The following is a 42,162-nucleotide window of genomic DNA, read 5'->3' as shown; positions in this document are numbered from 1 at the left end:
GGGCCCGGGGCGGCCGGAGGGGCCGGCGGAGGGGCCGGGTCGCGACGCGCGCTCGGCCGAGAGTCGGCCGTGCTCGGCCAGGCAGCGGGCTGCCCAGGCCTGAGTGCGGGCGAGCGCCTCCTCCTGGTAGGTCCGGGAGTCGAGCAGGGTCGTGAGCTCGTCGAAGGCGAAGATGATGTCGGCACCCAGGCGGTGCTGGATGCCCATCGACACCTCGGGCGTGAAGCGGTGCGTGGATCCGTCGAGGTGGCTGCGGAACGTGACGCCCTCCTCGTCGACGTGGGCCAGGCGGTCCTTGTCCGTGGCGATCACGTCGGCGGCGTCCGTGGACGCGTCCATCGACAGGGTCTTGCGGTAGCCGGAGCCGAGGCTCATCACCTGGAAGCCGCCGGAGTCGGTGAACGTGGGGCCGTCCCACCCCATGAAGCGGCCGAGTCCGCCGGCGGCCTCCACGACGTCGTCGCCGGGCTGGAGGTAGAGGTGGTAGGCGTTCGCGAGCAGCGCCTGGGCGCCCAGCTCGGCCATGGCCTCCGGCAGCACCGCCTTGACCGTGGCCTTGGTGCCCACCGGGACGAAGGCTGGTGTCCGGATGGTGCCGTGGGCGGTCGTGATGGTGCCGGTGCGTCCGGCCCGCCCGTCGAGTCGGGCCTCGACCTCGAAGAAGGATGGGGTCGTCATGGGTCCGTCGGTCACCGCCTCATCCAAGCACCCCGACGACGACGTGCTCTCAGCCCAGCCCGTCGAGACCGCGCAGCAGGTGCCATGCGGGCAGGAGGGCCGTCGTGGTGACGACCACGAACACGGCGTTCCAGAGCGTCGCGGGGAGGTGCGTGAGGCGGGCCAGCACGTCGGCGTCCGACGTGGCGGAGCGGGAGCGACGTCGGCTCGACCACAGCTCGACCGTCGTGCGCGGCCCGCCCACGAGCAGGAAGGAGGCGAGGGCCACGACGGCGAGCTGCTGGACCCCCTCGTCGGTGCGCCAGACGAGGTAGCCCACGACCAGCGCGGCGAGGCCCACGACGAGCAGGCCGAACCAGTTGCGGATGAAGACCAGCATGCCGGTCACGACGGCCAGGGCGATCCACAGCGCCCAGGCGGTGCTGCCGAGCGCAGCCGTGGCGAGCATCCCGAGGCCCAGGGCGGTGGGGGACAGGTACCCGGCCGCCGCCGTCGCGACCATGCCCGGCCCGCGCGGACGTCCGACCGACGTGGTGAGCCCGGAGGTGTCACGGTGCAGACGCACGCCGTTGAGCCGACGTCCGGTCAGCACCGCGACGAGGGCGTGCCCGGCCTCGTGCACGAGGGTGACGACGTGTCGGCCGGGCCCCCAGCCCCACGGCAGCAGCGCCGCCGCGGCACCGACCGCGACGGGCACCCACGGACTCACGGGTGCCCGCCGGACGGAGGGTTCGGGTCGGCCACGACTCAGGTGCCCGGCCGGTCGACCAGCTCCACGCGGGTGGCGTCGCGCGCCGACTCGCCCAGGGCCGCCGCGAGGCGGTGCATCGCCGCCCCCTCGCGGTGGCGGCTCTGCCGGTCCAGCGTCAGGCCGAGGGCCGTGTGCGCCCAGCCGCTCGTGGGCTCGAGCGCGATGAGCCGACGGAAGGCGGCCTCCGCGGGTGCCAGCTGCGCCGCGGCGAAGTGCGAGCGCGCGAGCAGCTCCCAGGCCGACGCGTTGTCGGGCACCTCGTCGACCACACGCCGCAGGACCCGCACGGCGTCGCGGGGGTAGCGCGAGTCGAACAGCTCCTCACCCAGGCGGAAGGCCTCGAAGGCGTCCATCGCAGCGATCTTCTCGTCGGACAGGTTCGGGGTCAGGTAGATGGTCATGGGGTCCTCCTCCCAGAGGTCACGTGGTCGTGATCGCGCTGGTCAACGTCGGGTCGGGCCCGTTCATTCCTGGTCGACGGGTGGCTCGGTGGTGGCCGTGGCGGTCGGCGCGGGCGTGGGCGTGGGGGTCGCCGTCGGGGTGGGCGTCGCGGTGGCCGTGGGGCGGCGGGTCGGCGTCGGCGTGGCGGCCGGGTCGGGCGACGAGGACTCCTGCGGCTCGGCGTCCTCGGTGGGCTCGGCCTTGCTCCCACCGCCGAACGGGTTGCCGATCCGGGCGTTGTCGGGATCGGAGCCGTAGGCCTTGTCGGTGACGATCTCGTAGGCGCCCATCGCGAGCCCGGACACCGCCAGGATGATCGCCGTGGTGAGCGCGACCGTCTTCCAGCGGAAGGACCGACGAGGGTCCTCGACCACCTCGGCGCCCCTGACCTGCTCGTGGGTGGCCTCACTCACGGCGGCGAGCGCCTCGGCGGTGTGACCGGGCTCGACGTCGGTCTCGACGAACGTGCCGCTGTCGGTCTGGACGATGAGGGTGCGGCCACGGTCGAGCGTGCTGGCGTAGAAGGTCGACGTGATCGTCACGACGAGGCTGCCGAGCGCCGCACCGATGATGGTGCCGCCCACGCCCAGCGCCGAGGCGACCCAGGCCGACGTCATCGCGGCGAGAGCGCCGGCCAGGACCTGGAACCACGACAGTCCGCTCAGGAACGAGCGCTCGCGGGTGTCGGGGGAGTCGGGCATGGCGTCCAGGGTAGAGGGGGCGACCCACCCGTTCGAGCCCCGCGAGGGCGTTCGGGTCACGTCGGGCGGGTCCACGCGCCGGGCCACGGCACGCCTCCACGCTTCTGTCGGTCCTGGTTGGGAGACTCGGGCCATGGCTTCCTCGACGGCACTTCTGCTCGGTCTGCTGGTGGGCATCGCGCTCGGTTCGGTGATCGGTGCCCTGGTGGATCGTTCGCGTCGGCAGGACGTCGTCTGCGGTCACGAGGACCCCGCCGTGGTCGAGGCGCGGCACACCGCCGAGGTCAGCGAGCTCCGGCACGACGCCCAGGTGCAGCTGGCCGAGGTCCGGCACGCGGCCGCCGTCGAGCAGGCGCAGCTCGAGAGCTCCCTCGCCTCGGCGCGCGCCGCGGTGGAGGCGCGTCTGGCCGCGGTCGCGGCGGAGGCCAAGGAGCTGCGTGAGCAGGTGGGCGCCGCGCAGCAGCAGTACCGCGACGCGGTGGAGCGTCACCGGCGCGAGGAGCAGAAGCGGGAGGCCTCCGGCGCCGCCGAGAGCAAGGTGCTGCAGCAGCTGGCGCCCGTGGCCGCCCAGCTCAAGGGCATGCAGGCCAAGGTCGACGAGCTGGAGCAGCAGCGCGCCGAGCAGCACGGCCAGCTGGCCGAGCAGCTCCGCGTCACCCGCGAGACGGCGGCGCAGTCCAAGCAGGCGGCCGAGGCGCTGTCCGCCGCCCTGAGCAACAACGCCGTCCGCGGCACCTACGGCGAGACCCAGCTCCGCACGCTCGTGGAGTCGGCCGGGCTGCTCAACCGGATCGACTACTCGGTGCAGGAGTCGATCACGGCCGACAGCGGTGCGCGCCGCCCCGACATGGTCATCAACCTGCCCGGGGGCAAGCGCCTGGCGATCGACGCCAAGGTGCCGTACCGCGCGTTCATCGAGGCCTACCGCGACGAGCTCGACGACGACCGGCGCAAGCAGGTCCGCCTCCAGCACGCCCGGGCCGTCAAGTCGCACGTCGACACCCTCGCCTCCAAGCAGTACTGGACCGGGCTGGAGGAGAGTCCCGAGTTCACGATCGCGTTCATCCCCAACGAGGCGATCCTCAACGACGCGCTCGACGCCGATCCCGGCCTCATGGAGCACGCCTACAGCCAGGGCATCGCGCTGGCGACCCCGGTCAACCTCTGGGCCGTGCTCAAGACCGTCGCGCTCACCTGGAAGCAGGAGCAGATGGCCGAGAACGCGCTCGAGCTCGTCGCGCTCGGCCGCGAGCTCTACAAGCGCCTCGGCACGCTCTCGGGCCACGTGTCCAAGCTCGGCCGCACGATCGAGCGCTCCGTCGACGACTACAACAAGCTCGTCGGCTCGCTCGATCGCCAGGTCATCTCCACCGCCCGCAAGCTCGACGCCGTCGACGAGGCCGCCCAGCTCGGCAGCATCGCCACCATCGAGGACACGCACGTGCGGAAGCTGAACGCCCCCGAGCTCGCCGCCGACGCAACGCCGCAGGTCGAGCCCGCGGCGGCGCCCGAGGCGGAGCCGGCCGCGTCCTCGCCGTCGGCGGCGGTCGACGAGCAGGACCTGTTCGCCGACCTCGAGCGCGAGGAGCTCGAGGTCGACATGGTCACGCCCTCCGAGGCCGAGCGGGCCCGCGACGTCGGCTGACCCGACGTCGCGGCCCGCTCAGGCGAGCGCCTGCTCGAGGTCGGCCAGCAGGTCGGCGGTGTCCTCGATGCCCACGCTGAGACGCACCAGGTCGTCGGGGACCTCGAGCACGGAACCTGCCGTGGAGGCGTGGGTCATCGCGCCGGGGTGCTCGATCAGGGACTCGATGCCGCCGAGGCTCTCGGCCAGGGTGAAGATGCTCGTGCTGGAGCACAGGTCGAGCGCGGCCTGACGTCCTCCGGCCAGGCGCAGCGACACCATGCCGCCGAACCGGCGCATCTGCCGTGCGGCTGCCTCGTGGCCCGGGTGGTCCGGCAGACCCGGGTACAGGACCGAGGTCACGGCGGGATGGCCGACGAGCAGGTCGACGACCGCCTCGGCGTTGGTGCAGTGCTGCTCCATGCGGACCGCGAGCGTCTTGGCGCCGCGCAACGTCAGGTAGGCGTCGAACGGACCTGGGACCCCGCCTGCACCGTTCTGCAGGAAGCCGAACCCGGCGTCGAGCTCTGCGTCGTCGGTCACGAGCGCGCCACCCACGACGTCGGAGTGGCCGCCCAGGTACTTGGTGGTCGAGTGCAGCACCACGTCGGCACCGAGCCTCAACGGCTGCTGCAGGTAGGGCGAGGCGAACGTGTTGTCGACCACGAACGTCGCGCCTGCGTCGTGGGCGACCTCGGCCACGCGCTCGATGTCGGCGATGTTGAGCAGCGGGTTGGTGGGCGTCTCGACCCACACGACCTTGGTGGCGGACGTGATCGCGGCGCGCACCGCGTCGACGTCGTTGACGGCCACGGGGGTGTAGGAGATGCCCCACTGCGTGAACACCTTGTCGATGAGCCGGAAGGTCCCGCCGTAGGCGTCGTCGGGGATCACGAGGTGGTCGCCGGGACGCAGCAGGGTCCGCAGGGCGGCGTCCGTGGCGGCCATGCCGGACGAGAACGCCCGGCCGTGCCGGCCGTCCTCCAACGACGCGAGGTTGGCCTCGAGGGCCGCGCGCGTGGGGTTGCCGGTGCGGGCGTACTCGTAGCCGCCGCGCATGCCGCCGACGCCGTCCTGGGCGAAGGTGCTGGAGGCGTAGATCGGGACGTTGACCGCACCCGTGGCCGGGTCGGGCTCGTGGCCGGCGTGGATGGCACGGGTCGCGAAGCCGCGCGGGTCGCGGGCCCCGGCAGGGGTGCCGGGCCCTGGGCGGCGGTCAGTGCTGTCGTTGCTCATACGTGAACCCCCAGGAGGTCGTGGCGGGTGAGGACGCCCAGCGGCTTGCCGTCCTCGATGACCATGACGGCGTCGCTCTCGCCGAGTGCCTCGAGGGCCGCGTCGAGGTCCTCGTTCGCGCCCAGCAGGGGGAGCGGGGCCTCCATGTGCTTGGAGACCGGGTCGGTGAGGGCGGCCCGGCCCTCGAAGACGGCGCTGATGAGCGTGCGCTCGCTGACGCTGCCCGCCACCTCACCGATGACGACGGGCGGCTCCGCGCCGACGACGGGCATCTGGGAGACCCCGTACTCGCGCAGGATCTCGATGGCGTCGCGGATGGTCTCGGACGGGTGCGTGTGCACGAGTGCCGGCAGGTCGCCGCTCTTGCGGCGCAGCACGTCGCCGACGCTGGGACGGTCGGTCCGGCCGTCGAGCGGCTCGCGGAGGAACCCGTAGGACGACATCCAGTCGTCGTTGAAGATCTTGGACAGGTACCCGCGGCCCCCGTCGGGCAGCAGCACGACGACGACGGCGTCGGGACCCTCACGCTCGGCGACCTTGAGGGCGGCGACGACGGCCATGCCGCAGGAGCCGCCGACGAGCAGGCCCTCCTCGCGGGCGAGGCGACGCGTCATGTCGAACGCGTCGGCGTCGGAGACGGCGATGATCTCGTCGGCGATCTCGGGGTCGTAGGCACTCGGCCAGAAGTCCTCGCCCACGCCCTCCACGAGGTACGGGCGGCCCGTCCCGCCGGAGTACACCGACCCCTCGGGGTCGGCGCCGATGACCTTCACCGCGCCGCCGGAGACCTCCTTGAGGTACCGCCCGGCGCCGGTGATGGTGCCGCCGGTCCCGACGCCGGCGACGAAGTGGGTGACGGTGCCGTCGGTGTCGGCCCAGATCTCCGGACCGGTCGTCTCGTAGTGCGAGGCAGGCCCGGCCGGGTTGGAGTACTGGTCGGGCTTCCAGGCGTTCGGGGTCTCGCGCACCAGGCGGTCGGAGACGTTGTAGTAGCTGTCGGGGTGCTCGGGCGGCACGGCCGTGGGGCACACGACGACCTCGGCCCCGTAGGCGCGCAGGGTGTTGCGCTTGTCCTCGCTGACCTTGTCGGGGCACACGAAGATGCAGGTGTAGCCGCGCTGCTGGGCCACCAGCGCGAGCCCGACCCCGGTGTTGCCCGACGTCGGCTCGACGATGACCCCGCCGGGCTTGAGGGCACCGGAGGCCTCGGCCTCGTCGACCATCTTGACGGCGATGCGGTCCTTGGAGCTGCCGCCGGGGTTGAGGTACTCGATCTTGGCCGCCACCAGGGCAGATCCTGCCGGGACGACGCTGGACAACTTCACGAGCGGGGTGCCGCCCACGAGGTCGACCACGTGATTCGCGATGCGCATGCTGCTCATCCTGCCACCCGGCCGATGCGGCCGACCCCGAGGCGCTGCCGCCGTCACCACGTGGGCGGGCGGCAGCTCCTCGACGGGGGTCGGTTCAGACGACGGCGCCGTCGGCGCTGCGTCCGTCGTCGATCTGCGCGTACTTGTCGACGACCTTGGGCTTCCGCTCCGGGTCGTGCGGCCAGCGCTCCTCCAGCACGACCGCCAGGGCGGACGCGGTGAAGATCGTCGACAGGATGCCGATCGACAGGCCGAGGAGCAGGGCGAGCGCGAAGTCGGTGAGCGAGTCGCCACCGAGCACCGCCAGCGCCGCCAGGATGAACATGGCGCCGAGGCCGGTGTTCACGGTGCGGGGGATCGTCTGGAGGATCGCCTCGTTCACGACCTCGCGCAGCCTGCGGCCGCGGTTCTCGCCGGTGTGCTCGCGGATGCGGTCGAAGACCACGATGGTGTCGTTGACCGCGAGGCCGATGATCGAGAGGACCGCAGCCAGGAACACGCCGTCGATCGGCTTGCCCCACCAGGCGAAGATGCCGACGACCGTCAGCACCACCGATGCCATGGACAGCTGGGCCGAGACCGCGTAGGTCCAGCGGAACCGCCACGCGAGGTAGAGCATCTGGGCGGCGATCGCGATGCCGAAGGCGATGAGCGCCTTGTCGCGCAGCTCCTTGCCCAGGCTCGGGCCGATCAGCTCGTCCCTCTCCTTGGTGGCCTCGCCGGCCACGGTCTCGACCGCCTCCTCGACCTGGACGGCCTCCTCGTTGGAGATGTCGTCGAGCCGGACGGTGACGTTCTCGCTCTGTCCGTCACCGGACGACTCCTGCACGACGGCACGCGGGAAGCCCGCGTCGGAGACGGCCGTGCGGACGTCCTCGACGTCGGCCGTCTGGGCGGTGGAGAACTCCAGGATCCGGCCGCCGGTGAACTCGACCCCGAGGTTGAGCCCGCGCAGCAGGATGCCGCTGATGGAGACACCGGCGACGACCAGCGTGATGGCGATCCACGTGCCGCTGCGCTTCATCAGGTCGGGGCCGCGCTCGTTGAGCCACTTGCGCACGGGGCCGGTGTTGGCGATGCCGGTGACGCCCGGACGCTTGCGCAGCACGGATCGCTTCACGGCCCACTCGGTGAGCACCCGCGCGACGACCAGCGCCGAGAACATCGACGCGATCGTGCCGATGGTCAGCGTCACGCCGAACCCCTTGACCGGGCCGGACGCCAGGACGAACAGCAGCGCCGCGGCGAGGATCGTGGTGACGTTCGAGTCGAGGATGGCCGACCACGCCTTGTTGAAGCCGGTCGTCAGCGACAGGTGGAGGTTGCCGTTCTTCTCGTACTCCTCACGCGCTCTCTCGAACACGAGCACGTTGGCGTCGATCGCCAGGCCGATGGCCAGGACGAAGCCGGCCAGCCCGGGCAGGGTCAGGGTGGCCCCGATCCAGACGAGCAGGCCGTAGGAGATGGCGGCGTACGAGGCCAGGCCGAGCGTGGCCATGAACCCGATGGCGCGGTAGACGAGCACGATGAACAGGCCGGTCAGGATGATGCCGATGATGCCGGCCTCGATCGAGGCGTCGATGGCGGCGGCACCGAGGGTCGCGCCGACGGTGCGCTGCTCGATGACCTCGACCGGCACGGGGAGCGCGCCGCCCTTGATGAGCACGGCGAGGTCGTCGGCCTCGGCCTGCGTGAAGCTGCCGGTGATGCTGGTGTTGTTGCCACCGCCCGACGTGCACAGGTCTGGCTGGACGGCGGGGGAGGAGATGATGTCCTGGTCGAGCAGGATCGCGACCCGGTTCCCGCCCGCGGTGTTGGCGCAGGCCGCGGCGACGAGGTCGCGCCAGCCCGTGCGGCCGTCGCCGGCGAAGTCGACGTTGACGACCCACTGGCCGATGCTGTTCTGCGGCTGCGCGGCGGTGGCGTCGGAGACACCCTCGCCGTCGATCACCGTGGGTCCGAGCAGGAGCGGCTGGCCCTGCTCGTCGGCAGCGACGACCTGGCCCTCCTCGGGCTCCTGGCCCTCGGTGGCCGGGCTCAGCACCTCGTGGAACGACAGCTGGGCGGTCTGGCCGATGACCTCGGCCGCCTCACGGGGGTCCTGGACGCCCGGCAGCTCGACGATGATGCGCCGGTCGCCCGACTGGGCCAGCGTCGGCTCGGCCACGCCGAGGGCGTCGACGCGACCGCGGATGACCTCCAGCGCGCGGGCGGTGGACTCGGCGTCGGCCTCGATCCGGTCGGTGCTCTGGGTCTCGAGGACGATCTGGGTGCCGCCCTCGAGGTCCAGTCCGAGGTTGGCCGGCTTGACGTACGCGAAGGCGAGGGAGGCGGCGAGGACGGCGAAGGCCGCGATCGCGCGCCACAGGGGTGCACGGTTGCTCATGGGAGGACTTTCGAGGTGGTGACGGGCTGCTGGACGGGGACGTCAGGCAGCCGGAGGACCTCGCCCGAGCTGGGGCGCCGCCTGCGCGGGTACGGGCACGACGGCATGCGCCGGGGCCGCGCCGCGCTCGAGCTCGGGGAGCGGGTCCGCCTCGGCCGGCGGGAGCGACCAGAGGTCCAGGTCCCGGTGGTCGGTGTGGTCGCCGGTGGACCGCACGTGGGCGGCGTGGTGCGTGGCCGACGACGCGTGCACGGTGGTGGCCCTGTGCTGCGGCGACGCCTGAGCGACCCCGACACCGGCCACGAGGAACAGCCCGACGACGGCGGCGCACACGGCGGCGGCCAGCGTGCGACGGGGTCCAGGCATGCGCTGCAGTCTAGGTGACGTACGCGTGGAGTCGGTGGACGCGGCCACGAGGGGGTCACTCGTCGGCTCGGGGTCCTAGTCTCGGGGGCATGGATCTCGTGCAGCGTCCCCTCGGTCATTCCGGCATCCAGGTGCCCGTCGTCGGCATCGGGTGCAACGCCTTCGGCAGTCGGATCGACGCCGACCAGGTGCAGGAGGTCGTCGACGCCGCGATCGACCGCGGCGTGACGTTCTTCGACACGGCGGACACCTACGGGCTGGGAGCGAGCGAGGAGCTGCTGGGCGCCGCGCTGGGCTCGCGACGCGACGACGTCGTGGTGGCCACGAAGTTCGGCATGAACATGCAGGGCCGCAACGGGGACGACGGTGGCCGACGGGGGAGCGCCGCGTACGTCCGGACGGCCGTGGAGGCCAGCCTGCGCCGGCTGGGCACCGACCACCTCGACCTCTACCAGCTGCACACCCCGGACCCGCTGACGCCGGTCGACGAGACGCTGGAGGCGCTCGATGCCCTGGTGCAGGCCGGCACCGTGCGCGCGATCGGCTGCTCGAACTTCCAGGCCTGGCAGCTGGTCGACGCCGACTGGCGCAGCCGGTCCGCGGACCTGGCGCGCTTCGCGACCGCGCAGAACGAGTACTCGCTCTACAACCGCACGGCCGAGGTGGAGCTCGTCCCGGCGTGCGAGCGGCTCGACGTCGGCCTGCTGCCGTACTTCCCGCTGGCCTACGGTCTGCTCACCGGCAAGTACCGGCGCGGTGAGGACGCACCCTCCGGGACCCGTCTCGCGGCGCAGTCGGAGCGGCTCGCCTCGGCCGACTGGGAACGGATCGAGGCACTGCAGACCTTCGCCGACGAGCGGGACCTCACCCTCCTGCAGGTGGCCATAGGCGGACTGGCGGCGCAGGACGCCGTGACGAGCGTGATCGCCGGCGCCACCCGCCCGGAGCAGGTCGTGGCCAACGCCGACGCGGTCGGCTGGGTGCCCTCCGAAGGGGACCTGCAGGCCCTGTCGGAGATCGGCGCGGCACGTCAGTCGTACACGACCTTCGCGCCTGCCTGAGGCGTCGGGACCGACCGAGAGGTGATGCGCCGGGCCGGGAAGCGCCTCACGGCGCGTGGCCGCTCGTAGCGGCTTCATTTGGGACCCGGGGCTTGCACCGACCCGGCGCGTGCACCAGCCTAACTCGCTCGCCGGCCCACACAAGCGACGTGCCGACCTGACCTCGTGACACATCCCACGCGGGGCTGGGGCGCCCCGTCAGTGCAGCGAGCCAGACCGCTCCAGCGCGGCCGAACGGCGCAGGTGCTGGGCCATGTCGAGCAGCCGAGCCGCGCTGTGCGCGTCACCGTCGTCGAGCTGGCCGCGACCCACGCCGACGATGTGCGCGAAGGCGGCCGCCCGGTCGAGGACGACGTCGAGGTCGGTGACCACGATGCCTCGGACGACGGTGTCCACGAGCGCCACGACCTCGTCGGCGCCGGGCGGCTCGACGACGCCGGCGAGCACCTCGTGGACGGGGGCAAAGCCGCGGCCCGCGGCGAACTCGGCGGCTGCCTGGCGTGGCTGGCGGTGGACCCACTCACGCAGCAGGTACAACCTCCACAGGGCTCCCGAGAGCGTGTCGGGCGCGGCGTGCGACCAGAGCTCGGCGATGACGCCGAGTCCCTCGGCGTCGGAGAGGTGCAGCACCCGGTCGACCAGCTCGCGGTCCTCGCGGTCCAGCGGGCCGCGCACCAGCAGGTGCGCGATGCGGTGACCCGCAGCAGCCACCTCGGCGGGATCGGTGTCGTGTGCGAGCGCCTCGAACAGCTTCTGCCCCGGCAGGGACGGGCGATGGAAGTCGCTCATCGCGGGCACCGGGCTGGCATGGGCACCACCGTATCGGCCGGTGGGTAGCCCGCCACCGGATCAGGCCGCCGAGCCGACGGTCGAGGTCGTGCGACGCGGACGCAGGTAGATCCACAGCACGGGGACCAGGTACGCGACCCAGGCGACGACCTGCAGCACGGTGGGGTTCGGCTGGAAGTTCACGGTGCCCTTCAGGAGGGTGCCGTACCAGCTGTCGGGCGGGATGGTGCCGGACACGTCGAACGCGAGCGTGCCGAGACCGGGCAGGATGCCGGCCTCCTGCAGGTCGTGGATGCCGTAGGCCAGGACCCCGGCGGCCACCACGACCAGCAGTGCCCCGGTGACGGTGAAGAAGGTCGCGAGGTTGATGCGCAGGGCGCCGCGATAGATCAGGTACCCGAGCACGACCGCCACGAGGATGCCGCTGATCGCACCGACGAAGGGTTGCGCGGTGTAGCTGCCCGAGATGGTGGCCCAGATGATGGCCGCCGTCTCCAGGCCCTCGCGGCCCACGGTGAGGAACGCGACGGTGGCGATGGCCAGGGGACCGAGCTCGACGGCGTGGGCGAGCTCTCCCTCGAGCTCGCGCTTGAGCCCCCGCGCGGTGCGTCGCATCCAGAAGATCATCCACGTGACCAGGCCTGCGGCCAGGATCGACAGGGTCCCGCCGACGGCCTCCTGCCAGACGAACGGAAGCTGCTCGAACACGAGCGTGACGAGCGTGAACACCACGACCACGAGCGCGATGGCACCCCCGACGCCGAGCCAGATGTACCGGGCGTCGTGGCGACGGTCGGTCCGCACGAGGTAGGCCAACAGGATGCTGACGACGAGGCTGGCCTCGAGTCCCTCGCGCAGGCCGATCAGGAAGTTGGCGAGCACAACGACATGCTACTCAGGTTCGCCTTGCCTGACAGGGCTGCGGCTGTGAGATCGCCTACGGCTGCAGGGCGGCGGCCAGGTCGGTCGCGACGAGCTCGACCTGCCACGGACGGGCGCCGGCCTCGGCCAGGGCGTCGCCGACGTGCGCGACGTCGGGCGTGCTCGGGGGCTCCCAGGCCAGGGCGCGGACGAGGCCGGGGGAGATGAGGTTCTCGGCCGGCAGGTCGTTCTCCTCGGCGATGCGCGTGACGGCCTCGCGCGCAGCGGCCAGACGTGCTGCGGCCTCGGGGTGCTTGTCGGCCCAGGCCCGCGGCGGGGGCGGTCCGTCGCGGTGCGGTGTGGAGTGCGGGAGCTCGTCCTCCTCCAGGGCCAGACCCTCCTCGACGGCGTCGAGCCACTCCTGGACGAAGCGGCGCGGACCACGTGAGCGCATGACCGAGAGCTGCCGGAGGCTGGAGGCGTCGCGCGGTGCCTCGCGGGCGATCTCGAGGATCGAGGCATCGGGCAGGATGCGCCCCGGGGTGGTGTCACGCTGCTCGGCGATGCGGTCGCGGGCCTCCCAGATCGCCCGGACGAGACCCAGGGTGCGACGACCGCGGGCCCGGTGGATGCCGGAGGTGCGACGCCAGCGCTCCTCGCGCTGAGGTGCCCCGGTGAACGACAGCAGGGCCTCGAAGTCCTGGGCTGCCCACTCCCGCTTGCCGGACTTCTCGAGGTCGGCCTCGATCAGGTTGCGCAGCTCGATGAGCACCTCGACGTCGAGGGCGGCGTACTCGAGCCACGGCTCGGGCAGCGGGCGGGTCGACCAGTCGGCCGCGGAGTGCTCCTTGGCCAGGCTGAGCCCGAGGTAATGCTCCACGAGGGAGGCCAGCCCGACGCGGGGCAGGTTCAGCAGGCGTCCTGCGAGCTCGGTGTCGAACAGTGCGGTGGGACGGAGCCCGATCTCGGCCAGGCACGGGAGGTCCTGGGTGGCGGCGTGCAGGATCCACTCCGCGTCACCGATCGCCTCGTCGAGGTCGGTGAGGTCGTCGAACGCGATGGGGTCGACCAGGCCGGTGCCGCTGCCGTCGCGTCGCACCTGGACCAGGTAGGCGCGCTGGGAGTAGCGGTAGCCGGAGGCGCGCTCGGCGTCGAGGGCGACCGGACCGGAGCCGAGGGAGACCCGGGCGCAGTAGTTGACGTAGTCGTCGACGGTGTCGATGACCGGGGGGAGCGGATCACGCAGCTGCAGGCGCGGCAGCGGGGGAGCGACCTCCTCGCTCCCTGGCGTGTCCGACGCGGACGAGCTCAACGGCGTCCTCGACGTCGCTGCAGCGGGACCACCCCAGGGCTCAGCGGTGGCAGCCCGGCGAGGGTGCACAGCAGCTCGGACCAGGCCGCGACGTGAGCGCCGACCTCCGAGGTGGGTGTCCAGGACGCGCGCACCTCGACCTGGGCGGACCCGGCGTCGTCGGCCATCTCGCCGAACGTCTCGGTGGTCACGACCGTGACACTGCCGCTGGCTGCCGTGTGCGTGCCGCCGTGGGTCTCGAGCGCGTCGACCAGCCAGCTCCAGCCGACGCTGGCCAGGGCGGGGTCGGCGGCCATCTCGGCCTCGACCTCGGCGCGGGCGAAGGTGACGCAGCGGAACTCGCCGTTCCAGGCATCGTTGCCGGCGGGGTCGTGGAGCAGGATGAAGCGCCCGGTGGCGACGTCGTCGCCGGCGACCTCCACGTCGCCGCTGAGCGCGTGGGCGTGCGGCGCGATGCGCTGCGGGGCCGGGATCTCGTCGATCGCGACCTCCGGGCGCACGGGTGCGGCGTGCAGCTGCTCCAGGGCAGCCAGGAACGCTGGAGGAGTGTGATCGATCTCGCTGCGGACGCCCACAGGCCGATCGTAGGCACTCCGGGCCGTGTCGCGGTCCCGACACGCAGGGCACCGGCACCGCGGCTGCACCATTGCGCCGCACCCCTGCGAGAATCGGCCGGTGAGCACCTCCCCCTCCGACATCACCGCCGACAGCGACTTCCTGCGCGCCTGCCGTGGCGAGCCCACGAGCCGCATCCCGGTGTGGTTCATGCGTCAGGCGGGCCGGCACCTGCCCGAGTACCTGAAGATCCGCGAGGGCGTGGCCATGCTCGACTCGTGCTTCTCGACCGACCTGGTCGTGGAGATCACGATGCAGCCGGTGCGACGCTACGGCGTCGACGCCGCGATCTTCTTCTCCGACATCGTCGTGCCGTTGAAGGCCATCGGCGTCGACCTCGACATCGTCCCCGGGACCGGGCCGGTCATCGCCGACCCGATCCGCCGCCGGGGCCAGCTGGAGCAGCTGCGTCGGCTCGAGCCCGACGACGTCGAGAGCATCGCGGCCGCCGCCCGCGCCCTCGTCGGCGAGCTGGGCACGACGCCGCTCATCGGCTTCGCCGGGGCGCCCTTCACGCTGGCGTCCTACCTCGTGGAGGGCGGTCCCTCGCGGGACCACCGCCTCACCAAGCAGCTCATGTACTCCCAGACCGGCCTGTGGAACGACCTGCTGGAGCGGTTGTCCCACATCGCGGCGGACTTCCTGCGGATCCAGGTGGAGGCCGGTGCGTCGGCCGTGCAGCTGTTCGACTCGTGGGCCGGGACGTTGTCGCCGTCGGACTACGAGACCTACGTGGCGCCTCACTCGCGCCGGGTGCTGGAGTCGGTGGCCGACCTCGGCGTGCCGCGCATCCACTTCGGTGTCGGCACGGGTGAGCTGCTCGACCAGATGGGCGAGGTCGGCGCCGATGTCGTGGGCGTGGACTGGCGCGTGCCCCTCGACCGCGCGATCGAGAAGGTCGGCCCGGACCGGTCGGTGCAGGGCAACCTGGACCCGACGCTGCTCTTCGCGCCGGCCGACGTGCTGCACACGAAGGCCGCGGCAGCCATCGAGCGCGGCCGCAGCGCCCGTGGTCACGTCTTCAACCTGGGGCACGGGGTGCTCCCGCAGACCGACCCCGACGCCGTGAAGGGCCTGGTGGACTTCGTGCACGGGTACGAGCGGGTCTGATGCGCGTCGCGGTGGTGGGCGCCGGCATCGCCGGGCTGACGGCAGCGCTCGACCTGGTCGAGGCCGGGTGCGACGTCGTCGTGCTCGAGGGGTCGGACCGGATCGGCGGGAAGCTGCACGTCGACCGGGTGGGCGACCTGCGGGTCGACGTCGGTGCCGAGTCGCTGCTCGCGCGACGCCCCGAGGCCGTCGACCTCGCGGCACGCGTGGGTGCCGAGCTCACCCATCCCGCGACCACCTCGGCGTCGATCTGGACCCGGGGCGCGTTGCGGCCCCTGCCGCCGACCGTCATGGGCATCCCGGCGGACCTCGACGCCCTCGAGGCCTCGGGCATCGTCGCCGAGCGGCCCGTCGGCCATGCCCTCCCTGTGCCCGAGGACGACGTGTCGGTGACCGCGTTCCTGGAGCCGCGTCTGGGCCGAGAGGTGGTGGACCGCATGGTCGAGCCGCTCCTCGGTGGCGTCTACGCCGGGCACGCCGACCGGTTGTCGCTGCGGGCGGCGGCGCCGCAGGTGCTCGCCCTCGGCGAGGACCCCCTTGCGGGCGCCGCTCGGACCCGTGCGCAGACCCGCACCCTGGAGACCCCGGTGTTCGCCGGGATCGTCGGCGGGGTGGGCACCCTGCCGCACCGGGTCGTCGAGCACGGCGACCTCGACGTCCGGCTGCGGTCGACCGTCCGCGCGATCACCCCGGTCGACGGCGGCTGGGAGCTCCACGTCGGCCCGACCTCGGCCATCGAGACCGTGGCCGTCGACGCCGTCATCGTGGCCGCGCCCGCGCCGGCCGCCGCTCGGCTGCTCGCGGAGGCAGCGCCCCCGGCGGCGTTCTCCCTCGCGGCGATCGACTACGCCTCCATGGCCATCGCGACCTTCGTGCTCGACGGCCCGATCGACGTCGAGGGGTCCGGGTTCCTCGTGCCGCCGATCGACGGCACGGTCGTCAAGGGCTCCACCATCTCGACCCACAAGTGGGCGTGGCTGGCCGAGCTCGCCGGGGACCGGACGGTCGTGCGGGCGTCGATCGGCCGCGCGGGCGACACGGGGGTGCTCCACCAGGACGACGAGGAGGTCGCCCACCTGGCGCTGACCGACCTCGCTGCGGCCTACGGCTCGCTCCCGTCCGTGCAGGCCGCCCACGTGCAGCGCTGGGGCGGCGGGCTCCCGCAGTACGACGTCGGCCACCTGTCGCGCGTGGCGACCGTCGAGGCCGCGGTGGCCCGCGTCGACGGCCTCGAGGTCTGCGGCGCGGCCTACCGCGGCGTCGGCGTGCCCGCCGTGATCGGGTCGGCGCGTGAGGCCGCCGCCCGCCTCCTGGCCCGGTAGTCGAGCGGGGGAGACTGGTCCCATGAGCGAACGTCTGCCGAACCAGGGCAAGCTGGCCAAGGAGATCAACGAGACCATCCGCTACACGATGTGGTCGGTCTTCAGGCTCGAGCGGGTGCTCGGCGACGCCGACCGTGCCGCCGAGGCAGCGGAGGTCGACGCGCTGGTCGAGCGTCTCGCGGGGGACGACGTGGTGGTCCGTGGGTTCTACGACGTGAGCGGCATGCGTGCCGACGCCGACCTGATGGTCTGGTGGCACGCCGAGACCGCCGAGGCGCTCCAGGCGGCCTACAACGCCTTCCGGCGGACCGCGCTCGGCTCACGCATGGCGCCGGTGTGGTCCCAGACCGCACTGCACCGCCCGGCCGAGTTCAACAAGTCGCACGTGCCCGCCTTCATGGCCGACGAGACGGTCCGCGATTGGGTGTGCGTGTACCCCTTCGTGCGGTCCTACGAGTGGTACCTGCTCCCGGACGAGGAGCGCCGCGCCATGCTGAAGGAGCACGGCATGCAGGCACGCCCGTACCCCGACGTGCGCGCCAACACGGTGGCCTCGTTCGCGCTGGGCGACTACGAGTGGCTCCTGGCGTTCGAGGCCGACGACCTGCACCGCATCGTCGACCTCATGCGCGACCTGCGCGCCAGCACCGCCCGCCGCCACGTCCGCGAGGAGATCCCCTTCTACACCGGCCGTCGCCACGACCCCGCCGACCTCACCGCCCTCTGGCCGTAGCCGCGATTCCCATCAACTGATGGGAATCATGAGCCCACCATGGCTTTCACCCACCCACCATGGCGTGCGCGCCAGGGTGAGTGGGTGAGAACCAGGGTGAGTGGGTGCCGACGACCGGGCGGATCTCACGACGGTGCGGCGAGGGTCAGTCGGGGACCTGGGTCAGGCTGATGCCGTTGATGCAGAAGCGCTGGTCGGTGGGGGTGGGGAAGCCCTCGCCCTCGAACACGTGGCCGAGGTGCGAGCCGCAGCTCGCGCAGCGGACCTCGACCCGGCGCATGCCCATCGAGCGGTCCTCGATGTACTGCACGCGGTCCTCGGCGAGCGGGGCGTAGAACGCCGGCCAGCCGCAGTGCGCGTCGAACTTGGTGTCGCTGCGGAACAGCTCGGAGCCGCACGCCCGGCAGGCGTACGCCGCCTTCGTGGTGTCGGTCTCGAAGGATGAGCTGAAGGGCCGCTCGGTGCCTGCCTCGCGGAGCACGTGGTACTCGGCGGCGCTGAGCTCGGCGCGCCACTCCTCGTCGGACTTCTCGACGTCGTAGCTGGTCTGTTCCACCTGGTCGGACATGTCTCCAGCCTACGTTCAGGTGCAAGTGTCCACCCGTTCACGAGCGTGTGGGAGGAACGACCCTGTGGACCTGCGACGTGCGGTGACGACCGGCCTGCTCGTGACGACGACGGCCGCCGTGGCGGCTGCTCTCGGTGCCCGGGCGGTGCTGCAGCACCAGGCGGCGACGGCGCGCGAGGCGATCGGCAAGCCCCTGGGCGAGGACGCGCCGCGCGCCGACCGCGTCTTCAAGAAGCGCCTCGGGGCCACGATCGACCTGCTGGTCCTCGGCGACTCGATCGCGGCCGGGCTGGGTGCCGACGGACCACGCGGCACCCTGGGGGCCCGGTTGGCGCGTCAGGTGGCCAAGCGGACCGATCGGGCGGTGCGCCTGCGCACGGCGGCCGTGGTCGGGTCCGAGAGCAGCATGCTGGACGCGCAGCTGGCCACCCTCCCGCTCGACTACGTCCCCGACGTCACGATCGTCGTGGTGGGCGGCAACGACGTGACGCACCGGGTGCCGGTGGCGGAGTCGGTCGGGCACCTCGAGAAGTGTGTCGTGGCGCTGAGGGCGAAGGGCAGCGCCGTCGTGGTGGGGACGTGCCCCGACCTCGGTGCGCTGACCCCGGTGCCGCAGCCACTGCGCGCGCTCGGAGCCCGCGCGTCACGCCAGCTGGCGTCGGCCCAGCGCGAGGTGGCCCTGCAGCACGGCGCCTACGTGGTGTCCCTCGCCGACGTCGTCGGACCGTTCTTCGTCACCAACCCGGACGAGATGTTCAGCCTCGACCGGTTCCACCCCAGCTCGCTGGGCTACAAGCGGACGGCGAAGGCGATGCTGCCGTCGGTGCTGGCAGCGCTGGGCGAGCACGACGAGGTGCCCTTCGGCCACGCCTGGCCGGTGCTCGTCGATCAGGTCAGCGGTCGCGCACCCACCGGGTGAGCAGGGTCCCTTCGACGTCGAGCGCGTGCGCGAGGCGGAGGGGCACGTCGGTGGTCTCGTCGCTGACGGAGATCCGTCGGCCCTCCCCGGCCACGAGCACGGGCGAGAGCGTCAGGCACAGCTCGTCCACGAGGTCCAGGGTGGTCAACGTGCCGAGCAGGGACGGCCCGCCCTCGCACAGCACGCGGCGAAGTCCGCGCCGACCGAGCTCGTCCAGCACCGCGGGCCAGTCGATGTCCGCGTCACCGGTCTTGAGCACCTCGACACCGGCCGCCTCGAGCGCGTCGATCTTATCCCCGTCGACGTCGGCCGGAGCCACGACGAGGACCCCGGGCACGCGCAGACGCTCGGGGACGTCGAGGCTGCGGCTCACCAGGGCCAGCACCCCGTCGTCGACGGGACCGTAGTCCTCGGCGCGCGCCGTGCCGGCGGACACGAGGACGACGTCGCACAGGTCGCGCAGGAGGTCGAAGGTGGCCTGGTCGGCGTCGGTGCCGAGCGTGCCGGAGACGCCGTCCGCGCCCTGGGCGGAGCCGTCCACGCTCGACACGAAGTTCACGCGGACCCAGGCCCGGTCCACGTCGGGGTAGGCGTAGAGGGCGGGGTCGATCGTCGGCAGGGCCATGACGCACAGCCTAGGTACGGTGACGTCATGACGCAGAGCCTGAGCAGCACGCTCGCCGCAGCCACCTCCCTCGCCGACGTCGACTCGCGGGCGACGCCCGGCTTCGACGGCGCCAAGGACGACGGCGTCGCGGCCCTCGCCGACCTCGGTGACGAGCTGGCCGACCTCCAGGAACGTCTGCACGCCCAGGGCACCACCGGCGACGCCCGCTCGGTGCTCCTCGTCCTGCAGGGCATGGACACCTCCGGCAAGGGTGGTGTGATCGAGAAGGTCGTCGGGCTGGTGAGCCCGCTCGGGGTGCGGATCGCGTCGTTCAAGAAGCCGACGCCCGAGGAGCTGGAGCACGACTTCCTCTGGCGTGTCGAGCGCGAGCTCCCGGCCGGTGGCGTGCTCGGGGTGTTCGACCGGTCGCACTACGAGGACGTCCTGATCGGCCGGGTCCGGTCGCTCGCGGACGCCGACGAGATCGAACGGCGCTACGACGCCATCAACGACTTCGAGCGTCGCTACGTCGACGCCGGCGGCACCCTCGTGAAGTGCCTGCTGCACATCAGCCCCGAGGACCAGGCGGAGCGCCTGGTCGCGCGTCTGGACGACCCCACCAAGCACTGGAAGTTCAACCCGGGCGACATCGACGAGCGTGAGCTCTGGGACGAGTACCAGGCTGCCTACCAGGTCGTGCTGGACCGGACCTCCACCGAGCACGCGCCGTGGCACGTCGTGCCCAGCGGTCGCAAGTGGTACCGCAACTGGGCGGTCGGCACGCTCCTGCTGGAGGCGCTGCGCGGCCTCGACCTGGCCTGGCCGGAGGCCGACTACGACGTCGACGAGCAGCGGGCGCGACTCGCGGGGTCCTGAGGGGTCACCGACGGCGGAGCGCTCTTGCCAGGTGCGGCGCCGGCAGCACGAGGACCAGGCGCAGCAGCCGCGCGGCCCTCACGAGGGTCACGTCGCCGCCCGCCGACGTCGAGGTCGAGGTCGCGACGAGGCCCGCATCCCGGAGCCACCATGGCCAGGGATGCGGGCCTGCTGCCGTGGATCGCCACGGCGGGTGATCAGGTGAACAGCGTGTCGAACGACACGAGCTCGACGGCGCCCACGGCGTAGCGAGCGAGGATCACCTCGGCGATCTCCTCGTCGACCCCGAGGGGCTCGGCCACGGCCACGGCGCCGGCCTCGTAGGACAGCTCCTTGACGCGGTCGGGCAGGAAGCCCGGAGCCAGCATGAGCTGGCCGACCGCGATGTTGCGACGCCCGTCGGCCCGGTGGGCCCGGACGGCCTCGCCGGCGGCGGGAGGGGCGCTCGACGCGAACGCGGCGATCGTGGGGAGCTTGTGGTGGGCGCCCCAGGCCCGGGCAGCGCGCGCGATGGTGGCGTTGGCGATGGCGTCGGAGGAGCCGGCGCCCGCGAGCACCAGGGCATCCAGCTCCCGGACCCGGTTCTCGCGCAGCACGTCGCGCAGCCGGCGGTCGAGCACGCGGAAGAACGCGGACTCGATGCCGAGCACGTCGGTCACCTGGATCCGGATCCCGTCGTGCCGCGCGCGAGCGGCCTCGGCGGCCTCGGGCACGTCGACCTTCGCGTGGTAGGCCTCGGTGAGCAGGAGCGGCACGAGGACGATCTCGCTGTGCCCCTCGGCCACGAGGCGGTCGACGACGCTGTCGAGGCTCGGCTCGGAGTGGTCGAGGAACGCCGTCGTGACGCGGAGGTCGGGACGCATGCACGACACGAGCTCCGTCAGGGCAGTGATGGTGGCGGCGGACCGCGGGTCGCGGCTGCCGTGCGCCAGGGCGATCAACGCTGGTGCAGTCATGCTGTCCTCCTTCCAGAGGGCTCGGTCGTGCTGGGTGGGGTGGGGCGGAGAAGACCGATGTAGCCGAGGCGGAAGGCCCGCTGACACGCTCGGCACTCCCACTCCCCGTGGGTCTCGCCGTGCGGCCGCAGGTCCTCGTCCGCGCAGTACGGGCAGTGGAACGGGGTGGCCCGACCTGTCATCTCAGGACCTCCTCGTCGGCGCGGGCGACCCAGTGGGCGAAGGACTCGTCGCCGTCGCGCTGCTCGAGGTAGGTGCGCGAGAGCTTCTCGACGTAGTGCGGGAGCTGCTCGCCGGTGACCTTGTGGGCGCGGAGCTTGCGGCCGAACCCGGCCTCGAGTCCGAGGGCGCCGCCGAGGTGGACCTGGAAGCCCTCGACCTGCTGGCCCTGCTCGTCCAGGACGAGCTGGCCCTTCAGGCCGATGTCGGCGGTCTGGATGCGCGCGCAGGAGTTCGGGCAGCCGTTCACGTTGATCGTGATCGGCGAGTCGAGCTCGGGCACGCGCTGCTCCAGCTCGTCGACCAGGTCACGGGCGCGCGCCTTGGTCTCGACGATGGCCAGCTTGCAGTACTCGATGCCCGTGCAGGCCATGGTGTTGCGGCGCCACTGCGAGGGGCGGGCGTACAGGCCGAGGGCGGCGAGGGCGTCCACGAGAGACTCGACGCGGTCCTCCTCGACGTCGAGCACGACGAGCTTCTGCATCGGGGTGGTCGCCACGCGGTCGGAGCCGTGCGCCTCGACGACGTCGGCCACCTGGTTGAGCAGCGTGCCGGAGATGCGGCCGACCGTGGCCGCCACGCCGACGTAGTACCGGCCGTCCTTCTGACGGTGCACGCCCACGTGGTCGACCGGGGTGGTGGGCACCTCGGGGGCCTCGAGGTCGACGAGGGTCCGCTCGAGGTACTCGGTCTCGAGCACCTCGCGGAACTTCTCGATGCCCCAGTCGGCCACGAGGAACTTGAGTCGCGCACGCGAGCGCAGACGTCGGTAGCCGTAGTCGCGGAAGATGCTGACGACGCCCTCCCACACCTCGGGCACCTCGTCGACCGGGACCCAGACGCCCACCCGCTGGGCGAGCATCGGGTTGGTCGAGAGCCCGCCGCCGACCCAGAGGTCGAAGCCCGGGCCGTGCTCGGGGTGCTCGGCGCCGATGAACGCGATGTCGTTGATCTGCGGGACCACGTCGTGCCCGGGGTGGCCGCTGATCGCGGACTTGAACTTGCGCGGGAGGTTGGAGAACGCGCGATCACCGATGTAGCGGCTCTCGATCGCCTCGATGGCCGGACGCCCGTCGATGATCTCGGCCTCGCTGATGCCGGCCACGGGGGAGCCGAGGATGACGCGGGGGCAGTCGCCGCACGCCTCCTGGGTGGAGAGCCCGACCGACTCCAGCCGCTCCCAGATCGTGGGCATGTCACGGACGTCGATCCAGTGGTACTGCACGTTCTGACGGTCGGTCAGGTCGGCGGAGTCGCGGGCGAACTCCACGGAGATGTCGGCGATCGTCCGCAGCTGTCGGAGGTCCAGCTGGCCGCCGTCGACGCGGACGCGGAGCATGAAGTAGCGGTCGTCGAGCTCCTCCGGCTCGAGCGTCGCGGTCTTGCCGCCGTCGATGCCGGCCTTGCGCTGCGTGTAGAGGCCCCACCAGCGGAAGCGGCCACGCAGGTCGCCGGGGTCGATGCTGTCGAACCCGCGGTGGGCGTAGATGTTCTCGATGCGGGCGCGCACGTTGAGCGGGTTGTCGTCCTTCTTGGACTGCTCGTTGGCGTTGAGGGGCTCGCGGTAGCCGAGCGCCCACTGGCCCTCACCACGGCGACGACGTGCCGTGCGTGCGGGGGGCGGGGTGGTGCTCGAAGTCATGAAGGTCCTCGGGGAGAGGACGCACGACGGTCGCGTCCGACGGACGGTGTCGTCACGCGTCGCGGAAGGGTCAGCGGGCGCGCGGATCAGCGACAGATCATCGTGTGCGCGCGGCCGAGGTCCAGGTGGAGACGCTCCACGAGCCAGACGGTCTGCGCGATCAACATGCGGACAGTCTGGTCAGGTCGTGGACGGCCCCACAACTGGGATGTCCATCATCTGGACCATGCGTCCAGAATGTGGACTCAGGGGAGCGTTCCGCCTGGAACGGCGCGTGGATGCGTGACCTGAGTCACGCAGCGTGCGGGGACACCCAGGAGACCACGAAGGTGCCCAGCGCCGTTCCCACGAGCACCGCCGCGGCCACCACGAGAGCCACGGGCCAGGCGACGACCCCGGCGACCGCGAGCCCGAGCAGGGCGCCCGGGTGCGCCGCAGCCGCGAGCCCCACGCCCAGTACCGCGCCGGACGTGACCGGCCCGGCGGCGGCCCAGGCCACGGCGCCGGTGTCGGCGGCCAACGTGGTCCACGCCAGGACGAGTCCGGCCACCAGTCCCAGCACCCCACCCGTGACGAGGCCGGGCTCGTCCCACACGAGCGATCCACCGGGCAGGTCGAGTGCGGTCACCGCCGCGCCTGCCGCCACGGCTCCGACCACCTGGGCGGCCAGCGTCGGCAGGGCTCCGCCGACCGCGGCGCGGCCGACCAAGGTCAACGAGACCAGCTGCGCCGGCCCGGTGAGGGCAAGGCCCGACGTCTCGGAGGTGTCGTGGAAGCCGGCCAGCCAGGCGGCGGCCACGGCGACGACCGCCACGGCCGCCACGGCGGTGGCCGGATCGGTGGCCCGCAGGGCCCAGGCGGCGACGGCGGTCGTCAGGGCCGACGTGACGGCAGCGACGGCGAGCGGCTTCACGCGCACGCCCCGGACGGGCGGGCGACGCACGCCCGCTCCACGCGGTTCCGATCGGCGCCGTCCCGATCGACGTGGGGGATCGCCTGGCGCGACGGTGCGCTGCGGAGGGGATGCATGTCGATACCGTAGAGCCATGGCGGCTGAACGGGTAGCACGCCCGGCGGCTGTCGACCTGCTGGCGCGGGTCACGGCGCGCACCGTCTCGCGCTGCATCACCCACCGGGTCACCGGGCTCGCGGCCGAGGCCGCGTTCTTCGCGATCTTGTCGTTGCCGCCGCTCGTCTTCGGGCTCGCCGGCACGATCGGCTTCGTCGCGGAGCGCTACGACGTCGCGCAGGTCGACGTGCTCAAGGACCGCGTGCTCGACCTGTCCTCGCAGGCCCTCACCCAGGGCACGGTCGACCAGGTCATCGCGCCGACCCTGGACGAGGTGCTGAGCTCGGGCCGCATCGACGTGGTGTCCATCGGCTTCGTGCTGGCCCTGTGGTCGGGGTCGAGGGCGCTCAACGTCTTCCTCGACACGATCTCGATCCTCTACGGACTCGGCGGGGTGCGCGGCATCGTCAAGACCCGTGCCCTGTCGTTCTCGCTGTACGTGGTGGCGCTGGCGCTCGCGATCATCGTGGTCCCGCTCGTCCTGGCCGGGCCGGAGGTGGCGGCGTCGATCGTGCCCTCCCAGCTGTCGGTGCTGGAGCCTCTGTACTGGCCGGCGGTGCTGCTCGTCTCCGTGGGGTTCCTCGCGTCGCTCTACCACCTGGCCGTCCCCGTGAAGGTGTCGTGGCGCTCGGGGCTCCCCGGAGCGTTCTTCACGATGGCCCTGTGGATCGGCGGCAGTCTGCTCGTCCGCTGGGCCCTGGGGTTCTCCACCGGGGGGACGTCGATCTACGGCCCGCTGGCGGCTCCGATCGCCGTGCTGCTGTGGTTGTACGTCCTGTCGATCGCGGTGCTCATCGGTGCTGCGATCAACGCCTCGCTCGACGAGCAACGCCACCCCCGCGTCGACCGCTAGGATCGGCGCCTGTGAAGGGTTTGCGGAAGGTGGCTGCGCTCGTCGTCGTGCTCCTGGGCGTGGCGGCGCTGCTGTTCGCCCTGAGGTCCTGCAGCAGCGACGACGACGCCGGTTCCGAGCCCGAGTCGACCGCGTCGGCCGAGCCGACCGCGCCTCCGTCGTTGGCGGCGGCCAAGATGTCGACGACCAAGATCGAGCAGACCATCAAGGCGCGGCTGGACCAGAACGCCGGCCGCCCCACCCGCATCGAGTGCCCGGAGCGGGTGGCGCAGAAGATCGGCACGACCTTCGACTGCGAGGTGTTCTTCGACGACGAGCCGGACACGGCCGCGATCGCGACGGCCGCGGTCGAGATCGACGGCCCCGACGGCCACTACGTGTGGACGTCGACGCCGAAGTCGCAGGGGGAGTGACCATGTCCGGTGCACGCAAGGTGCTGCCGTGGCTCGTGCTCACGGTGCTGGTCCTGGCCGGCGGCGTCTTCGGGCTGCGCTCATGGGTCGGCACCGAGGCGGCGTCGGACGACTCCGCCTCGCCCGGTGTGGTGAGCGAGTCGGTCGCGCCGACCCCGTCGACCAGTGTCTCGGCCTCGCCCACGGCGGAGCCGACCCCCAGTGAGACCCCGTCGGCCACGCCGACAGCGACGCGGACCACCGCGGCTCCGCTGGCCACGTCCGCTCCGCGTCGCACCGCGGCCCCGGCGCCGCGCACCACCCGGACCACCGGCGCCGTCGTGGCGCGCATCAAGTCCTCGCTCGACGCCAAGGGCGAGCCGACGTCGGTCTGGTGCCCGCCTCGGGTGTCCGCGGCCGTGGGGACCACCTTCAGCTGCACCGTGGCCTACGCGTCCGCCCCGGCCACGGTCATCGCCGACGCGACCGTGCGGATCACCTCTCGCCAGGGTCAGTTCACCTGGCGGTCGAGCTCGCGGTCCTGACCGACGCTGCGCCGTCCTCGGCGCGTCCTCGGCGAAGCTGCGCGATCCCGGACCCCCGCGCGGGAGTCCGGGACCACTGGCACGCGCAGCTGTGGTCTCAACCAACGGTGCTGCCCTGCACGTTCCCCGGCCCGAGGAGTCCGAAACACACCCGGTCAGAGGGAGCGGACGTCTCGATCGGGATCCGGCGCAGGACGAGGCCCGAAGGTGCCGGTCGTCACGGCATCGCGGCGCCGGCCAGTGGCGTCGACCGCAGGCCGCGGGGGCTCACATCGGTGCGGTGGACCTCGCGAGGGACCTGCCGTCGACGGGTGTCGGCCCGATGTCCAGGCCGGCGGCTCGGGTCGGCTTCTCGACGGAGACGTCGCCGACGTCGTGGAGCGCGCAGACCGGCACGGCGAAGCGCGCGTCGTCCAGCTCCAGCTGCGACAGCGTGGACGCCGTCTCGTGGCAGTTGACCTCCGCGCACTTCATGCACCGATGGTGCGCCGCGATCGGCGTTTGCGCCAGTCGCCGTGCCGATCGTTCATCTTCCGGTCGCCGAGCGCCGCGCCGGGGGAGCGGCAGCGGCGGGCCGTAGCCGGGCTGCCGGGAGCCAGTTCAGGACGACGGCGCCCTCGGGCAGGATCATCGCGACGTGGGCCCACCACTGTCCGTCGCGGCGTTCCCACGTGATCAGCAGCCCGGGGTAGGGCGCCATGTCCGGGTGCTTCGCGGACGGGGCGACCCAGACGTGCCGAATCCGCTCGGCCCGCTCGAGGTGGTCGGCGGGGGAGCGGTCTCCGTAACGACGGTTGGCGCCCACGGCGCGATCGTACTCGAACAGGTGATCGAATGCGACGGACGGTGGTCGGACGCACCGCGACGAGAAGGCCCTGGACTCGTCGAGCTTCCGGAGCCTTCTCGACCTGGGTGTTGCCCGGTTCGAGCCGGCGGCTTCTCCGTACCAGCGGCGGCCTGTCACGAGCCGCGGGTCGGCGTGAAGATGAGTGGACCCCCGGCTCGTCTTGGGAGTGGGTGAGCCGGGGGTCGTGCGCGCACCTGCATTCCACCACCTGCGCGCTTCACACGGGGTAGGGCGACTGTGAAGTCGTCGCGGGGCACTGAGGCGCGGTGCTCGGCGGCGTGGGGTGCGCCAGCGGGGGAGTCTCGTGCGGAGAGTCCCACGGCACGTGCACGGCATGAGCGGGCGTAGCGGCCGTGGGGAGAAAGACGAGAAGGCCCCGGATTCGGCGAGATTCCGGAGCCTTCTCGAAGTGGGCGATACTGGGTTTGAACCAGTGACCTCTTCCGTGTCAGGGAAGCGCGCTACCGCTGCGCCAATCGCCCGAGGGTGGTGCTGTTCAGTTGGTGCGTCGTGTCGAGGTGGGTACGGGATTTGAACCCGTGTACACGGATTTGCAGTCCGTTGCCTCGCCTCTCGGCCAACCCACCGCTGGATGGGTATGGAGACCCTCCGAGCGGACAACGAGATTCGAACTCGCGACCCTCACCTTGGCAAGGTGATGCTCTACCACTGAGCTATGTCCGCATTCGCACCGTTTCCGGCGCGGGAAGAAACATTAGCCGATGGGCTCCGGCGCACCAAACGGGGGGTCGTCGTCGACGGGGGTACGGTGACGACATGCGCGCCTGGGTGGACGGACGAGTCCTCGGATCACCGGAAGAACCGGCCATCAGCGTCCTCGACCACGGGCTCGTGGTCGGCGACGGAGTCTTCGAGACGATCGCCGTGGACAAGGGGGTGCCGTTCGCCCTCACGCGCCACCTCGAGCGGCTGGCCGGCTCGGCCGAGGGTCTCGGCATCGGGCGCCCCGACCTCGGCCTCCTGCGGGAGGGTGTCGCCGCCACGATGGACGGGCAGGACCTGCCCTTCGGTCGGATCCGCATCACCGTGACGTCCGGTCGGGGCCCCCTCGGCTCGCCGCGCGGCGACCACGGGCTCACGCACGTGGTGGTCACCGAGCCGGCCGAGCGTCCGCCCTCGGTCGCGTCGATCGCCACCGTGCCGTGGCCCCGCAACGAGCGCGGCGCGCTGGCCGGGCTCAAGACCACGTCGTACGCCGAGAACGCGAAGATGGTGGAGGCTGCCCGGGCCGCGGGTGCGTCGGAGGCCGTCATGCCCAACACCCAGGGCCACCTCTGCGAGGGCACGGGGTCGAACATCATGTACGTCCTCGACGGCACGCTGGTCACGCCGACGCTGGCGTCCGGCTGCCTCGCGGGCATCACGCGTGCCCTCGCCCTCGAGTGGCTCTCGGCCGAGCTCGACGTCGTCGAGCGCGACGCACCCATCGAGGTCCTGGCCGACGCCGACGAGGTGGTGCTCGTCGGCACGACCCGCGACATCCAGGCCATCTCCCACGTCGACGGCCGCGCGGTCGGTGCGGCCCCCGGCCCGATCACCCAGCAGGCGCAGGCCATCTGGGCGCGCGAGGCGGCCAAGCACTCCGACCCGTAGGGAACCGAGTGGGACCGTCGTGGAGCCGTGCGTTAAGGTTCTGTGCGTCCCCGGGCGATTGGCGCAGTGGTAGCGCGCTTCGTTCACACCGAAGAGGTCACTGGTTCGAACCCAGTATCGCCCACCGACACCGAAGCCCCCGGCCCAGCGCCGGGGGCTTCGTCGTGCGTCCGCCGGGCGCTCCTACGATGGCGGGCATGTCGATCGAGACCGCCCGCGCCCACCTCGCCCGCTTCGGCCGCGACGGCGACGTCGTGGAGACGTCGGGGTCCAGTGCGACCGTCGAGCTCGCTGCCGCCGAGCTGGGTGTGGAACCGGCGCGGATCGCGAAGACGCTGGGCTTCTACGGAGCCGAGCCGGGCACGAGCATCCTCGTGGTGGCGGCCGGCGACGCACGGGTCGACAACGCGGCGTTCAAGGCCGCCTTCGGCATCAAGGCGCGCATGCTGAAGCCCGACGACGTCGAGGCCCTCACCGGGCACGCCGTCGGCGGTGTGTGCCCGTTCGCCAACCCCGACGTCGCGGCCGTGCACCTCGACGCCTCACTACGGCGCTTCACGTCGGTGTTCCCGGCCGTCGGCAACGCCGCGTCGGCCGTCGAGCTGAGGCCCGACGAGCTCGAGGTCGTGGCCGAGCCGGTGGGCTGGGTCCAGGTCACGAAGGACCCCGCGCCGGCGTCCTGACGCCTTCGCGTCGATCCACGGAGTCAGGACCGACCCCAACGCGTCAGGACGCGCGCGCGGGCGCGCTCAGGTGGTCTCGGCGGTGCCGAGGGGGTCGAGCCGGGTCCAGCCGCGGTCGGTGTGGCGCTCGAGCCGGAGCCCGCGCCCCTCGCCCGCGGACGGGCCCTCGAAGGGGTGGCTGGAGCGCCAGGCCACGGCAGCCTGGTCGTGCTCCAGGGATCGCTCGGCGACGACGTCGCCGTCCTCGGTGGTCAGTCGGTAGTCGGCCATGGGTCCACCGTGCACCGGATCACTCGCCCGTGCACTCCGCGTAGGCCTTGCCGTACTCCTCGGTGTCCTGCACGGGCGACGCGGTCGGCGCCTCGATCTGCTCGCCCGGACGGCCGTAGAGCTCGTCGTCGAACACGATGAGCGGCGGCCCGTCGACGCAGTCCGTCACCTCCTGGACCCCGGCCTCCCCGTCGGCGACGCAGAGGTCGTAGTCGGCCGGGAGGTCGTCCCCGGCCTTCCAGACGCTCGAGCAGTCCGGTCCCGTGGGCACCGGCGACGCGCTGGCACTCGCTCCGTCGGAGCCGCGTGGCTGGTCCGAGGGACCTGAGCCGCCCGAGGGCTCGTCCGACCCTCCGGACGTGCAGCCGGCGGCGAGGACGGCGAGGAGCAGGATGCTGGCGAGACGACGCATCCCTCGAGGCTAGGCCATCGCATCCGGGGCCATCTCGCTCTGGGCCATCGCGTTCGGGGCCATCGCGCTCGGGGCCATCCCGCTCTGGGCCGTCGAGGTCAGGACGAGCGCCCGAAGAGCAGGGCGAAGCGCGGCACGCGCAGCGAGACGACGGGCCTGCGTCCGGAGAGCAGGCCGAGCACGCCGTCGAAGGTCCACGAGGCACGCACCAGCTGGGCGCTCACCCGCCCGCGCACCGGCGTGACGACCGACCGCCCGGTGCGGGCCTGGGCGATGCGGAAGCCGAGGGGCCAGCGTCCGGGGAGCGCCCGGGTGCGCTCGACGGTGGCTGACGCCAGGCCGAGGCCCTCGTGCCGCCGGCCCGGCTTCACGCGGAACTCGGCGAGGTCCTTCGGGATGGCCCACAGCGCCCGGCCACCGTCGCGGGACGCCTCGCTGTCGACCCAGATCCACGGGATCCACACGCGGAACCTCAGCCCACGGCGCACCAGCACCGTCGCCATGATCTCGTCGTAGGTGAGCGGGCTGGGCTCCTCGTACCGGAAGAACGCCGCCGTCACGACCGCCCGGCCGCGGAGGGTGACGATCGTCGTGCCTGGCGGCGGGGCGGGCAGGTCGGCGGCCGGCACGAGGAACACCGACGCCAGGGCCTGGCCGTGCAGGTCCCACGGCTCCGGGGGGTAGGTCACGTCCATGCGAAGTCCTCCGGCTCCACGGTCCGCACACGCCGGTGGTACGGGTAGGTCGACCCCGGCCAGTTCGACGTGATCCGGCCCGACGGATGGCGGTACCAGCTGTCGCAGCTGCCCCACACGGAGGACTCGAGCCGTTCCTGGACCTGCTGGTCGTACTCGGCCTCGACCTCGGGGCGCACGTCGACCGCCTCGTAGCCACCGGCCTCCATGCGGTCGAGCACCTGGCGCATGTGCCGGGCCTGCGCCTCGAGCATGTAGATGATCGAGCCGCCACCGAGGTTGGTGTTGGGCCCGTAGGAGACGAACAGGTTGGGGAATCCCGGCACGTACATCCCGAGGTGGGCGTGGGCCCCGTCGGTCCAGCGCTCGGCCAGAGGCTCGCCCCCGGCGCCGCGCACGTCGATCGAGCTCAGGAAGTCCTGCGAGTCGAATCCCGTGCCGTAGACGATCACGTCGACCTCGTGCACGGTGCCGTCGACCGTCTCGACGCCCTGGGGGAGGACTCGCACGATGCGATCGGCCACGACGTCGACGTGGTCACGCTCGAGGGTCGGGTAGAAGTTGTTGGAGAACAGGATCCGCTTGCACCCGATCGGGTAGTCGGGCGTCAACAGCTCGCGCAGGCGGGGGTCCTGCACCTGGCGGCGCAGGTGCGCGAGTGCTGCCTTCTGCTCGACCTTGCCGACCAGGCTTCCCTCGTCGAGGCCGCGTGAGAACTGCTCGCCGAACGTCCACCAGAGCGGGCGCTCCAGGCGGATGCCCGGTCGCCACCAGCGGGGGAGCGGACCGTCGGGCTTGGGCAGGATGTAGTTCGCCGAGCGCTGGAAGAGGGTCAGCTGCGTGGCCTCGTCCGCCAGGTGCGGCACGTACTGGATCGCGCTCGCGCCGACGCCGACCGCGGCCACGCGCTTGCCGCGCAGGTCGAGGTCGTGGTCCCAGCGGGCCGAGTGGAAGGAGTCACCGGCGAAGTCGTCGATGCCCGGCATGGCCGGCAGGCGCGGCTCCGAGAGCTGGCCCACGGCGCTCACGAGCACGTCGACCCGCTCGACGACGCCGTCGGAGAAGCCGACGTCCCAGCCCTGCACGTCCTCCTGCCAGTGGGCCGAGACCACCTCGCGGCCCAGTCGGACGCGGGGCGTGATGCCGTACTCGTCGGCGACCCGGTGCAGGTACTCCCGGATCTCCGGCTGCAGCGCGTACCGCTTCGACCACCGGGTGTTGACGGCGAAGGAGTACGAGTAGAGGGGTGACGGGACGTCGCACCCGGCACCGGGGTACGTGTTGTCGCGCCACACCCCTCCGATGTCGTCGCCGCGCTCCCAGAGGCGGACGTCGTGGTGGCCGTGCGAGAGCAGCTCTGCTGCGACCGCGATGCCGCCGAAGCCGGAGCCGATGATGCCGACGGATGTCATGACGCCTCCAGGACGTGGACGAGGTGGGTGGTGAGCAGGGCGAGGACGTCCTCGCGGGCGAGGGTGCCGCGCTGCAACCACTCGCGGCACAACGCCTTCACGTAGGCGGCCGAAGCCCGCAGCCGCGCGCGCAGGTCGGGGGAGTCGGGCAGGCCCACGGCATCGAGGACGAGGCGTGCCGCGCGGTCGTCGGCCTCGTCCACGATCCGCTGCAGGTCGGACTCGCCGTTCAGCTCGGCCGCGCCGGCGGCCGCCACCCAGGCCTGGCCGTACGTCTGGGCGGCGTCGAGGATCCAGTCCATCGTCACGCGGACGCGCTCCTCGAGCGGCAGGTGCAGGAGGTCCGGCAGCTCGCTCGCGGGCATGAGCAGCGAGTCGCGCATGACGGCGAGGAAGATCTCGCGCTTGGAGCCGAAGTAGTGGTGCAGGAGGCCGCGAGTGACCCCCGCCGCGCGAGCGAGCTCGGCGAGCGAGACGTCGTCGTAGGATCGCTCGGCGTAGAGCGAGCGGGCGGCCTCGACGATCTGGCGTCGCCGGGCGTCGGGCTCGAGCCGGGTGCGGTTGAGGGCATTCACGGGACGAGTGAACAACGCTATTGGCAAAGTGTCAACAAGCGGGTACGGTGCCGGACATGAAGCACTACGACGTCGTGGTGGTGGGTTCGGGGTTCGGCGGCAGCGTCAGCGCCCTGCGACTCACCGAGAAGGGGTACTCGGTCGCCGTCATGGAGGCCGGCCGGCGGTTCGCCGACGACCAGCTGCCCGAGACCTCCTGGCGGCTGCGCCGCTACCTCTGGGCCCCGTGGGCCCGGTGCTTCGGGATCATGCGCATCACGCCCCTGAAGGACGTCCTGATCGCCAGCGGCGCCGGCGTCGGCGGCGGCTCCCTGGTGTACGCCAACACGCTGTACCAGCCGCTCGACGGCTTCTACGACGATCCGCAGTGGGCGCACGTCACCGACTGGCGCGACGAGCTGGCCCCGCACTACGACCAGGCCAAGCGGATGCTCGGCGTGGCCACGTACCCCGGCCACACGCTGCCCGACCGGCTCATGGCCGAGGTGGCCCAGGAGCTCGGCGTCGGCGACACCGTGCACGCCGCCGACGTCGGCGTGCTCTTCGGCGACCGTCCCGGTGAGGACGTCGGCGACCCGTACTTCGGGGGTGCGGGACCGAGCCGCCGCACCTGCACCGAGTGCGGTGCCTGCATGACCGGGTGCCGCCGCAACGCCAAGAACACCCTCGTCAAGAACTACCTGTACCTCGCGGAGAGCGCCGGCGCCGAGGTCCATCCCCTGACGACCGTCACCGACGTCCGGCCGCGGCCCGGTGGCGGCTACGAGGTACGCACCCGGCGCACGGGCAACCGGCTGCGTCGACGTCGCTTCAGCGCCGACCACGTGGTCTTCGCCGGCAACGCGCTGAACACCCAGGACCTGCTGCACCGCCTGCGGCGACGGTCGTTGCCGCACCTCTCCGACCGCGTCGGCGAGCTCAGCCGCACCAACTCCGAGGCCGTCCTCTCGGCCCGCGCGAGCGCCAAGGACGCCGACGTCACCCCGGGCATCGCGATCACCTCGTCGTTCCACCCCGACCCCGTGACCCACGTGGAGCCGGTGCGCTACGGCCGTGGCTCCGGGGCCCTCAGCCTGATGAACATGGCGCTGGCCGACCACCGGGGCGGCGGATCGCAGCTGCGCAAGGTGCTGCGGAGCTACCGCGGCCTCGGCCTGCGACGGTCGCTCCGTCTGCACGACCCGCGCCGCTGGGCCGAGCAGTCGATCGTCGTGCTGGTCATGCAGTCGCTCGACAACTCCGTCACCACGTTCCTGAAGCGCGGCCCGTTCGGGCTGCGCATGACCAGCCGCCAGGGCAAGGGCGAGCCCAACCCGTCGCGGATCCCCGTGGCCGACCACGTGGCGCGTGAGCTCGCCGACAAGCTCGACGGTGTGCCGGGCGGCTCGTTCGGCGAGCTGGTCGGCATCCCGCTCACGGCTCACTTCATCGGCGGGTGCGCGATCGGCGCCTCGCCCGAGGAGGGCGTCATCGATCCCTACCAGCGGCTCTACGGCCACGACGGCCTCCACGTGGCCGACGGGTCCGCCATCAGTGCCAACCTCGGCGTCAACCCGTCGCTCACCATCACCGCCCAGGCCGAGCGCGCGATGTCGTTCTGGCCCAACAAGGGCGAGCCCGACCCGCGTCCTGCGCTGGGGGAGCCGTACGAGCGCCTCGACGCGGTCGCGCCATGGTCCCCGGTCGTGCCCGACGACGCCCCGGGTGCCCTGGTGCTCCCCATGCCGACCGTCAGGCCGGGAGCCCGCGCGCAGGTCGAGGCCTGAACCGACCCGTCAGTCCGGGACGCCCCACGAGTAGGTCTGCTTGACCAGCTTGAGGTACATGAAGGTCTCGGTGCTCATCACGTCCTCGCGGGACCGGATCTTCTCCGACAGCACCGTCAGCAGGTGCTCGTCGCTCTCGCAGACCAGCTCGATGATGAGGTCGAACGACCCGGCCGTGATGACGACGTAGTCGACCTCCGGGATCTCGGCCAGCGCCTCCGCGAGCGGCTCGAGGGGACCGTTGGCCCGGATGGCGATCATGGCCTCGCGGGCGAAGCCCAGCTGCATCGGGTCGGTGACCGCGACGATGTTGATCACGCCGGCCTCGGTGAGCTTCTGGACGCGCTGGCGCACCGCGGCCTCCGACAGCCCGACCTCCTTGCCGATCGCGGCGTAGGACATGCGGCCGTCCGCCTGGAGCAGAGCGATGATGCGCTTGGCGACCTGGTCGAGCGCGGGTGCGGTCATGCGGAGATCCTCGCCCATGCCTCGCCGAGCACGGAACGCAGGACCTGCTCGATCTCGTCGAACTGGGCCTGGTCGGCGACCAGCGGCGGCGCGAGCTGCACCACCGGGTCGCCGCGGTCGTCGGCCCGGCAGTAGAGGCCGGCGTCGAGCAGTGCCGTGGACAGGAACCCGCGCAGCAGACGGTCGCACTCGTCGGGCGTGAAGGTCTCCTTGGTGGCCTTGTCCTTCACGAGCTCGATGCCGTAGAAGAACCCGTCCCCGCGGACGTCGCCGACGATCGGCAGGTCGAGCAGGGTCTGGAGCGTCCCGCGGAACGCACCCTCGGTCGCTCGCACGTGCTCGAGCAGCCCCTCGCGCTCGAAGAGGTCGAGGTTGGCCATCGCGACGGCGCACGACACGGGGTGACCGCCGAAGGTGTACCCGTGGGCGAAGCTCGTGCCCGTGCGCAGGAACGGCTCGGCCAGGCGGTCGCTCACGATCGTGGCGCCGAGCGGCGAGTAGCCGGACGTCAGCCCCTTCGCGCACGTGATCATGTCGGGCACGTAGTCGTAGCGCTCGGCGCCGAAGGTGGTGCCGAGCCGGCCGAAGGCGCAGATCACCTCGTCGGAGACGAGGAGCACGTCGTGCTCGTCGCAGATCTCGCGCACGCGCTGGAAGTAGCCGGGCGGGGGTGGGAAGCACCCGCCGGCGTTCTGCACCGGCTCCAGGAACACGGCGGCGACCGTGTCGGGTCCCTCGGCCTCGATGGCGACCCCGATCTGGTCGGCGGCCCAGCGTCCGAACGCCTCCAGGTCGTCCTCGTGCACCGGCGCCCGGTAGTGGTTGGTGTTCGGGACGCGGAAGGTCGACGGCACGAGGGGCTCGAACTGCTGCTTCAGCGTCGGCAGGCCGGTGATGGAGAGCGCGCCGTGCGTCGTGCCGTGGTAGGCGATCGACCGGCTGATCACCTTGTGCTTGAGCGGCTTGCCCACGAGCTTGAAGTAGTTCTTGGCCAGCTTCCACGCGGTCTCGACGGCCTCGCCGCCCCCGCTGGAGAAGAAGACACGGTTCAGGTCCCCGGGGGCGAGGGCCGCCAGACGCTCGGCCAGGTCGATCGCGGTGGGGTGGGCGTAGGACCACAGCGGGAAGAACGCGAGCTCCTGGGCCTGCCGAGCCGCGGCCTCGGCCAGCTCGCGGCGACCGTGACCGGCCTGCACCACGAACAGCCCGGCCAGTCCGTCGAGGTAGCGACGGCCGCGGTCGTCCCAGACGTAACAGCCCTCGCCGCGGGTGATCACCGGGACGTCGGCACCATCAGGGGACCTCAACGGGGCGAAGTGCATCCAGAGGTGGTCCTTGGCGGCCTTCTGACGTCGAGCGACCTCGGGGTCGTGTGGGGTCATGGTTCCTCCGATCACCTGCGAGTATTCGCGACGGATTGCGTCGAGTGCAAGGGTCCTCGCGTCTGATTGCGTAACGATCATGTGACGACTCTTGCGGATTCCGTTGGCGAGGTGCAGAGTTCGGTCATCGTCGGCGGAGCAGAGGAGCGTCATGTCTGAGGTCGAGGGAACCGGGCCGGGCAGCACGACCACGGCAGGCAAGAAGGGTTTGAAGGCCAACGCGATCGGGTTCTGGGAGGGCCTCTCGATCGGGCTCGACGCCACGGCGCCGGCCTACTCGATCGCGGCGGTCCTCGGGTCGATGGTGGTCGTGGCCGGCATCCACGCACCCGCGGTGATCTGGCTGTCGTTCGTCCCGATGTTCCTCATCGCCGGCGCGTTCCTCTACATGAACCGCGCCGACACGGACTGTGGCACGACGTTCTCCTGGGTCACGCGGGCGATGGGTCCCTGGATCGGCTGGGTCGGTGGCTGGGCCGTCTTCACCACCGGCGTCCTCGTGATCGGCTCCCTCGCCGACGTGGCCGCGCGCTACCTGTTCGTCATGGTGGGCGCCGACGACCTCGCCGCGAACCGCACCGTCGTCATCACCGTGGCCGTCGTGATCGTGCTCGTCATGACGTGGCTCTGCGTCCGGGGGACCGAGGCGTCGGCCAAGTTCCAGGTCTGGCTCGTCTTCGCCCAGGTCGGTGCGCTGCTGCTCTTCGTCCTCGTGGCGGTCGTGCGCCTGTTCATGGGCAACCTGCCCGCCGGGGCGACCAACCCCGACTGGAGCTGGCTCAGCCCGTCGGGCCTGACCTCCGACCAGCTGGTCAGCGGGCTGCTCATCGGCGTGTTCATCTACTGGGGCTGGGAGAGTGCGGTCAACCTGTCGGAGGAGTCCGAGGACGGCGACACCGCGCCCGGCCGGGCCGGGATCTGGAGCACGGTCATCCTGGTGGTCACGTACCTCGGGGTCGGCATCGTCACCATCGCCGCCGGTGGCGTCGACTTCGTGACCGGCTACGACGACGACGACGCCCTCTTCGGCGCCATCGGCGACCTGGTGCTCGGCCCGTTCGCGTTCATCCTCCTGCTGTCGATCATCACCTCGGGCATCGCGTCCACCCAGACGACGATCCTGCCCGCGTCCCGCGTCTCCTTGTCGATGGCGAGCGCCGGGGCGTTCCCGAAGATTTTCTCGCGCATCCACCAGAGCTACGGAACGCCGTCGTTCAGCACGTGGTTCATCGGCGGCGTCGCGATCCTCTGGTACGTCGGCGCGAGTGCGGTGAGCGACAACTTCCTGTTCGACTCGATCTCGGCGCTCTCGCTCATGATCGCCTTCTACTACGCCCTCACCGGCGTGGCGTGCGCGATCTACTGGCGCCGGCGCCTGTTCACGTCGGTCAAGGCGTTCCTGTTGATCGGTCTGGGCCCGCTGGTAGGTGCCGCGACGCTCTTCTACCTGCTGTTCGAGTCGGTGCGCTCCCTCGCCGACCCCTCGGCGTCCTACAGCGGCACCTCGGTGCTGGGGGTGGGTCTGCCGCTCGCGATCGCGGTGTTCTTCCTCGGTCTCGGCCTGGTGCTCATGCTCGCCTGGCGGTTCACGGTGGGCGCGGAGTTCTTCAGCCGCAAGGGCTTCGAGACCGTCTCGGACGCGGTGGCCCTCGCGGCGCTGGGACCGACGCGGCCGGGCGCGGCGCTGACCAAGGACGGGGAGTGACATGAGGATCCTGCTGGTCGGCTCGGGCGGCGTGGGGGCGGCGTTCACCGCCATCGCGGCGCGCCGCGACTTCTTCGAGACGATCGTGGTCGCCGACTACGACCGGTCGCGTGCGGACAAGGCAGTCGCCGCGCTCGACGACGACCGCTTCGTCGCCGCGCAGGTGGACGCGTCGTCCGCCGACGACGTCGCGACGCTGTGCCGGGACCACGGCGTGACCCACGTGATGAACGCCGTCGACCCGCGCTTCGTGATGCCGGTCTTCGAGGGCGCGCACGCCGCGGGCGCCGACTACGTCGACATGGCCATGTCGCTGTCGCGTCGGCACCCGGAGGAGCCGTACGCGAAGGTCGGCGTGAAGCTCGGCGACGAGCAGTTCGCGGTGGCCGACCAGTGGGAGTCCGACGGTCGCCTCGCCCTCGTGGGCATGGGCGTCGAGCCCGGTCTCTCCGACGTGTTCGCGCGCTACGCCGCCGACCACCTCTTCAGCTCCATCCGCGACCTCGGCACGCGCGACGGCGCCAACCTGGCCGTCCACGACGAGGACGGGAACGAGCTCTTCGCCCCGTCGTTCTCGATCTGGACCACGATCGAGGAGTGCCTGAACCCACCGGTGATCTGGGAGAAGGCACGCGCCGACGAGCCCGACGGGGGCTGGTTCGTCACGCCGCCGTTCTCCGAGCCCGAGGTCTTCGAGTTCCCCGAGGGGATCGGACCGGTCGAGTGCGTCAACGTCGAGCACGAGGAGGTGCTCCTCATGCCGCGCTGGGTCGACGCCGAGCGCGTGACGTTCAAGTACGGCCTGGGCGAGGACTTCATCAACGTCCTGCGTGCCCTGCACGACGTCGGCCTCGACCGGACCGACCCCGTGCAGGTGGCGTCGGCCGACGGCCCGGTCATGGTCTCCCCGCGCGACGTGGTGGCGGCCTGCCTGCCCGATCCGGCCACGATCGGTCCGCAGATGACCGGGAAGACCTGCGCCGGGCTGTGGGTCACGGGTGTCGGCAAGGACGGTGAGGAGCGCGAGACGTACCTCTACCACGTGGTCGACAACGAGTGGGCGATGCGCGAGTACGGGCACCAGTGCGTGGTGTGGCAGACGGCGGTCAACCCGGTCGTGGCGCTCGAGCTGCTCGCGAACGGCACCTGGAGCGGCGCCGGAGTGCTCGGCCCGGAGGCCTTCGACGCCGTGCCGTTCCTGGAGCTGCTCACCGAGTACGGCGCCCCGTGGGGCCAGCGCGACTCCTGAGGTCGTCCTGGCCTGCACCGGCCTGCGCGTGCCCCCTAGGGTGGTGGCAAGCAGCACGGCCCAGTCGTAGGGGTCGTCGAGAACCGAATGGAGCACCGCCATGTCCGTCACCGTGCACGTCGCCGTCGAGGCCGGGGCAGAACCCACCACCCAGACCGTGGACCACGGGACGAAGGCGTGGCAGCTCTTCGCCGAGCAGCCCGACGTGGTCGTCGCCCGCATCGACGGTGAGCTGCGCGACCTGTCCACCGTGCTCGTCGACGGATCCACCGTCGAGCCCGTCGCGATCGACAGCCCCGACGGCCTCGACGTGCTGCGCCACTCGGCCGCCCACGTCATGGCGCAGGCCGTGCAGGAGCTCTTCCCGGACGCGAAGCTCGGCATCGGTCCGCCGATCACCGACGGCTTCTACTACGACTTCGACGTCGAGGAGCCGTTCAAGCCCGAGGACCTCCAGGCCATCGAGTCGCGGATGAAGAAGATCGTCAAGGAGGGACAGCGGTTCGACCGTCGCGAGACCAGCGACGACGACGCCCGCGCCGAGCTCGCCGACGAGCCGTACAAGCTCGAGCTGATCGGCCTCAAGTCGCAGGCCGGCTCCACCGAGGGCGCGAGCGTGGAGGTGGGCGAGGGCGGCCTGAGCATCTACGACAACGTCAAGCGCGACGGCTCCCTGGCGTGGAAGGACCTGTGCCGCGGCCCGCACCTGCCCACCACCAAGCGCATCCCGGCCTTCACGCTCATGCGCTCGGCCGCCGCCTACTGGCGCGGCGACGAGAAGAACAAGCAGCTGCAGCGCATCTACGGCACCGCCTGGCCCACCAAGGAGGCGCAGGAGGACTACCTGCACCGCCTCGAGGAGGCCCAGCGTCGTGACCACCGCCGGCTGGGCACCGAGCTGGACCTCTACAGCTTCCCCGACGAGATCGGCTCCGGCCTGCCCGTCTTCCACCCGCGCGGTGGCGTCATCAAGCGGGAGATGGAGGACTACGTCCGTCGTCGGCACATCGAGGAGGGCTTCGAGTACGTCGGCACCCCGCACATCGCCAAGGAGGGGCTCTTCCACACCTCCGGCCACCTGCCCTACTACGGCGAGGGCATGTTCCCCTCGCTCGACGTGGACGGGCAGGAGTACCGCCTCAAGGCGATGAACTGCCCGATGCACAACATCATCTACCGCTCGCGGCAGCGCTCGTACCGTGAGCTGCCGCTGCGGCTGTTCGAGTTCGGCCACGTGTACCGCAACGAGAAGTCGGGCGTGATCCACGGCCTGACCCGCGTGCGCGGGTTCGCGCAGGACGACTCGCACTCGTACGTCACCCCCGAGCAGGCGCCCGACGAGATCCGCCACCTGCTGAACTTCATGCTGAGCCTGCTGCGCGACTTCGGGCTCGACGACTTCTACCTCGAGCTGTCCACGCGCGACGACCGCAAGGACAAGTTCATCGGCTCCCACGAGGACTGGGAGGTCGCCACGCAGGTGCTCGCCGACGTGGCCGCCGAGACCGGCATCGAGCTCGTGCCCGACCCGGGCGGAGCGGCGTACTACGGCCCCAAGATCTCGGTCCAGGCCCGTGACGCCATCGGCCGCACCTGGCAGATGGGCACCGTGCAGTACGACTTCAACCAGCCGTCGCCCGAACGCTTCGGTCTCGAGTACGTCGCGGCCGACGGCACCCGCCAGCAGCCGGTGATGATCCACTCGGCCAAGTTCGGCTCGATCGAGCGGTTCCTCGGCGTGCTCGTGGAGCACTACGCGGGCGCCTTCCCTCCGTGGCTCGCCCCGGTGCAGGCCGTCGGCATCCCGGTCGCGGAGCGGCACGCCGAGTACCTGCACACCCTGGGCCAGCGGCTCAAGGGTGCCGGCATCCGGTTCGAGGTCGACGACTCCGACGAGCGCATGCAGAAGAAGATCCGCACCGCGCAGACGCAGAAGGTGCCCTTCATGCTCATCGTCGGCGACAACGACGTCGAGGCCGACGCCGTCTCGTTCCGCTACCGCAACGGGGAGCAGGAGAACGGCGTCCCGGTCGACGACGCGGTGCGCCGCATCCTCGAGGCCGTCGCGTCGCGCGAGCAGGTCTGAAGAGGGTCGTACAGACTTCTCGGTTCCGTGGATCCGGGGTCCGGGCGTGCCCTAGAGTTCCCTCGTGAACCGGGGGACCAGGCGCGTCGCGCCGCTGCTTATCGCTGTGCTCGCCTGGGGCCTGCTCGGCTCTGCCGCCCAGGCGGACGAGCCGATCTCTCTCGGACCCGTCGGCCCGACTTCGCGCTGCGTCGATCACGGTGTCGCGATGGAGCTCCCGCTCGTCCAACGCGTCGGAGGTGAACCCCTGACGGGTCGCCTGGTGCGGTGGGAGTACCGCACGGACACGGCGGACGAGGGTGCATGGACCGCGACGGATCCGGTCCCGATCGACGAGCAGGGTTTCGCCGCGCCGCCGACCATCGACGCGGCCGTGCCAGAGCGGGCACAGGTGCGCGTCGCCGTGCTGACGAGCGCCGGCCGCTGGCTGCGCGTCGGCAACCTGGTGGTCTACAAGGCGGCGCGGACGACGCTGCTGCGCGACGCGGACGTGCGGCTCGACGCTCCCGCGGAGAAGCCGTGGTCCCGCGAGATCTTCGTCGGCGGTGTGTCGCCGCTCTACGAGGCGCCGCGCGCCGACGGCGGCTGCGAAGGCGTTCCGGCCCGCGGTGTCGACGTGGACGTGTGGGCCACCCACGAGCTCACGGGGGAGCGGTCACTGCTCGGCCGGGTCGCCGTCGAGCGGAGCATCTGGTCGCTGAAGACCTACCTCCCGACGACCGGTCCGTACCGGGTCTCCATCGACCAGGTCCGTGGCGACGACCGACGCACGATCGCGACGGGCGCGAGCGTCACGGCGGTGCCCGACACGACGCGCCTGGGCGTGAACGTCCCGAAGGGCGTCACCTGGACCACCGCGCCGGCCGGCCACCTTATGTGGTGGATGCCGAGGGGCGCCCGTTTCTCCCTCGACGTCCGGCAGGGGCAGGACGAGTGGCGGGGGGGGGGGGGGGGGGGGGGGGGGCGGGGGGGGGGGGGGGGGGGGGGGGGGGG

43 protein-coding genes and 4 tRNA genes are annotated in these 42,162 nt (G+C 71.8%); 18 read left to right on the top strand and 29 right to left on the bottom strand.

The features are described 5' to 3' along the window. The 4 genes from NUV38_RS14075 to NUV38_RS14060 all read right to left on the bottom strand — a co-directional run. A partial coding sequence (locus NUV38_RS14075; protein ID WP_257729723.1) for a tRNA guanosine(34) transglycosylase Tgt occupies nucleotides 1-678 on the bottom strand: 678 nt, incomplete at its 3' end. Between the two features lie 49 nt (nucleotides 679-727). Further along, the gene (locus NUV38_RS14070; RefSeq protein WP_257729722.1) at nucleotides 728-1,387 is read right to left on the bottom strand and encodes a M50 family metallopeptidase; all 660 of its coding nucleotides are present in this window, start codon (nucleotides 1,385-1,387) and stop codon (nucleotides 728-730) included. Nucleotides 1,388-1,425: 38 nt separating this feature from the next. Continuing rightward, the gene (locus NUV38_RS14065) at nucleotides 1,426-1,830 is read right to left on the bottom strand and encodes a tetratricopeptide repeat protein (RefSeq protein ID WP_257729721.1); all 405 of its coding nucleotides are present in this window, start codon (nucleotides 1,828-1,830) and stop codon (nucleotides 1,426-1,428) included. 63 nt (nucleotides 1,831-1,893) lie between these two features. Next, the gene (locus NUV38_RS14060; protein ID WP_257729720.1) at nucleotides 1,894-2,571 is read right to left on the bottom strand and encodes a hypothetical protein; all 678 of its coding nucleotides are present in this window, start codon (nucleotides 2,569-2,571) and stop codon (nucleotides 1,894-1,896) included. Nucleotides 2,572-2,704: 133 nt separating this feature from the next. Here NUV38_RS14060 and rmuC point away from each other — a divergent pair, with 133 nt between their 5' ends. Then, entirely contained in the window at nucleotides 2,705-4,216 is a 1,512-nt protein-coding gene (gene rmuC / locus NUV38_RS14055; protein ID WP_257729719.1) for a DNA recombination protein RmuC, read from the top strand. 18 nt (nucleotides 4,217-4,234) lie between these two features. Here the strand turns inward: rmuC and NUV38_RS14050 are convergent, their stop codons facing one another. The 4 genes from NUV38_RS14050 to NUV38_RS14035 form a co-directional block, all read right to left on the bottom strand. Continuing rightward, nucleotides 4,235-5,431, bottom strand: a complete 1,197-nt coding sequence (locus NUV38_RS14050) for a cystathionine gamma-synthase (RefSeq protein WP_257729718.1) — start codon at nucleotides 5,429-5,431, stop codon at nucleotides 4,235-4,237. Beyond that, complete coding sequence (locus NUV38_RS14045) at nucleotides 5,428-6,804, bottom strand: cystathionine beta-synthase (RefSeq protein ID WP_257729717.1); 1,377 nt, start codon at nucleotides 6,802-6,804, stop codon at nucleotides 5,428-5,430. Before NUV38_RS14045 ends, NUV38_RS14050 begins: the two co-directional genes overlap by 4 nt. A 94-nt stretch (nucleotides 6,805-6,898) precedes the next feature. Further along, nucleotides 6,899-9,190: a protein translocase subunit SecD gene (gene secD / locus NUV38_RS14040; RefSeq protein WP_257729716.1), complete on the bottom strand. Its 2,292-nt coding sequence runs from the start codon at nucleotides 9,188-9,190 to the stop codon at nucleotides 6,899-6,901. A gap of 42 nt (nucleotides 9,191-9,232) precedes the next feature. After that, nucleotides 9,233-9,556, bottom strand: a complete 324-nt coding sequence (locus NUV38_RS14035; RefSeq protein ID WP_257729715.1) for a hypothetical protein — start codon at nucleotides 9,554-9,556, stop codon at nucleotides 9,233-9,235. An 89-nt stretch (nucleotides 9,557-9,645) separates the two neighbouring features. Between NUV38_RS14035 and NUV38_RS14030 the strand changes: the two genes are divergently transcribed. Continuing rightward, complete coding sequence (locus tag NUV38_RS14030) at nucleotides 9,646-10,617, top strand: aldo/keto reductase (RefSeq protein WP_257729714.1); 972 nt, start codon at nucleotides 9,646-9,648, stop codon at nucleotides 10,615-10,617. 198 nt (nucleotides 10,618-10,815) lie between these two features. Here NUV38_RS14030 and NUV38_RS14025 read toward each other — a convergent pair whose 3' ends face one another. From NUV38_RS14025 to NUV38_RS14010, 4 genes are read right to left on the bottom strand one after another with little or no spacing between them, the layout of a single operon-like run. After that, on the bottom strand, nucleotides 10,816-11,406 hold the full coding sequence (locus NUV38_RS14025) for a hypothetical protein (protein WP_257729713.1): 591 nt from the start codon (nucleotides 11,404-11,406) through the stop codon (nucleotides 10,816-10,818). 60 nt (nucleotides 11,407-11,466) lie between these two features. Continuing rightward, a complete protein-coding gene (efeU, locus tag NUV38_RS14020; protein WP_257729712.1) occupies nucleotides 11,467-12,288 on the bottom strand; it encodes an iron uptake transporter permease EfeU in 822 nt (273 codons plus the stop codon). A 55-nt stretch (nucleotides 12,289-12,343) separates the two neighbouring features. After that, nucleotides 12,344-13,579, bottom strand: coding sequence for an HRDC domain-containing protein (locus NUV38_RS14015; RefSeq protein ID WP_257729711.1), 1,236 nt, complete (start codon nucleotides 13,577-13,579; stop codon nucleotides 12,344-12,346). Beyond that, a complete protein-coding gene (locus NUV38_RS14010; protein WP_257729710.1) occupies nucleotides 13,576-14,154 on the bottom strand; it encodes a DUF3000 domain-containing protein in 579 nt (192 codons plus the stop codon). The genes NUV38_RS14015 and NUV38_RS14010 overlap by 4 nt, the downstream gene beginning before the upstream one ends. 100 nt (nucleotides 14,155-14,254) lie before the next feature. Here NUV38_RS14010 and hemE point away from each other — a divergent pair, with 100 nt between their 5' ends. From hemE to hemQ, 3 genes are read left to right on the top strand one after another with little or no spacing between them, the layout of a single operon-like run. After that, entirely contained in the window at nucleotides 14,255-15,304 is a 1,050-nt protein-coding gene (gene hemE / locus NUV38_RS14005) for a uroporphyrinogen decarboxylase (RefSeq protein WP_257729709.1), read from the top strand. After that, nucleotides 15,304-16,626, top strand: a complete 1,323-nt coding sequence (hemG, locus tag NUV38_RS14000) for a protoporphyrinogen oxidase (protein ID WP_308219701.1) — start codon at nucleotides 15,304-15,306, stop codon at nucleotides 16,624-16,626. The genes hemE and hemG overlap by 1 nt, the downstream gene beginning before the upstream one ends. A gap of 22 nt (nucleotides 16,627-16,648) precedes the next feature. Next, nucleotides 16,649-17,359: a hydrogen peroxide-dependent heme synthase gene (gene hemQ, locus NUV38_RS13995; protein WP_257729708.1), complete on the top strand. Its 711-nt coding sequence runs from the start codon at nucleotides 16,649-16,651 to the stop codon at nucleotides 17,357-17,359. A gap of 145 nt (nucleotides 17,360-17,504) precedes the next feature. On the opposite strand, the gene msrB is transcribed toward hemQ, so the two are convergent. After that, entirely contained in the window at nucleotides 17,505-17,927 is a 423-nt protein-coding gene (msrB, locus tag NUV38_RS13990; RefSeq protein WP_056576463.1) for a peptide-methionine (R)-S-oxide reductase MsrB, read from the bottom strand. 64 nt (nucleotides 17,928-17,991) lie between these two features. Between msrB and NUV38_RS13985 the strand changes: the two genes are divergently transcribed. Then, complete coding sequence (locus NUV38_RS13985) at nucleotides 17,992-18,846, top strand: SGNH/GDSL hydrolase family protein (RefSeq protein WP_257729707.1); 855 nt, start codon at nucleotides 17,992-17,994, stop codon at nucleotides 18,844-18,846. Here the strand turns inward: NUV38_RS13985 and NUV38_RS13980 are convergent. Next, complete coding sequence (locus NUV38_RS13980) at nucleotides 18,821-19,471, bottom strand: dihydrofolate reductase family protein (protein WP_257729706.1); 651 nt, start codon at nucleotides 19,469-19,471, stop codon at nucleotides 18,821-18,823. The genes NUV38_RS13985 and NUV38_RS13980 overlap by 26 nt on opposite strands. A 27-nt stretch (nucleotides 19,472-19,498) precedes the next feature. Between NUV38_RS13980 and NUV38_RS13975 the strand changes: the two genes are divergently transcribed. After that, the gene (locus tag NUV38_RS13975) at nucleotides 19,499-20,329 is read left to right on the top strand and encodes a PPK2 family polyphosphate kinase (protein WP_257729705.1); all 831 of its coding nucleotides are present in this window, start codon (nucleotides 19,499-19,501) and stop codon (nucleotides 20,327-20,329) included. 197 nt (nucleotides 20,330-20,526) lie between these two features. On the opposite strand, the gene NUV38_RS13970 is transcribed toward NUV38_RS13975, so the two are convergent. The 3 genes from NUV38_RS13970 to NUV38_RS13960 all read right to left on the bottom strand — a co-directional run bounded on the left by NUV38_RS13970 (nucleotide 20,527) and on the right by NUV38_RS13960 (nucleotide 24,089). After that, the gene (locus NUV38_RS13970; protein WP_257729704.1) at nucleotides 20,527-21,285 is read right to left on the bottom strand and encodes a sirohydrochlorin chelatase; all 759 of its coding nucleotides are present in this window, start codon (nucleotides 21,283-21,285) and stop codon (nucleotides 20,527-20,529) included. Nucleotides 21,286-21,463: 178 nt separating this feature from the next. Further along, on the bottom strand, nucleotides 21,464-23,146 hold the full coding sequence (locus tag NUV38_RS13965) for a nitrite/sulfite reductase (RefSeq protein ID WP_257729703.1): 1,683 nt from the start codon (nucleotides 23,144-23,146) through the stop codon (nucleotides 21,464-21,466). A 292-nt stretch (nucleotides 23,147-23,438) separates the two neighbouring features. Further along, on the bottom strand, nucleotides 23,439-24,089 hold the full coding sequence (locus tag NUV38_RS13960) for a hypothetical protein (protein WP_257729702.1): 651 nt from the start codon (nucleotides 24,087-24,089) through the stop codon (nucleotides 23,439-23,441). Between the two features lie 103 nt (nucleotides 24,090-24,192). Here NUV38_RS13960 and NUV38_RS13955 point away from each other — a divergent pair, with 103 nt between their 5' ends. From NUV38_RS13955 to NUV38_RS13945, 3 genes are read left to right on the top strand one after another with little or no spacing between them, the layout of a single operon-like run. Continuing rightward, nucleotides 24,193-25,068: a YihY/virulence factor BrkB family protein gene (locus NUV38_RS13955; protein WP_257729701.1), complete on the top strand. Its 876-nt coding sequence runs from the start codon at nucleotides 24,193-24,195 to the stop codon at nucleotides 25,066-25,068. An 11-nt stretch (nucleotides 25,069-25,079) separates the two neighbouring features. Beyond that, nucleotides 25,080-25,481 (top strand): DUF4333 domain-containing protein, encoded by a 402-nt coding sequence (locus NUV38_RS13950; protein ID WP_257729700.1) that lies wholly within the window; start codon nucleotides 25,080-25,082, stop codon nucleotides 25,479-25,481. Nucleotides 25,482-25,483: 2 nt separating this feature from the next. After that, nucleotides 25,484-26,005, top strand: a complete 522-nt coding sequence (locus tag NUV38_RS13945) for a hypothetical protein (protein ID WP_257729699.1) — start codon at nucleotides 25,484-25,486, stop codon at nucleotides 26,003-26,005. Between the two features lie 267 nt (nucleotides 26,006-26,272). Here the strand turns inward: NUV38_RS13945 and NUV38_RS13940 are convergent, their stop codons facing one another. The 5 genes from NUV38_RS13940 to NUV38_RS13920 all read right to left on the bottom strand — a co-directional run bounded on the left by NUV38_RS13940 (nucleotide 26,273) and on the right by NUV38_RS13920 (nucleotide 27,536). After that, nucleotides 26,273-26,479, bottom strand: a complete 207-nt coding sequence (locus tag NUV38_RS13940; protein WP_257729698.1) for a hypothetical protein — start codon at nucleotides 26,477-26,479, stop codon at nucleotides 26,273-26,275. A 52-nt stretch (nucleotides 26,480-26,531) separates the two neighbouring features. Next, a complete protein-coding gene (locus NUV38_RS13935) occupies nucleotides 26,532-26,810 on the bottom strand; it encodes a hypothetical protein (protein ID WP_257729697.1) in 279 nt (92 codons plus the stop codon). Between the two features lie 452 nt (nucleotides 26,811-27,262). Continuing rightward, a tRNA-Val gene (locus NUV38_RS13930) sits at nucleotides 27,263-27,334 on the bottom strand. 34 nt (nucleotides 27,335-27,368) lie between these two features. Further along, nucleotides 27,369-27,439: transfer RNA gene (locus NUV38_RS13925), tRNA-Cys, on the bottom strand. A 25-nt stretch (nucleotides 27,440-27,464) separates the two neighbouring features. Then, nucleotides 27,465-27,536: transfer RNA gene (locus NUV38_RS13920), tRNA-Gly, on the bottom strand. A 93-nt stretch (nucleotides 27,537-27,629) separates the two neighbouring features. Here NUV38_RS13920 and NUV38_RS13915 point away from each other — a divergent pair. The 3 genes from NUV38_RS13915 to NUV38_RS13905 all read left to right on the top strand — a co-directional run bounded on the left by NUV38_RS13915 (nucleotide 27,630) and on the right by NUV38_RS13905 (nucleotide 29,149). Then, nucleotides 27,630-28,466 carry an aminotransferase class IV gene (locus tag NUV38_RS13915; RefSeq protein WP_257729696.1) on the top strand — a complete coding sequence of 279 codons (837 nt, stop codon included), beginning with the start codon at nucleotides 27,630-27,632 and terminating at the stop codon, nucleotides 28,464-28,466. Nucleotides 28,467-28,518: 52 nt separating this feature from the next. Next, nucleotides 28,519-28,590, top strand: a tRNA-Val gene (locus NUV38_RS13910). Nucleotides 28,591-28,663: 73 nt separating this feature from the next. After that, nucleotides 28,664-29,149 (top strand): YbaK/EbsC family protein, encoded by a 486-nt coding sequence (locus NUV38_RS13905; protein WP_257729695.1) that lies wholly within the window; start codon nucleotides 28,664-28,666, stop codon nucleotides 29,147-29,149. Between the two features lie 66 nt (nucleotides 29,150-29,215). Here the strand turns inward: NUV38_RS13905 and NUV38_RS13900 are convergent, their stop codons facing one another. The 5 genes from NUV38_RS13900 to NUV38_RS13880 all read right to left on the bottom strand — a co-directional run bounded on the left by NUV38_RS13900 (nucleotide 29,216) and on the right by NUV38_RS13880 (nucleotide 32,513). Then, nucleotides 29,216-29,419, bottom strand: coding sequence for a hypothetical protein (locus tag NUV38_RS13900; RefSeq protein ID WP_055970547.1), 204 nt, complete (start codon nucleotides 29,417-29,419; stop codon nucleotides 29,216-29,218). 19 nt (nucleotides 29,420-29,438) lie between these two features. Beyond that, the gene (locus NUV38_RS13895; RefSeq protein WP_055970545.1) at nucleotides 29,439-29,831 is read right to left on the bottom strand and encodes a hypothetical protein; all 393 of its coding nucleotides are present in this window, start codon (nucleotides 29,829-29,831) and stop codon (nucleotides 29,439-29,441) included. 98 nt (nucleotides 29,832-29,929) lie between these two features. Next, nucleotides 29,930-30,526, bottom strand: a complete 597-nt coding sequence (locus tag NUV38_RS13890; protein ID WP_257729694.1) for an acetoacetate decarboxylase family protein — start codon at nucleotides 30,524-30,526, stop codon at nucleotides 29,930-29,932. Next, the gene (locus NUV38_RS13885; protein WP_257729693.1) at nucleotides 30,517-31,938 is read right to left on the bottom strand and encodes an NAD(P)/FAD-dependent oxidoreductase; all 1,422 of its coding nucleotides are present in this window, start codon (nucleotides 31,936-31,938) and stop codon (nucleotides 30,517-30,519) included. Before NUV38_RS13885 ends, NUV38_RS13890 begins: the two co-directional genes overlap by 10 nt. Continuing rightward, complete coding sequence (locus NUV38_RS13880; protein ID WP_257729692.1) at nucleotides 31,935-32,513, bottom strand: TetR/AcrR family transcriptional regulator; 579 nt, start codon at nucleotides 32,511-32,513, stop codon at nucleotides 31,935-31,937. Before NUV38_RS13880 ends, NUV38_RS13885 begins: the two co-directional genes overlap by 4 nt. A 56-nt stretch (nucleotides 32,514-32,569) precedes the next feature. On the opposite strand from NUV38_RS13880, the gene NUV38_RS13875 reads away from it, so the two are divergent. Next, complete coding sequence (locus NUV38_RS13875; RefSeq protein WP_257729691.1) at nucleotides 32,570-34,279, top strand: GMC oxidoreductase; 1,710 nt, start codon at nucleotides 32,570-32,572, stop codon at nucleotides 34,277-34,279. 9 nt (nucleotides 34,280-34,288) lie between these two features. Here NUV38_RS13875 and NUV38_RS13870 read toward each other — a convergent pair whose 3' ends face one another. Together NUV38_RS13870 and NUV38_RS13865 are read right to left on the bottom strand one after the other, a co-directional pair. Next, nucleotides 34,289-34,747 carry an Lrp/AsnC family transcriptional regulator gene (locus NUV38_RS13870; RefSeq protein WP_257729690.1) on the bottom strand — a complete coding sequence of 153 codons (459 nt, stop codon included), beginning with the start codon at nucleotides 34,745-34,747 and terminating at the stop codon, nucleotides 34,289-34,291. Beyond that, on the bottom strand, nucleotides 34,744-36,129 hold the full coding sequence (locus tag NUV38_RS13865; RefSeq protein ID WP_257729689.1) for an aspartate aminotransferase family protein: 1,386 nt from the start codon (nucleotides 36,127-36,129) through the stop codon (nucleotides 34,744-34,746). The genes NUV38_RS13870 and NUV38_RS13865 overlap by 4 nt, the downstream gene beginning before the upstream one ends. A 151-nt stretch (nucleotides 36,130-36,280) precedes the next feature. Between NUV38_RS13865 and NUV38_RS13860 the strand changes: the two genes are divergently transcribed. The 4 genes from NUV38_RS13860 to NUV38_RS13845 form a co-directional block, all read left to right on the top strand. Further along, nucleotides 36,281-37,834: an APC family permease gene (locus NUV38_RS13860; protein WP_257729688.1), complete on the top strand. Its 1,554-nt coding sequence runs from the start codon at nucleotides 36,281-36,283 to the stop codon at nucleotides 37,832-37,834. 1 nt (nucleotide 37,835) lies between these two features. After that, the gene (locus NUV38_RS13855) at nucleotides 37,836-39,083 is read left to right on the top strand and encodes a saccharopine dehydrogenase family protein (protein WP_257729687.1); all 1,248 of its coding nucleotides are present in this window, start codon (nucleotides 37,836-37,838) and stop codon (nucleotides 39,081-39,083) included. A gap of 100 nt (nucleotides 39,084-39,183) precedes the next feature. Further along, on the top strand, nucleotides 39,184-41,169 hold the full coding sequence (thrS, locus tag NUV38_RS13850) for a threonine--tRNA ligase (protein WP_257729686.1): 1,986 nt from the start codon (nucleotides 39,184-39,186) through the stop codon (nucleotides 41,167-41,169). Nucleotides 41,170-41,233: 64 nt separating this feature from the next. Then, nucleotides 41,234-42,162 (top strand): hypothetical protein (locus tag NUV38_RS13845; protein ID WP_257729685.1); only part of this gene is annotated, 929 nt, incomplete at its 3' end.

Source organism: Aeromicrobium sp. 50.2.37 (assembly GCF_024655735.1).
Classification (GTDB): Bacteria; Actinomycetota; Actinomycetes; order Propionibacteriales; family Nocardioidaceae; genus Aeromicrobium.
Note: the sequence above shows the minus strand (reverse complement) of the source record. Positions and strands in the feature narration are given on the sequence as shown.

Bases quoted from the DNA above. Each gene is read 5' to 3' on its own strand.
- msrB (WP_056576463.1), bottom strand. From the start codon at position 17,927: ATGTCCGACCAGGTGGAACAGACCAGCTACGACGTCGAGAAGTCCGAC.
- NUV38_RS13895 (WP_055970545.1), bottom strand. From the start codon at position 29,831: ATGCGTCGTCTCGCCAGCATCCTGCTCCTCGCCGTCCTCGCCGCCGGC.
- hemG (WP_308219701.1), top strand. From the start codon at position 15,304: ATGCGCGTCGCGGTGGTGGGCGCCGGCATCGCCGGGCTGACGGCAGCG.
- NUV38_RS13870 (WP_257729690.1), bottom strand. From the start codon at position 34,747: ATGACCGCACCCGCGCTCGACCAGGTCGCCAAGCGCATCATCGCTCTG.
- NUV38_RS13915 (WP_257729696.1), top strand. From the start codon at position 27,630: ATGCGCGCCTGGGTGGACGGACGAGTCCTCGGATCACCGGAAGAACCG.
- NUV38_RS13855 (WP_257729687.1), top strand. From the start codon at position 37,836: ATGAGGATCCTGCTGGTCGGCTCGGGCGGCGTGGGGGCGGCGTTCACC.
- secD (WP_257729716.1), bottom strand. From the start codon at position 9,190: ATGAGCAACCGTGCACCCCTGTGGCGCGCGATCGCGGCCTTCGCCGTC.
- NUV38_RS13940 (WP_257729698.1), bottom strand. From the start codon at position 26,479: ATGAAGTGCGCGGAGGTCAACTGCCACGAGACGGCGTCCACGCTGTCG.
- NUV38_RS13965 (WP_257729703.1), bottom strand. From the start codon at position 23,146: ATGACTTCGAGCACCACCCCGCCCCCCGCACGCACGGCACGTCGTCGC.
- NUV38_RS13875 (WP_257729691.1), top strand. From the start codon at position 32,570: ATGAAGCACTACGACGTCGTGGTGGTGGGTTCGGGGTTCGGCGGCAGC.
- NUV38_RS14025 (WP_257729713.1), bottom strand. From the start codon at position 11,406: ATGAGCGACTTCCATCGCCCGTCCCTGCCGGGGCAGAAGCTGTTCGAG.
- NUV38_RS13890 (WP_257729694.1), bottom strand. From the start codon at position 30,526: ATGGACGTGACCTACCCCCCGGAGCCGTGGGACCTGCACGGCCAGGCC.
- NUV38_RS13900 (WP_055970547.1), bottom strand. From the start codon at position 29,419: ATGGCCGACTACCGACTGACCACCGAGGACGGCGACGTCGTCGCCGAG.
- NUV38_RS13865 (WP_257729689.1), bottom strand. From the start codon at position 36,129: ATGACCCCACACGACCCCGAGGTCGCTCGACGTCAGAAGGCCGCCAAG.
- NUV38_RS14035 (WP_257729715.1), bottom strand. From the start codon at position 9,556: ATGCCTGGACCCCGTCGCACGCTGGCCGCCGCCGTGTGCGCCGCCGTC.
- hemQ (WP_257729708.1), top strand. From the start codon at position 16,649: ATGAGCGAACGTCTGCCGAACCAGGGCAAGCTGGCCAAGGAGATCAAC.
- NUV38_RS14060 (WP_257729720.1), bottom strand. From the start codon at position 2,571: ATGCCCGACTCCCCCGACACCCGCGAGCGCTCGTTCCTGAGCGGACTG.
- NUV38_RS14030 (WP_257729714.1), top strand. From the start codon at position 9,646: ATGGATCTCGTGCAGCGTCCCCTCGGTCATTCCGGCATCCAGGTGCCC.
- NUV38_RS13860 (WP_257729688.1), top strand. From the start codon at position 36,281: ATGTCTGAGGTCGAGGGAACCGGGCCGGGCAGCACGACCACGGCAGGC.
- NUV38_RS14065 (WP_257729721.1), bottom strand. From the start codon at position 1,830: ATGACCATCTACCTGACCCCGAACCTGTCCGACGAGAAGATCGCTGCG.
- thrS (WP_257729686.1), top strand. From the start codon at position 39,184: ATGTCCGTCACCGTGCACGTCGCCGTCGAGGCCGGGGCAGAACCCACC.
- rmuC (WP_257729719.1), top strand. From the start codon at position 2,705: ATGGCTTCCTCGACGGCACTTCTGCTCGGTCTGCTGGTGGGCATCGCG.
- NUV38_RS13970 (WP_257729704.1), bottom strand. From the start codon at position 21,285: ATGACTGCACCAGCGTTGATCGCCCTGGCGCACGGCAGCCGCGACCCG.
- NUV38_RS13955 (WP_257729701.1), top strand. From the start codon at position 24,193: ATGGCGGCTGAACGGGTAGCACGCCCGGCGGCTGTCGACCTGCTGGCG.
- NUV38_RS14050 (WP_257729718.1), bottom strand. From the start codon at position 5,431: ATGAGCAACGACAGCACTGACCGCCGCCCAGGGCCCGGCACCCCTGCC.
- NUV38_RS14045 (WP_257729717.1), bottom strand. From the start codon at position 6,804: ATGCGCATCGCGAATCACGTGGTCGACCTCGTGGGCGGCACCCCGCTC.
- NUV38_RS13885 (WP_257729693.1), bottom strand. From the start codon at position 31,938: ATGACATCCGTCGGCATCATCGGCTCCGGCTTCGGCGGCATCGCGGTC.
- NUV38_RS13980 (WP_257729706.1), bottom strand. From the start codon at position 19,471: ATGGCCCTGCCGACGATCGACCCCGCCCTCTACGCCTACCCCGACGTG.
- NUV38_RS13945 (WP_257729699.1), top strand. From the start codon at position 25,484: ATGTCCGGTGCACGCAAGGTGCTGCCGTGGCTCGTGCTCACGGTGCTG.
- NUV38_RS13905 (WP_257729695.1), top strand. From the start codon at position 28,664: ATGTCGATCGAGACCGCCCGCGCCCACCTCGCCCGCTTCGGCCGCGAC.
- NUV38_RS13975 (WP_257729705.1), top strand. From the start codon at position 19,499: ATGACGCAGAGCCTGAGCAGCACGCTCGCCGCAGCCACCTCCCTCGCC.